The organism is Flavobacterium sp. ZB4P23 (genome assembly GCF_003970375.1).
Taxonomy (GTDB): domain Bacteria; phylum Bacteroidota; class Bacteroidia; order Flavobacteriales; family Flavobacteriaceae; genus Flavobacterium.
Window position 1 is genome coordinate 1 of sequence record NZ_RYDK01000007.1, and the last position, 57,671, is coordinate 57,671.

General features: G+C 34.9%; 48 protein-coding genes (1 of these 48 running past the window's edge). 27 read left to right on the plus strand and 21 right to left on the minus strand.

From position 1 onward, the window contains the following. Positions 1–161: 161 nt before the first annotated feature. Both sbcD and EKL99_RS11730 read left to right on the plus strand, forming a co-directional pair. Entirely contained in the window at positions 162–1,394 is a 1,233-nt protein-coding gene (gene sbcD / locus EKL99_RS11725; RefSeq protein WP_126516549.1) for an exonuclease subunit SbcD, read from the plus strand. Positions 1,395–1,569: 175 nt separating this feature from the next. Continuing rightward, positions 1,570–5,154 (plus strand): AAA family ATPase, encoded by a 3,585-nt coding sequence (locus EKL99_RS11730; protein WP_126577010.1) that lies wholly within the window; start codon positions 1,570–1,572, stop codon positions 5,152–5,154. A 109-nt stretch (positions 5,155–5,263) separates the two neighbouring features. Here EKL99_RS11730 and EKL99_RS11735 read toward each other — a convergent pair whose 3' ends face one another. The 6 genes from EKL99_RS11735 to EKL99_RS11760 form a co-directional block, all read right to left on the minus strand. Next, entirely contained in the window at positions 5,264–5,614 is a 351-nt protein-coding gene (locus EKL99_RS11735; protein ID WP_231507430.1) for a glycoside hydrolase domain-containing protein, read from the minus strand. Between the two features lie 144 nt (positions 5,615–5,758). Continuing rightward, positions 5,759–7,285, minus strand: coding sequence for an alkaline phosphatase family protein (locus EKL99_RS11740; protein WP_126568562.1), 1,527 nt, complete (start codon positions 7,283–7,285; stop codon positions 5,759–5,761). Between the two features lie 135 nt (positions 7,286–7,420). Then, the gene (locus tag EKL99_RS11745) at positions 7,421–8,896 is read right to left on the minus strand and encodes a SusD/RagB family nutrient-binding outer membrane lipoprotein (protein WP_126568563.1); all 1,476 of its coding nucleotides are present in this window, start codon (positions 8,894–8,896) and stop codon (positions 7,421–7,423) included. Positions 8,897–8,916: 20 nt separating this feature from the next. Further along, positions 8,917–12,378: a SusC/RagA family TonB-linked outer membrane protein gene (locus tag EKL99_RS11750; protein WP_197037240.1), complete on the minus strand. Its 3,462-nt coding sequence runs from the start codon at positions 12,376–12,378 to the stop codon at positions 8,917–8,919. 71 nt (positions 12,379–12,449) lie between these two features. Then, positions 12,450–13,058 (minus strand): RNA polymerase sigma factor, encoded by a 609-nt coding sequence (locus EKL99_RS11755; protein ID WP_126577011.1) that lies wholly within the window; start codon positions 13,056–13,058, stop codon positions 12,450–12,452. Next, positions 13,048–14,025 (minus strand): FecR family protein, encoded by a 978-nt coding sequence (locus EKL99_RS11760; protein ID WP_231507431.1) that lies wholly within the window; start codon positions 14,023–14,025, stop codon positions 13,048–13,050. The genes EKL99_RS11755 and EKL99_RS11760 overlap by 11 nt, the downstream gene beginning before the upstream one ends. 513 nt (positions 14,026–14,538) lie before the next feature. On the opposite strand from EKL99_RS11760, the gene EKL99_RS11765 reads away from it, so the two are divergent. The 3 genes from EKL99_RS11765 (at position 14,539) to EKL99_RS11775 (ending at position 23,054) form a co-directional block, all read left to right on the plus strand. Further along, positions 14,539–15,348, plus strand: coding sequence for an NIPSNAP family protein (locus tag EKL99_RS11765; RefSeq protein ID WP_126562017.1), 810 nt, complete (start codon positions 14,539–14,541; stop codon positions 15,346–15,348). Positions 15,349–15,688: 340 nt separating this feature from the next. Continuing rightward, entirely contained in the window at positions 15,689–20,662 is a 4,974-nt protein-coding gene (locus EKL99_RS11770) for a translocation/assembly module TamB domain-containing protein (protein ID WP_126577012.1), read from the plus strand. Between the two features lie 97 nt (positions 20,663–20,759). Next, positions 20,760–23,054, plus strand: a complete 2,295-nt coding sequence (locus tag EKL99_RS11775) for a BamA/TamA family outer membrane protein (RefSeq protein WP_126568567.1) — start codon at positions 20,760–20,762, stop codon at positions 23,052–23,054. 69 nt (positions 23,055–23,123) lie between these two features. Here EKL99_RS11775 and EKL99_RS11780 read toward each other — a convergent pair whose 3' ends face one another. Next, positions 23,124–25,631, minus strand: coding sequence for a M14 metallopeptidase family protein (locus EKL99_RS11780; protein ID WP_126577013.1), 2,508 nt, complete (start codon positions 25,629–25,631; stop codon positions 23,124–23,126). A 237-nt stretch (positions 25,632–25,868) separates the two neighbouring features. On the opposite strand from EKL99_RS11780, the gene EKL99_RS11785 reads away from it, so the two are divergent. The 5 genes from EKL99_RS11785 (at position 25,869) to EKL99_RS11800 (ending at position 29,903) form a co-directional block, all read left to right on the plus strand. Continuing rightward, positions 25,869–27,296, plus strand: coding sequence for an L-serine ammonia-lyase (locus EKL99_RS11785; RefSeq protein ID WP_126462207.1), 1,428 nt, complete (start codon positions 25,869–25,871; stop codon positions 27,294–27,296). 23 nt (positions 27,297–27,319) lie between these two features. Next, positions 27,320–27,490, plus strand: a complete 171-nt coding sequence (locus EKL99_RS14550) for a hypothetical protein (RefSeq protein ID WP_197037241.1) — start codon at positions 27,320–27,322, stop codon at positions 27,488–27,490. A gap of 260 nt (positions 27,491–27,750) precedes the next feature. Further along, entirely contained in the window at positions 27,751–28,140 is a 390-nt protein-coding gene (locus tag EKL99_RS11790) for a hypothetical protein (protein ID WP_126462210.1), read from the plus strand. Between the two features lie 87 nt (positions 28,141–28,227). Beyond that, positions 28,228–29,103, plus strand: coding sequence for an HAEPLYID family protein (locus EKL99_RS11795; protein WP_126577015.1), 876 nt, complete (start codon positions 28,228–28,230; stop codon positions 29,101–29,103). A 347-nt stretch (positions 29,104–29,450) separates the two neighbouring features. Continuing rightward, complete coding sequence (locus EKL99_RS11800; protein WP_126554268.1) at positions 29,451–29,903, plus strand: endo-arabinase; 453 nt, start codon at positions 29,451–29,453, stop codon at positions 29,901–29,903. 238 nt (positions 29,904–30,141) lie between these two features. On the opposite strand, the gene EKL99_RS11805 is transcribed toward EKL99_RS11800, so the two are convergent. Together EKL99_RS11805 and EKL99_RS11810 are read right to left on the minus strand one after the other, a co-directional pair. Beyond that, entirely contained in the window at positions 30,142–31,266 is a 1,125-nt protein-coding gene (locus tag EKL99_RS11805; RefSeq protein WP_126454500.1) for a cysteine desulfurase family protein, read from the minus strand. A 16-nt stretch (positions 31,267–31,282) separates the two neighbouring features. Further along, positions 31,283–32,203: an EamA family transporter gene (locus EKL99_RS11810; protein ID WP_126454502.1), complete on the minus strand. Its 921-nt coding sequence runs from the start codon at positions 32,201–32,203 to the stop codon at positions 31,283–31,285. A 204-nt stretch (positions 32,204–32,407) separates the two neighbouring features. Here EKL99_RS11810 and EKL99_RS11815 point away from each other — a divergent pair, with 204 nt between their 5' ends. Then, positions 32,408–33,352: a hypothetical protein gene (locus tag EKL99_RS11815; protein ID WP_126577016.1), complete on the plus strand. Its 945-nt coding sequence runs from the start codon at positions 32,408–32,410 to the stop codon at positions 33,350–33,352. A gap of 138 nt (positions 33,353–33,490) precedes the next feature. On the opposite strand, the gene EKL99_RS11820 is transcribed toward EKL99_RS11815, so the two are convergent. Further along, positions 33,491–34,042: a Smr/MutS family protein gene (locus EKL99_RS11820; RefSeq protein WP_126516566.1), complete on the minus strand. Its 552-nt coding sequence runs from the start codon at positions 34,040–34,042 to the stop codon at positions 33,491–33,493. Next, on the minus strand, positions 34,032–34,217 hold the full coding sequence (locus tag EKL99_RS11825) for a hypothetical protein (RefSeq protein ID WP_126462226.1): 186 nt from the start codon (positions 34,215–34,217) through the stop codon (positions 34,032–34,034). Before EKL99_RS11825 ends, EKL99_RS11820 begins: the two co-directional genes overlap by 11 nt. 102 nt (positions 34,218–34,319) lie before the next feature. On the opposite strand from EKL99_RS11825, the gene EKL99_RS11830 reads away from it, so the two are divergent. Next, positions 34,320–34,598 carry a DUF2752 domain-containing protein gene (locus tag EKL99_RS11830; RefSeq protein ID WP_126516567.1) on the plus strand — a complete coding sequence of 93 codons (279 nt, stop codon included), beginning with the start codon at positions 34,320–34,322 and terminating at the stop codon, positions 34,596–34,598. 35 nt (positions 34,599–34,633) lie between these two features. Here EKL99_RS11830 and EKL99_RS11835 read toward each other — a convergent pair whose 3' ends face one another. Then, on the minus strand, positions 34,634–35,332 hold the full coding sequence (locus EKL99_RS11835; protein ID WP_126577017.1) for a DUF1003 domain-containing protein: 699 nt from the start codon (positions 35,330–35,332) through the stop codon (positions 34,634–34,636). Between the two features lie 444 nt (positions 35,333–35,776). Between EKL99_RS11835 and cysM the strand changes: the two genes are divergently transcribed. From cysM to EKL99_RS11850, 3 genes are all read left to right on the plus strand, one after another. Further along, positions 35,777–36,664, plus strand: coding sequence for a cysteine synthase CysM (cysM, locus tag EKL99_RS11840; protein ID WP_126454514.1), 888 nt, complete (start codon positions 35,777–35,779; stop codon positions 36,662–36,664). A 122-nt stretch (positions 36,665–36,786) separates the two neighbouring features. After that, positions 36,787–37,482 (plus strand): SGNH/GDSL hydrolase family protein, encoded by a 696-nt coding sequence (locus EKL99_RS11845; protein WP_231507432.1) that lies wholly within the window; start codon positions 36,787–36,789, stop codon positions 37,480–37,482. A 64-nt stretch (positions 37,483–37,546) separates the two neighbouring features. Next, on the plus strand, positions 37,547–38,899 hold the full coding sequence (locus tag EKL99_RS11850; protein ID WP_126577018.1) for a M28 family metallopeptidase: 1,353 nt from the start codon (positions 37,547–37,549) through the stop codon (positions 38,897–38,899). 182 nt (positions 38,900–39,081) lie between these two features. On the opposite strand, the gene menD is transcribed toward EKL99_RS11850, so the two are convergent. Then, entirely contained in the window at positions 39,082–40,743 is a 1,662-nt protein-coding gene (gene menD / locus EKL99_RS11855) for a 2-succinyl-5-enolpyruvyl-6-hydroxy-3-cyclohexene-1-carboxylic-acid synthase (RefSeq protein ID WP_126577019.1), read from the minus strand. 94 nt (positions 40,744–40,837) lie between these two features. Here menD and EKL99_RS11860 point away from each other — a divergent pair, with 94 nt between their 5' ends. Next, positions 40,838–41,335, plus strand: coding sequence for a GNAT family N-acetyltransferase (locus EKL99_RS11860; RefSeq protein ID WP_126454520.1), 498 nt, complete (start codon positions 40,838–40,840; stop codon positions 41,333–41,335). Positions 41,336–41,446: 111 nt separating this feature from the next. Then, the gene (locus EKL99_RS11865; protein WP_126577020.1) at positions 41,447–42,397 is read left to right on the plus strand and encodes a tRNA-dihydrouridine synthase; all 951 of its coding nucleotides are present in this window, start codon (positions 41,447–41,449) and stop codon (positions 42,395–42,397) included. A 188-nt stretch (positions 42,398–42,585) separates the two neighbouring features. Here the strand turns inward: EKL99_RS11865 and EKL99_RS11870 are convergent, their stop codons facing one another. The 5 genes from EKL99_RS11870 to EKL99_RS11890 all read right to left on the minus strand — a co-directional run bounded on the left by EKL99_RS11870 (position 42,586) and on the right by EKL99_RS11890 (position 48,208). Further along, positions 42,586–43,173 (minus strand): glutathione peroxidase, encoded by a 588-nt coding sequence (locus EKL99_RS11870; RefSeq protein WP_126462243.1) that lies wholly within the window; start codon positions 43,171–43,173, stop codon positions 42,586–42,588. Positions 43,174–43,316: 143 nt separating this feature from the next. Beyond that, positions 43,317–45,530, minus strand: a complete 2,214-nt coding sequence (locus EKL99_RS11875) for a TonB-dependent receptor (RefSeq protein ID WP_126577021.1) — start codon at positions 45,528–45,530, stop codon at positions 43,317–43,319. Positions 45,531–45,536: 6 nt separating this feature from the next. Further along, positions 45,537–46,832 carry a lipopolysaccharide assembly protein LapB gene (locus tag EKL99_RS11880; RefSeq protein ID WP_126577022.1) on the minus strand — a complete coding sequence of 432 codons (1,296 nt, stop codon included), beginning with the start codon at positions 46,830–46,832 and terminating at the stop codon, positions 45,537–45,539. 103 nt (positions 46,833–46,935) lie between these two features. Next, positions 46,936–47,490: a DUF4331 family protein gene (locus EKL99_RS11885; protein ID WP_126577023.1), complete on the minus strand. Its 555-nt coding sequence runs from the start codon at positions 47,488–47,490 to the stop codon at positions 46,936–46,938. A 64-nt stretch (positions 47,491–47,554) separates the two neighbouring features. Then, on the minus strand, positions 47,555–48,208 hold the full coding sequence (locus EKL99_RS11890; RefSeq protein ID WP_126462256.1) for a DUF4331 family protein: 654 nt from the start codon (positions 48,206–48,208) through the stop codon (positions 47,555–47,557). A 233-nt stretch (positions 48,209–48,441) separates the two neighbouring features. On the opposite strand from EKL99_RS11890, the gene EKL99_RS11895 reads away from it, so the two are divergent. The 3 genes from EKL99_RS11895 to EKL99_RS11905 all read left to right on the plus strand — a co-directional run bounded on the left by EKL99_RS11895 (position 48,442) and on the right by EKL99_RS11905 (position 50,991). Next, entirely contained in the window at positions 48,442–48,972 is a 531-nt protein-coding gene (locus tag EKL99_RS11895; protein ID WP_126462259.1) for an RNA polymerase sigma factor, read from the plus strand. Beyond that, on the plus strand, positions 48,972–49,757 hold the full coding sequence (locus EKL99_RS11900) for an anti-sigma factor domain-containing protein (RefSeq protein ID WP_126462262.1): 786 nt from the start codon (positions 48,972–48,974) through the stop codon (positions 49,755–49,757). The genes EKL99_RS11895 and EKL99_RS11900 overlap by 1 nt, the downstream gene beginning before the upstream one ends. Positions 49,758–50,250: 493 nt before the next feature. After that, complete coding sequence (locus EKL99_RS11905) at positions 50,251–50,991, plus strand: class I SAM-dependent methyltransferase (protein WP_126462264.1); 741 nt, start codon at positions 50,251–50,253, stop codon at positions 50,989–50,991. A gap of 53 nt (positions 50,992–51,044) precedes the next feature. Here EKL99_RS11905 and EKL99_RS11910 read toward each other — a convergent pair whose 3' ends face one another. After that, positions 51,045–51,395 (minus strand): 4Fe-4S dicluster domain-containing protein, encoded by a 351-nt coding sequence (locus EKL99_RS11910; RefSeq protein WP_126454541.1) that lies wholly within the window; start codon positions 51,393–51,395, stop codon positions 51,045–51,047. A 136-nt stretch (positions 51,396–51,531) separates the two neighbouring features. Between EKL99_RS11910 and EKL99_RS11915 the strand changes: the two genes are divergently transcribed. From EKL99_RS11915 to EKL99_RS11935, 5 genes are all read left to right on the plus strand, one after another. Further along, the gene (locus EKL99_RS11915) at positions 51,532–52,590 is read left to right on the plus strand and encodes an acyl-CoA reductase (RefSeq protein ID WP_126462269.1); all 1,059 of its coding nucleotides are present in this window, start codon (positions 51,532–51,534) and stop codon (positions 52,588–52,590) included. Positions 52,591–52,683: 93 nt separating this feature from the next. Beyond that, the gene (gene serC / locus EKL99_RS11920; RefSeq protein WP_126564001.1) at positions 52,684–53,754 is read left to right on the plus strand and encodes a 3-phosphoserine/phosphohydroxythreonine transaminase; all 1,071 of its coding nucleotides are present in this window, start codon (positions 52,684–52,686) and stop codon (positions 53,752–53,754) included. A 113-nt stretch (positions 53,755–53,867) separates the two neighbouring features. Continuing rightward, positions 53,868–54,818 (plus strand): D-2-hydroxyacid dehydrogenase, encoded by a 951-nt coding sequence (locus tag EKL99_RS11925; protein WP_126554246.1) that lies wholly within the window; start codon positions 53,868–53,870, stop codon positions 54,816–54,818. Positions 54,819–54,935: 117 nt separating this feature from the next. Further along, a complete protein-coding gene (locus EKL99_RS11930; RefSeq protein WP_126561999.1) occupies positions 54,936–55,370 on the plus strand; it encodes a DUF6146 family protein in 435 nt (144 codons plus the stop codon). Positions 55,371–55,402: 32 nt separating this feature from the next. Next, complete coding sequence (locus EKL99_RS11935) at positions 55,403–55,705, plus strand: DUF6787 family protein (RefSeq protein ID WP_126462279.1); 303 nt, start codon at positions 55,403–55,405, stop codon at positions 55,703–55,705. A 16-nt stretch (positions 55,706–55,721) separates the two neighbouring features. On the opposite strand, the gene EKL99_RS11940 is transcribed toward EKL99_RS11935, so the two are convergent. Both EKL99_RS11940 and msrA read right to left on the minus strand, forming a co-directional pair. Next, complete coding sequence (locus tag EKL99_RS11940; protein ID WP_126462282.1) at positions 55,722–56,021, minus strand: hypothetical protein; 300 nt, start codon at positions 56,019–56,021, stop codon at positions 55,722–55,724. Between the two features lie 46 nt (positions 56,022–56,067). Next, positions 56,068–56,715, minus strand: coding sequence for a peptide-methionine (S)-S-oxide reductase MsrA (gene msrA, locus EKL99_RS11945; RefSeq protein WP_126462285.1), 648 nt, complete (start codon positions 56,713–56,715; stop codon positions 56,068–56,070). Between the two features lie 145 nt (positions 56,716–56,860). Here msrA and EKL99_RS11950 point away from each other — a divergent pair, with 145 nt between their 5' ends. Continuing rightward, positions 56,861–57,523: an ABC transporter ATP-binding protein gene (locus tag EKL99_RS11950; RefSeq protein WP_126454557.1), complete on the plus strand. Its 663-nt coding sequence runs from the start codon at positions 56,861–56,863 to the stop codon at positions 57,521–57,523. A 138-nt stretch (positions 57,524–57,661) separates the two neighbouring features. After that, positions 57,662–57,671, plus strand: the 5' end (the start) of a protein-coding gene (locus tag EKL99_RS11955; protein ID WP_126554242.1) for a TIGR02757 family protein. It continues 755 nt past the right edge of the window; only the first 10 of its 765 coding nucleotides appear in the window; the start codon lies at positions 57,662–57,664; its stop codon lies beyond the right edge, outside the window.

The window sequence follows — 57,671 nt, forward strand, 5'->3', positions numbered from 1 at the left end:
CCTATATATAAGGTGTCATGAGAAACAACTAAATATTCTGGTTTCCAAATCTTCGCGTTAGGGATAGTAGTGGAAAGTCAATAAAAAAACTGAAATTGCATCATTATTTAGTCAGCAGCATCTTTTTAAAGTCGTAAAACAATCTCAATAACAAAAAATTCATGTCGTTAAAAATAATACACACCGCCGATTGGCATCTTGGACAGACCTTTTTGCAAAAATCAAGAATTGAGGAACACACCTATTTTATCGATTGGTTGTTAAAAACCATTCAAACGCAGGTTATTGATGCTATTATTATTGCTGGGGACATTTTTGATGTTTCGAGTCCTTCAATTGAAGCCATAAACAAATATCATTATTTTTTGTTGGAGGCTTATAAACTCAAGGTACAAGTTATAATTATTGGTGGCAATCACGATTCAGCGTCTCGATTAAATTCTTATAAAGATATTTTCAAAATTTTAAATGTAAGTATTGTCGGTGGCGATCTTAACAATGTGGGAGAATTAATCCCAGTTTACAAACGCGGAACAACAAATGCCGCAGCCGTTATTGCCGCAGTGCCTTACCTTCGTGATGGTGATATTCGTAAAATTATCGAGGGCGAAACCGTCAATGAAGCCCATGGTTTATTTACATCGGAAGTAAAAAAGCACTACGATAATTTGTTGAAACAAGCAAAAACGAATTATCCAGGTGTACCCGTTATTGGCACGGCGCATTTGTATGTAACCGGCTGTATTCTCAGTGAACCCGCCGAAAAAAGAATGCATTCTTTGGTGGGGACACTCGGACAAATCCCATCGAGTGTATTTTCAGTCGGATATGATTATATTGCAATGGGGCACATTCACAAACCTCAGATGGTCCAACATCCGGATAATGTGATTGCAAAATATGCCGGTTCCCCAATTTCGCTCAGTTTTAACGAACGCAATGATCTTAAAGAAATAACTGTTTTGACGATTGCCGATAATAAAATAGCACATGAATCTCTGCCGATCCCTTTGCAAAGGAGCGTGATACGATTTGAAGGAAAGGCTGATGAAATTATTGAAAAAATAAAATTACATGAACCTTCACAAGTATTGCCAACTTGGGCAGAAATCATAATTACTGAAGCTGTAAATTATATTGACTTTAATAACGAGATAAATGATTTATGTATTGATCGAAAAATAGAAATTTTGAACCGAACTACTAAGTTTACCTCAATTAATAATCAATCAATAAGAGAAGAATATATTGCCGGTACCGATAATAATCCTTTGGATAATATCCCAAAAATCTTTACTATAAGATGCGAAAAAAAAGGAATGAATGAAGAAAGTATTGCCGGAATAATGCCGTTGTTTATGCAGATATTGGATGAAATTAATAACACACATTAGGTTTTCAAAACATTTTTTGACCCAAGCGATAAACCACCGGCAAAGCATTACAGAATTCTGTCCGATTTCAATAAAAAAATAGCATCTTCTTATGAAATCGCTATGATTCCAAATCACAAACAGGAATGAAGAATGGCGATACCATATTCCTTTAAAAAGCAAATATTATCTTAGTATGAAAATTTTAAAAATAAACATCAACAACATACAGTCTTTGAAAGGGGTTCAACCCGAAATTAATTTTACCGATGGAATTTTGGCCCATGCAGGTTTGTATGCTATTACCGGTCAAACAGGAGCCGGAAAATCAACCATCTTGGATGCGATTACTTTGGCGTTATACGGTAAAATAAATCGATATGGCAATGACAAACCGAGTTCTGAAATAATCACCCGCAATCAAAAAGAAGCTTATGCAGAGGTTACATTCGAAGTAAATGACATCGTTTATTTGGCCAGATGGGCAGCTTCATTCAATAAAAATAACAAAATAAATGCGACGGATGACAGAAAATTGTCTAGAAAAAAGAATGGTGAATTTCGGTTAATTGCCGAAAAAGTATCAAACGTCAATCCAATGATAGAAGAAATTATTGGGCTAAAATACGAGCAATTTACCAAATCCATTTTATTGGCTCAAAATAATTTTTCAGCGTTTTTAAAAGCAAAACCGGATGAACGTGCCGAAATGTTGAGCAAAATAACGGGAACACAAATTTATGAAGAAATCTCGAAGAAGGTTTTTGAGCATACAAAAGCCTTTGAAACTGAAATTAATAACCTAAGAGCCAACATAAACGGAAATATTTTAAATGAAGAAGAATTAAATGCTATTGCCGTTTCATTTGAAGAAAAAGAAAATACGATTAAGGAAATAGAACCGAAATTAACCCGAATTCTAGCGGAAATTGCTTGGTTAGCGGCTGTTGAAAATACGAAAACAGAAATAAATCAGCATAAAAATTCGATTGAATTGGTGAAACAACACTTTTTAGATAATATCGAATTATATCAAAAATTAGATCATTACAGCAAAGCAAAGCTAATAGAAACAGATTGGTTAGCTTTTCAAAACAGTGAAAAAGAGTGCGCTAAAAATACCGTAAACACGCAAAGAACGATTGATGAAATTGAAAGTTTAAATAAAATTTTAGCTACCATTGCACCCGAATTAGAATCTGCAATCAAAAAACTAGAAGAAACTCAAAAAGAGCAATTACTTAAAAAACCATTAATTGAAAGTGCCAAAACAACTTTTGGAGCGATTGCAAATACTGATGAAACCCTAAAACAAAACGCTAAAGATTTAGAGACAGCAAAAAACAATTTCGATTCAAACCTGGAAGATTTGAAGGCTCAAACAGCCAAAAAATCAATCTTAGATTCTGCAATTGAACAGAACCAAAAAACCATTGTACAACATGAAAAATATGGCTCATGGGAAACAGAGAAGGGAGCTGTGATTTTAAAACGGCAGGATATTGAAAAATCTCAAAAAGAAATTGAATCGTTTAATATTGAAAGTTTGCAAAAACAGATTTCTGATTATGATACAAAAAATATTGGGATAGAAAAGTTATTGCAAAACACAAGACACGAAAACACTACATTAAAATCGGAAGTTGATTTATTAGAATTACAAAAAAAGGATTCAGATACCTTAGAAAATTTGTCGAAACTAAAAGACAATACAAAAACCGATTTAGAAAACTGGAAGAAATTATTAAAGTATTTTCCAAAATTAGAAAGTCAAAATGATCAATTAAGACTAAATTCTGCTGAATTAATTACCGCTAATTTATCCAGGGAAACTTTAGAAACAGGAATTTTTGACAAAAAAAAATCGCTGGGGATCTTACATGAAAATAAAAACTTAAAAAAGTTATTGGCGAGTTTTGAGGAACACCGACACAATTTAAAAGAGGACGAAGATTGTCCGTTATGCGGTTCTAAAGAGCACCCTTATGCCATGAATTTACCTGAAATATTTTCTAAAAATGATATTGACGATGAAATCAAAGATCTAGATTACGAAATTAAATTAAAGGAAAATGAAAAGGAAGAAGCTGTAAAAAAAGTGGCAAGTTCCAGTCAACAAATCATAAACACGAATGCAACTATTGCTGAAATTCAGGAAGCTACTGCTAAATTAAAATACGTTTTACAAGTTGAAAAAGAGTTGAAAATGGAGGATATTGAAGCTGCAATTCTCAATTTGGAAGCTGAATTTGACTTTGTTCAAACCCGGATTAATAAACTATCGGAATTGAATGCAGCTTATGACCGTGTTAATAAATTGTATTCCAATAAAACCAGCCATTTAAATGAAATTCATTTGTCCGATACTGCCTATCAAACTGCCAAAAAACAAATAGACGAAAAGGAAGTTAACATAGCCGAAAATTTCGCTTTTATAAAAAAGATATTTTATTCATTTGATGAGAATTTAGAAGAAAATGACATCGCAGCCGTTTCTGAAATCGGCAAGAAACTAGGGGACAATTTAAGAAAACTGAATGCCGGTAATGAAATTTTAAAAGCCAATCAGACTGAAATTGTAACCGTAAACAATGCCATAACGGCGTTTTCAACAAAAAGTACCAGCTTAGAAGAGAGTGTTTCAAAGTATATAAAAGAAGATGAAGCGCTTAACACTAAAAAAGGTTTGCTAGAGAATGAATTTAGAAATCAAACGGCCAATTTTGAATTAAAATCACCACAAGAGGAAGAATCCCGTTTGCAAATTAAAGGTAAAACGGAACAAGATTTGGTAACCAAATGGAAAGGTAAAAAGGAAATCACCTTGGCTTCCATCAAAAACAAACACGTTGATGTAGGGCAATTGGTTGCCGAAAAATCAGAACTAGATGATGTATTTCGTTTGGCTACAGCCCAATTGAATGATAAGCTGACTGAAAATGGTTTCGAAAACAGTGTCCTATTACAAGAAGCATTAAACTTAGAAAACAGTGTTTTGTTAATTGCACAAAAACAAACATTCGAGACTAAAAAACAACAAATTGAAGGAGCATTGAATGCTAATTTACTCAAACAAGAGGAACTCAATTCCAATCCTTTAACAGCTAAATTAGTAGAAGATTTAAATGTCGAAAAAGTGGCTTTAGAGGAAGAAAAAACCAAAATAAACCAAGAAATCGGGCAATTAAAGGAACAAATCAATAATAATAAAAAAATACAGGAGGAAAATCAACTCATAATTGATGTAATCAAAACAAAAAATAATGTATTCCAAAAATGGGATCTATTAAATAAAACGGTAGGTTCTTCTGATGGCAAAGCTTTTAAAAAATTCGCTCAAGATTTTACGCTTTCCTTATTGGTACAACACGCCAATAAGCATCTAGAAACCATGTTCAACAGATATGAACTTTTTAAAGATGACACCTCAGATGAAATGGAATTGCAAATAAAAGACAAAAACTTTTTTGGGGAAATTCGCAATATTAATTCGCTTTCTGGTGGTGAAACTTTTTTGGTAAGTTTATCGTTAGCGTTAGGATTATCCGACCTTGCGAGTAAGAATACTAAAATCCGTTCTTTATTTATCGACGAAGGTTTTGGATCACTCGATCCCGAAAACTTGAATAATGCATTAGACACGCTCGAGTTGCTTCGTCAAAATGACGACCGCCAAATTGGGATCATCTCGCATGTGGAAGAATTGAAAAAAAGAATTACCACTCAAATTCAAGTAAAAAAATATACTAGTGAGTTTAGTACTATTGAAATTGTGGATTAACAACCACGTATTAGTACCAGAATTAAACCTATAATTTTGTCGCAAATATCTCGTGTTTTTTGCGACAAAATAATACGATTCAAAATGCTGCCAATGCGCGCTCTTTCAATTAATCCTCTGCTTCTGCTGTTTTTGAAATCCACTGATTCTCGATTCCCCACTTTTTATTTGGTACAGCAGCAGTTTCAAGGATCAGAGTTCCTCCTTTGCTAATCTCCTCTTGTGTCAACCAATTTCTGTATATCGGCTGGCCGTTTAATTGAGCTGATTGAACATAAAAGTACTCTTTATTATAATTAGACACTTGTATGTGAAATGATTTTCCATTTTCCCAATTTAATTTTACGGACTCAAAGATTGGAGCTGTCAAATAATAAATGGGGCTGCCAATATTTGCCGGAGACAGACCTATACTTCGCATTACAAACCAAGAGGACATCGTACCGGCATCATCATCCATAGTGCGGACATAGGCTTGGGGTTCGTTTTTATAAATCTTTTTTATATTCTTTGGTGATTTTTAGGATTTCAAACTATTTATTGAACAAAAAAATGGTGTCTTAACATTTAAGACACCATCTTTACTTTTATATTGTAGGCAATATTATCTTTTTACTCTAACTACTCTTGTAAAATTAGGATAGTTATATTTCCCCAAAACAGATCTTTCCATTTCTAGTTTATAAACTCCCCATGGTAACTTTACTTCAGTTTTAATTAGTTCAATCTTAGCGGTAAGTGGAACATTATTAGAAACTTTTTCTGTTAGCAACTCATACATAACCCGACCGTCCATTTGTTTAGGAATTGTTAAATTATGTAGATGGAGAACAGTGGGAATTATATCTACATTTGATGTAGGCAAATTACCTTCAAACTTGTTCTTAAAACTAGGGCCATTAGCCAGTAATGCAATATGAATTTCATAAGGGCTAAATCCACCATGACCTGCAACACCTTTTGCGAAACTTGTACCTGCATATCCAGCATCATTTTTGTTATCATTCCAGTTCATGTCTACAAGAACATCTCCTGATCGGCCATGATCCCAATATATTGATTCGAAAGAAAGCGTCCCTTCTACAAAACCATTTACATCTCCTTCTTTTAAAGCTTTTGTATAAATACCGCCTATCCAGTTCTGTTCCTGTAAGGCTGCAACAATATTTTTTATGGTCTTTTCATCATGATCCTTTACATAAACTGCTCCTTCAGCAACCACTACTTCTGTTGATTCCTTGTCTTTTTTTAGTCCTTGCTGGATTAGGAAATCTGCAAGGCTTAGTTTTCCAATATGTGTCACAAAACCATGATCGGAAGAAATGATAACATTAAAGTTTTGATCAAGTCCTTTTAATTGAAGTGATTTTATAATCCTTCCAAACTGCTCATCTACATATTTGATAGACTCAATTGCTTCGGGCGATCCTATTCCGTTTTTATGAGCAGCCGAATCTGGGTCGCCATACCACAATGTACTAACTAAAGGACCATCTAACGTTAATCCATATTTTATAACGGCATCTGTTAACCATTTGTGTTTTCCAAGACCGCTTGGAACTGTTCCAATTTCACTTAGTATTTTAGATTTCATAGTCTCTGGTAAAATCATAGTGGTATTAATGATTGCGCCTCCACTGACCTTATGATTTTGCATTAAAGCTTGTCCTGTAGAACCTGAGCTAAAAACAAAAAGACTTTTACCATTTTGTTCTAAAACTTCTCCCAGCGAAACTGATGTTAATAAATGATTATCTGTAGCTTTAGCGATTTTATTTAATTCCTCTGCATCACCAGTGTTTAAACCTGATGTTTCTTTTATCTCAGGAAAATACACCGTATTTCCCATTAATCCATGACTTCCAGGATAGCATCCGGTAGATAGCGAAGATGCATTAACCCTAGTTACTGTGGGGAATACACTGTGGTGCTGTTTACCATAACTTCCTTTTTTACTAAATAAATATACATTTGGCATTAATTCAGGGGTGATATAATCCGGTCTTAAGCCATCAAAGAATACAACTAATGTTCGAACATTAGATTTTTCAACCTTTTTTTGCGCTAGACTAGTGGTACTAACAAGCAAAGTCAATGATAAGATTAAGAAACTTTTATTTACGATTTTCATAATAGAATGATTTGGTTTTAAATTTAATCCAACTAGAACGCCTAGGTCTTTCTGGCTCTTAGAAGTATTTCCCTGTTTCTATTTCTGTTTTAGTTTTATATTTAAAAATGTAAAATAGTTTTACTTTTTATTTAATTATTTAGCCCACCAAACTTTACTAACGGTATTATCTCCTCCCATTGCTGCTGAGGCTGCTGCAAGATTTTCAGGATTAAGCGATTGTAGATATGTTGGATAAGGCACCCGATTTGGAAATACTCTTTCTGCTGGTATACCCGTTCCTCTTGGCAAAATCGGATATCCCGTTCTTCTTTTTTCAAACCATGACTGATAGTCAACAAAAAACGAAGCGTAATATTTCTGTGTAATGATTCTCTCTAATTGCGCTTCTACTGATGCATTGGTATCATAAACTACGCCCGCTTGTGTAAGATAATTTGAAGGCATAGTTGCGCCCCATTGGATCATTGATGCAGTTATTGCTGAATCATAATGCTGCTTAGGCGATTTTCCGGTATTAAATCCTTTTAATGCTAATTCTGCTTTAATAGACTCTACCTCAGACCAAGTCATCATTATACCCAATTGGGGTAAAGTTTTTATAAGATCATTATAGCTTGTATTGGCTCCAACCTGGTATTCAGTAGTTATAGGATAACCACTTTCTATACCTTGGTATACATTTTGACCGCCAACCATTACTGTTCTAAACCATATAGTTCTTCTTGGATCGTTATCTGTATTCATTTTATTGATGAAGTATTTGGTAACATAGGTACCATCTCTCCACTCCAATTGTCGTGTATTAAAATACGGATTGTAATAAGGGTATATTCCTGTATATTTAAAAATAGCATCATCAGTATTACTAGTAAACACAGGGTATTTTACAGGGTCCGCTAATAGTGCCGTAATTTGTTCATTGATATTAATCTCCCCATTACGTTTCGATAATCGTAGCAATAATCTCATTTTTAATGAGTTACAGAATTTTTTCCATTTTACAATTCCGGGATTTGCACCTCCTGAAAGGCTATTGGAATTGTATAAAAGATCACCACCATAAGTCAGCGCTTTAGAGGGATCAAGCAAAGCATTGGCTTGTTCTAAATCACTCAGGATTTTAATATATATATCCTTTTGTTTATCGAATGCAGGTTTAAGGTTGCCTTCAGTTGCTTTAACGGCTTCTGAATAAGGAACATCTCCGTACAAATCTGTGATAATAGAATAAGCCCAACATTTATAGATCATCGAGATCGCTTTATAGTTATTCTCTCCTAATGCTTCGGATGTTCTATTAATATCCTCTATATCTGCCATATAACCATAGAAACTTGTCCATATTCCTGCACCAGGATTAATTACATATCGATGCACTCCCTCACCCGAAGGACTAGATCGTGGTGCATCAACTTGCATCAACTCATGGGTAAGATTTCGAGAAGCAGTGATACTAGAATTAACAATTCTATATTGCAACTGTCCCAACATAACTCCCGGTGTGATCTGTTTAGGTCGGTTTGGATCGGTATTTATATCCTCAAAATCTTTGGTACAAGAGGATAGTAGTACTACAAACAAAAAAAGAAAATTATATGTTTTATTCATTTTTATCATGATCTATTGATTTAAAATTTTAGAGTAAGATTAGTTCCTATAGTTCTCGTGGAGGGAAATTGAGCTAATTCAACTCCTGGTGTCAGTGTCCCATTATTTAGATTTCCTCCTTCAGGATCAAAACCAGGAAACTTAGTAAAATTAAACAGGTCTCTTCCGAAAAAAGCAAGACTTGCCGATTTCATTCCTATCTTTTTCAAGAGGGTTTTCGGTAAGTTAAATTCGATCCGAACCTCTCTAATCTTAATAAAAGAAGCGTCAAATATATTGGTCTCTCCATTACCGATGTTATAATAATTTTCATAATAGGAACTAGCAGCTACTCTTACAGTGTTTGGAATATAAGTTCCGTCCGATTGTAAAACGACTCCTTGTCCTACAATTCCGCCATCACGACCTGGAAGCGTTACTCGGGTTTTCCCTAAGGTATTATTCTTATGATTGGTTTGCGAATACATACTTCCTCCTTTTTGTCCGTCTAGAAGTACACTCAATCTTACTTTTCCAATGGTAAACTCATTCATGATTCCTGCTTTCCAGTCAGCAAATGCATTTCCTCTTATTTTCAACACTGGATCCAATGTTGCAGGCAAACCAGCCGAAGTATATATAATCTGCCCGTCAGGAGATCTCTGGAAACCTCTACTGTACATATCTCCCATTCTTCCTCCAACTCTAGCTTCTATGCTTACATTATTCTCGTGGTTATAAATAACTTGGTTTGTAATCCCTGGAGCCAATTCTTTTACATAACTTCTGTTTCTACTCCAAGTCAAGGTGGTATTCCATTTGAAATTGTTTTTGGCTATTATTTTTCCTGTTACAGCTAGCTCCATTCCTCTACTGTTTATTAAACCTGCATTTACGGTTGCATTAGAATAACCCGTAACTGGATCTAATGGAATTGCTAAAATCTGATTGCGACTATTATTATTGTAATAGGCCATATCAATTGATAATCGGTTTTTAAACATCCTAATATCAATTCCAGTTTCTATACTTGAAGTTATCTCTGGTTTTAAATTTGCATTAAATAAGATCGAAGTATTCGTAAAGCTATTGCCATAAATCCTGTCATAATACTTATCAGTTTGATACGGTCTTGTGTCATTACCAACCTGGGCCCAAGACAATCTAAATTTAGCAAAAGAGAAAATAGAGGGAAGATTTGTCATTTCGTGAATCAAGAAACTGGAACTGATAGAAGGGTAGAAAAAGGAATTGTTACCATATGGCAAAGTGCTTGACCAGTCATTCCGTCCCGTTACGTCTAAAAATATTTTTTCCTGATAGGAGATTTGCCCTAAACCATAAAAACTGTTAATCGCTTTCTTTGTTTTTAAAGGATCTGCAACAGCTTGATCCAAGCTATTTGAAATTTGGTATATTCCGGGTTGAGATAACTGGTCCGCATAAAGTCCTACAAAATCATAGTTTTGCCTCATTGAATTGGCACCTGCAATAATGCTATAATTGATATCCTTATTTAGCGCATTCTTATAGGTTAACAGTGCATCTGTATTTATTTCATAACTAAATACATTTTGTTCTCTATACATTCCACGAGCATATTTAGTCATACTAAAAGGACGTTGTTGTGATCTGAACTCATTTGACATATCTAGTCCAGAACGGACCATCAATTCAAGTTTATCATTAAACTGATAGGTAGCGGACAAGTTTCCAATTACCCCGTTTTTATTCATTTTGTTAAGCATTTCATACATACCTAGATAAGGATTATCAGGTCCCGTATTAAAAGGATTTTTTTGTTTTACACCTACTAGGCCAGGCTGCCAATAAGGTTTAAACCATTCCGGCTTAATGTTTGGAGCGGTACCAATCATTAGAAAATACATTATGGATTGATTGTTGTAACCTGCAGCTGGTAGATTATCACTTTTCTTATTCGTATAATTTACTTTACCATTTATTTTTAACTTATCAGAGATTTTTTGATTTATAGATAAGGAGGCATTTAATCTTTCGAAACCCGTATTAGGAAGAATCCAATCATTTTTTAGATGAGTAATCGATAATCGAGTAGAACCGTTTTCATTCCCACCTTCTAATGCGATACTATTTGATTGTGTCGTTCCTGTTCTAAAAAATCCAGAAATATAATCTTTGTTAGCAACCCATGGTGAACGTTCAGTAGGTTTGCCATTTGCAGCATTAGGATTATATTGAAAATAAGATTGACCATCAAATCTTGGCCCCCAGGCTCTTCCTGCTCCTACATTTGTACTTGTATTTAGTCCGTCAGCACTATCTAAATAAGAATAGTATTTATCATTTCGACCTTCTCCATATTCAAATTGATAATCCGGCCAACGATTCACTTGATCAAAACTAAAATTACTACTTATTGTTACTCCTATTCCTCCACCTTTAGTTTTACCGGACTTGGTAGTAATAATAATTGCGCCACCTGCAGCTCTTGTTCCATAAAGTGCCGTTGCACCTGGCCCCTTCAAAACTGTTATTTTCTCAATATCTTCAGGGTTAATATCCGATAATGTTGAACCAAAGTCAACTGGACTATCTTGTGAAAGATGAGAAGAAAATCCAGTACCGGTGATCTTACTGCTTACTGGCACACCATCCAGAACAATCAAAGCTTGGTTATTATCAAGGTTAAGTGATGATTCTCCGCGAAGAGTTATTCTGGAAGAACCCATTGGACCAGCACCAGATCCCTGGATATTTAGACCAGCAACTTTTCCGGAAAGAGAATTTACCCAGTTATTTGATTTGGCATCTTTTACAGCATTTTCACCAAGAGATTGTGCGGCATACCCCAGTGATTTTTCTGCACGTTTTATTCCTAAAGCCGTTACAACCACCTCTTTTAGAGCCGTTTCATCTTGACCAAGCATTACTTTTATTTCCGTCTGGTTTTCAATATTAATTTCTTTAGTCTCAAATCCGATATAACTCACCGATAAAACCGTTGTATTTGCTGGAACACTAATCGTGAATTTTCCGTCAAAATCCGTTGTTGCAGTGATCGTGGTTCCTGCTACAAAAACAGAAGCTCCGGGTATTGGCAAATTAGATTCGTCTAAAACCACTCCTGTAATTTTTCGGTTTTCCTGATTCTTTTTTGCCGTGCTTTTTGGAGTAATCCCAACCAGTTCTTTGACTAAAACACCGTTTTTAGTGATCTTAAAATCAAGACTCACCTTAGTTTTCAAAACGGCTAATACCTGATTTAAATCTTGGTTGTTGATAATAATAGAAATTTTCTTTTGAAGAAATTTTTGGTCGGACATATAAATAAACCTATTGTTTATTTGTCGTTCTATAAGAGTAAAGGTTTGCTTTATGGAAACGTCTTTTAGATTTAAATTGATTTTCTCTTTTTTGACTGCAATCTCTTCAATAGCACTTGTATTTGAAGTCTTTGAATAAGATATTCCATTACCAAACAGAAGCAATAAGGATACCGTTAGAATAATTTTTTGTTTCATTTTATCTGTGATTATTTATTGTTTTTTACAAACCAAAACTGATTTTAAAATAGTTGGTTTTCTACTAATTATTAGATGGAGTTCAGCAAACCTCTTTTTTTATAGGATTCTAAAGCCCTACTAATGTATTTAAGTGCAATAGCGATATGATTTTCAACCGTTTTAGGGGTGACGTTTTGAATTTCCGCAATTTCTTTGTATTTTAATCCATCGATTCTACTGAGTTCAAATGCCTGACGTGATTTTTTAGGAATAATATCTAATATTTCACGTATCAAATTAGTTTTCATTTCTTTTTGTTCATTTTCAATAATCTCCTGCTCCCTACTAGGTGAAAATATAGAGTTTATAGTTTTTGTTTCATCGATTTGTTGGTAAAACGGCTCTGATTTTCGTACTGTTTTTAAACTGTTTTTCACTATTACATAGATATAAGATTTAGGGTTTTTAATTGTATCAAGAATATTTCTATTGGTCCATAACTGAATAAAAATATCAGCCACTTTTTCTTCAACAAGGCACGAGTTCAATTCATAACTCATTCCAAAACGGCACAGAGGCGTGTAATACCTTTTAAAGAAAAGTTCCATCGCCTCGTATCGACCATTCTGAATTTGCTGAAATAAATAATCGTCTGAAAAGCAATCACTACTACCCATTTTTGTTGCATTAATTTTCATGGTACTTGGATATCTCGATGTTATTTTGAATGGTTTTTGTGATGCTTACCTCTGAAATAAACTCCAGAGACGTTATAAATTCATCAATTGTCTGGTTTTTAAAAGCTCCTTTTATATGCTGATTTGCAATGTCAGCATCCTTAATGATAAAATTTACTCCATAGAATTGATTGATTTTTGGGAGTGCATCTTCAAATTTTTCATCATCCAATATAAGTATATTGTCTTTCCAAGCAGCAACCTTATTCACATCAAAATTCCTTTTGATCACTAACTTGGTTTTAGAATTCCATACTAATTCTTCATTTGGCAATAGGTTAATTTCATCCTTACTTTCTTTAAGCAATACGTTTACTTTTCCTTTTGCCAAAGAAACAGTTTGATCAATGGCATTGCTACTGACATTAAATTCTGTTCCTAAAACTTTCACATCAAAACCATTTGTATGTACAATAAAAGGAGAATTAGTATTTTTCGTAACTTTAAAGAAAGCTTCCCCTTGCAACCAGATGACTCTTTGTGTACTGAAATCACTGGAATATTTAACTTCACTGCCTGAATTTAAAATAACGGTGCTGCTATCCGGTAACTTAAAAGTTAGCCGCTGCCCTTTAAGGGCAATTTTATGATTGGTATACCCAGAAGGATTCATTCCTATGAAATAAAAACTTAGACAAAAAACCATAAGGAAAGCCATAGAAAAAACAACCTTCTTTTTTATGGAAACTTTTACGGATTTTGTCTTTTCTGGTTTATTATATTTTGTGATGATTTCCTCAAAAGAAATAGTTCGTATTGGCACTTCACTATTGGGATAATTCATCCAAATGGTTTGAAAATTTTCAAAAACAGCAAGGAGATCATTATCTAAAGAAAGCTCAATTTCAAACACAGATCGCTCTGCTATAGACATTTCGTTGGTAAGATACCGCACACATTTTTTTTCTTTCTGACTAACATTCAACATAAAAAATTCTCTTTACTAATAGGAGTCAAAATAAGAGAAATACCCCTAGTTTTCAATACCATCAAATCGACACGATATCGTTAATGAATTGTTAATCGTCCGGTTTAAATCAGCTTCGAATAGCTGAGCTTGAGAGAACACGCAAAGTCACAGTACTAAAAGAGATATCAAAAAAAAAGCAATAACCTTCATTTATAAAAAAAGATCCATGATTAATACTTTCCAAAAAAACAACGAAAAGATATTTCCCATTGAAAAAAGCCTATAGTATTGCAACTGGGACAATGAATTTATCACCACTGGAAAAGCCAAGTCTTATTAGCGTGGAAAATAGTAAATAAGGGACTTACGTACTATTAGATACATTAAAAAATACTTCCATTTCATAAAACGGAACAACATAATAAATAGGGTTTTAACAGTAAGACATTCATTTAACTTCTTTTTTTATCGGACAACAATGGTTACTTTTATAAAAATTATTCAGGCTAGCCTACCACCAAAAAAAATGAAATGAAATTAACCAACCTGTTTTTCACACTGCTGATCGTATTTACTAATACCAGTTTTAAACCGGTACCCGCGCAAACGATTGTACCAACACCTGTTCAAAAACCTAGGGAATTGTATCAACTCAAAACCTATATTTTCAAGACAGAACAACAAGAACAAACAACTGACAAGTACCTAAAAGAAGCTTATTTGCCGGGATTAAAAAAACTAGGAATCAAAAATATTGGGGTGTTCAAGTTAAAACCAAACGCCACAGATACCTTAAAAAAAATTGTGGTACTGATTCCGTTTTCCACTTTGGAACAATTCCTTGCACTTGACGAAAAACTAGCTAAAGACAAAACCTACATAACTGCCGGAGCAGCCTATTTGAATGCGGTTTACAATGAACCTTCATACTTAAGAATAGAATCCGTTTTGTTACAGGCTTTTTCAGACCATCCTTTCCTGACAAAACCCGCTTTGAACAGCACAAGATCCAGTCGTGTATACGAATTGAGAAGCTATGAATCAGCCACAGAAGCAATTTACGCCAACAAAGTAGCCATGTTTAACGGAGGAGGAGAAATAAAACTCTTTGATCGATTGGGATTTAATGCAGTTTTTTATGGCGAAGTGATCTCTGGTCCCAAAATGCCAAACCTTATGTACCTCACTACTTTCGCAGATCAAACAAGCCGAGAAGCACATTGGAAATCTTTTGTAGATTCGCCGGAATGGAAAGCCCTAATTGCCATGGAAAAATATAAAAATAATATTTCCCACATCGACATCACTTTTTTGTATCCAACTGATTATTCTGATTATTAGTTTTGCTTCTAGACATCTTGCAAAACCAACTACAGGTGGTTTTCTTTTAATCCTACATAGAAACCAAAAAAAAATAAAATACCTCTCTTATTTTCTGTTGGAATTTGGTTTAATGTTCAGAGGTCTTTCCTTTATGAAAACGGTTATGAAAACTCAGGTACAAGACCTAAAAACGGTTAATGAGCCTTAAATTTATATCAAAAATTTAATGCCATATTTTTTTGATTTTATACTAACTTTCCTTTTTTTAATTTTGAACTTTGTTTACTTATTCCATTTGTACTTGAAATTGCAATTCTGATTTAAATTGGTTATTTTTATCCACAAAATAAAACCACTTTTGAAAAAATATTTAAAGAAAAGTTTAAAAATTTTCCTTTGGATAATAGGATTCCTACTTCTATTGTTCTTAGTCTTGGTTGTGTCCATCCAAATTCCGTCTGTTCAAAATTATGTCAAAGAAAAAGCAGTAACCTATCTGGAAGGAAAAATCAAAACTAAGGTTACTATTGACCGAATAGAAATTGGATTTCCAAAAAAAATAATGCTGCAAGGTGTTTATTTTGAAGATCAAAAAAAAGACACCCTTTTTGCCGGAGAAAAACTAGCTGTAGATATTAGTCTTTTTCAATTGATGAATAATAAAGTCGAAATTAATTCCGTTCAGCTCGAAGGCATCACCACTAATTTGAGTCGGGATTCAAAAGCAGTTTTTAATTTTGATTATATCCTGAATGCATTTGCCTCGCCAGAGGAACAAAAGAGCGATTCGCCACCCATGCAATTCTCTGTATCCGAAATTAAGCTCGACCGAATCCAGTTAACGTATTCCGATGCGATTACCAAAAATTATCTATCTACCAATCTAAATCACTTTGAAACGAAAATTAAAACTTTCGATTTAGAACAAATGAATTTCGAAATTCCAAAGGCTAAAATCAACGGACTACACTTTAAATTAAAGCAAGGTTTGGTTCAGAAATCCGCTGCTAAAGAAGTTCCCACAGGAAATACACAGGAACCCGTTTTCAAATTAAAACTAGGAGAAATTGATTTTGCAAAAATTGATTTTGATTACCAAAGTGAGGGAACAAAGTTATCTACTGCTTTTTATTTGAAAAAACTAGTAGCTAAAATTGACCGGTTGGATATCAATAACAAATTTGCACTCCTTGAAAGTATTGAATTATCGGGTCTAAAAGGAGCTTTAGCTTTTGGTAAATCAGAACCCGCTAAAACTAAAAAAAATTCTGCTTCGGAAGAAGGCAATAACTGGCAAATCAAAATCAAGAATACGGAAATCAAGCGAGTAGATTTTAGGTATGACAACAACAATGTTGCGGCTGTTGCCAAAGGCATGGATTACAACCATTTGCATCTTACTAACTTAAACCTGCAAATTGATGCCATAAATTACGGCTCAACTAACATATCCGGAGTAGTAAATTCCTTAAGCGTTAAAGATCATAGTGGTTTGAATATCCAATCCTTCAACGCAGAATTTTACTATGGCAAAAAGAATGCGTTTCTCAAAAAACTGTATTTAAAAACACCGCAGACAGAATTGAGAAATGAAATCAGAATTGGATATCCATCTCTTGCCGCTTTGGCTGATACTCCGGGAGAATTGGGTCTGATTGCTTACTTGAAAAAAAGCAAATTGGGTATCAAAGATGTGCTGCTCTTTGTACCAACTTTAGCAAATGCAGACCCATTTAAGAGTAATCCCAATGCCATCTTGCTAATCAACGGTGACATAACCGGAAAATTGAGTGCTATTACATTCCCATCTATGGAGATTAGCGGCATTGGTACTACAAAAGTAGCAGCAAGCGGCAGCATAGTAGGTTTGCCGGATGTAAATAAAGCCTATTTTGACTTGAATATCAAAAACTTACAATCAGGATCCAAAGATTTTATTGGTTTTTTACCCAAAGGAACAATCCCAAATTCGATCCAGTTGCCTCTGCAGTTCAATGCCAAAGGAACGTTTAAAGGAACCATTGCTAATTTCAATACGAACCTGAATCTGTCAAGTAGTTTTGGTACCGCCAAGATTAAAGCGGCGTTGAATCAAAACAGAAAAAATTACGAGAAATATGATGTTCAAACCGAGTTTACAAATTTTGATTTGGGACGCTTTATCAAAAATGATTCTATTGGAAAAATCACTCTGAAAGCAACCCTAAAAGGAACTGGATTTGATCCAAAAACAGCCAATGCCTCTTTGAATGGCAACATTCTAAAAGCAAATTACAACAAATACACCTATCAAAATTTAAGCTTAAAAGGAAACGTTCGCAACGGAAATTTCAATGCTACTGCCTACGCAAAAGATCCTAATTTAACGTTTGATTTAGTGAGTAACGGAAGCTTTAGAGACAAATATCCTACCGGAAAATTAAAACTGAATGTGGATATTGCTGATTTAGAAAAACTAAATCTCCATGCAGGACCACTAAAAATAAGAGGCGTTGTAGATGCTGACATTCAATCCGCAAATTTAGATTATCTCAACGGAAGTGTAAGTGCAAACCGCATAAGCATCACTAATGCAACAGAACAATTTGAGATAGACTCGATCACTCTTGTTGCAATATCTACTGCTCAAAAGAATACATTATTGCTGAGTTCCTCGCTTGCAAATGCAGAAATAAAAGGAAAATACACGCTGTCTAAAGTTGCTACAGCATTAACAAACTCGATTGCTAAATATTATGACAAGAATCCTACTGCTAAAAAAACAGTGGTAGGAAAGCAACAATTTGCTTTTCAAATTGGTATCAAAGACAGTCCTCTTTTAATAAAATTAATTCCTAGCATAAAAAGTTTGGAACCCATTAGCATCAGCGGAAGATACAACTCTGTCAACGACTCAATTGTTCTTAATGGCGCTGTTCCAAAATTAATTTATGGAGAAAACACGATAACCAATGTAATTTTCAAACTAGACACACAAGCAAATGCACTTGTTTACAGCTTAATTATAGACGACATTCAAAACAAACAAATTCAGCTCCCACATACGAGTATTACAGGTAAAGTAGCGCAAAACATCCTGGATTACACCTTACAGCTGAAGGATGCAAAAGACGCAGAACGATATGGCATAAGCGGAACACTAAAAGCGGCAAACGGAAATAACGAAGTTCGTCTTGACCCCGCTAAACTACTGCTGAATTATGAATCTTGGACAATAGCGGATGCTAATTTGATTCGGTTTGGCAAAAAAGGAATTTACGCAGATAATTTCGAATTAAACAAGAACGGCAGCACCATTCGCATTCAATCACATTCTGAAACTCCTAATGCGCCGATCACTATTGATTTCAAAGATTTTGACATTAAAACGATTACGAGTTTTGTGGAGAAAAAGGATTTACAACTGAGTGGTAAGATCAATGGAAACGCAGTGGTGAAAAACACAACTACATCGCCCGTTTTTACTTCGGATTTAAATATTGAAAATTTTACTTTCAAAAAAGATACCATTGGAACTATCAGTGTAAAAGTAAATAATGCCATTTCCAACCAATACGATGCTGTTGTTGCTATTACAGGTCAGGGAAACCAAGTCAAATTAGAAGGAAACTATAAAATAAACAACAGTAGTTTTGATATGAGTCTGGATATTGAAAAGCTGAATTTAAAAAGCATTCAAGGTTTTACGTTAAATAATATTACTGAAAGCACCGGTTTTTTGAATGGGAATTTTAAAATCACTGGGTATACCAGCCAGCCCAAAGTAATTGGAGAATTACAATTCAATGAAATTGGTTTCAAAGCCACGCCGCTCAATTCTAAATTTAAGTCGTTAAATGATAAAATTATCTTTACTGAAAACGCTATTGTTTTTGACAATTTCATTATCAATGATGAGAGAGACAATGATTTAGCCATCAACGGAAAAATTGACAGTGCCAATTTTAGTAATTTTGGGTTCGATTTAGCCCTGGATGCGGATAACTTCAAAGCGGTCAATTCTAAAGCGAAAGACAATGATTTGTATTATGGAGAGCTGTACTTAGACAACCATTTAAAAATAACAGGAAATTTAGACAATCCTATTGTCGAAGGAACCATACGTATTAATAAAGAGACTAAATTCACTATTGTTTTGCCCCAATCAGATCCTTCAATAGCTGATAGGGAAGGAATTGTAGAATTTATTGACCAAGACAATCCAAAATTAATGGAGACCATTGTTCTGGAAGAATTCAGCAGTGAATCCACTATAAAAGGGGTTAACGCATCCGTAAACATTGAGGTAAACAAAGAAGCTAAATTATCAATGGTAATTGACAAAGCCAACGGGGATTTCTTGAAATTAAAAGGCGAAGCGCAATTAAACGGAGGAATTGATCCTTCAGGAAAAACAACGCTGACCGGACGCTATGAATTGTCCGAAGGGAGTTATGAAATGAACTTTAACGCCATCAAAAGGAAATTTGACATCAAAAAAGGCAGCTACATTCTATGGACAGGAGAGCCCACAACTGCTGATATTAATATAACTGCAATTTATAAAACAGAAGCGGCTCCAATTGATTTAGTAAATGACCAATTAGGAAGTGTTACCACCGAAGTGAGAAATACCTACAAACAAAAAATCCCTTTTGAAACCGCATTAAAAATGAATGGTGCTTTGCTCAAACCCACTATTTCATTTGATATAGTTTTGCCGGAGGGGAACAATAGTGTTTCAACAGAGATTATAAATACCACTCAGGCTAAACTGACCCAATTGCGTCAGCAACCTGATGAGCTGAACAAACAGGTTTTTGCCTTACTGCTCTTGAATCGTTTTATTGGAGAAAACCCATTTGCCAGTCAATCCGGCGGAGCAACCGTTTCCTCACTGGCCAGAGAAAGTGCCAGTAAAATTTTATCCCAACAACTGAACAACCTCGCCGGTGATTTAATTCAAGGAGTAGAGCTGAATTTTGATCTGAATACGTCCGATGATTATACTACCGGGCAACGCGAGAACAAAACAGATCTTAATGTAGGCATTTCAAAAAAATTGATGAACGACCGATTGAAAGTTACTGTTGGCAGCAGCTTTGGGATTGAAGGGCCCCAGCAAGCCAATCAAAATACCAATAATATTGCCGGCAATGTTTCCTTAGATTATCAACTCTCAAGAGATGGAAGGTATAAAATGAGAGCCTACCGCATAAACAAATACCAAGTGGCGCTGCAAGGGGAAGTCGTCGAGACTGGAATTGCCTTTATAATCACTTTAGATTATAATAAATTCAAAGAATTATTTACAAAAAGTGAGGCGAAGAAAGCAAAGCAAAAAAATAAATAAAAGTTTTTTTACCATTAAGAAATTAGACCAATTGATTTTCCTTAATAAAAACCTAATCTCTTAGTGGTTTAATTTTTTTTAATAAATAATAAAATTAATGAACAATAACCATTTAGTATCTTTTCTTTTCTTTGCAATGTTGGCTTCATCGTGCAGCAACACTCGCTTTTTGCTCGAAGGAGAGCTGCTGTATACCGGTGCTAAAGTAACCGTAGAAGGAAAAGAAACCTCTAAAAAAGAAAACAAAGCATTAAAAACCGCTCTAGGAGAAGTGGTAAGACCAAAACCCAATTCCTCGATTTTAGGATTGAGGCCTAAGCTATACATTTATAACTTGGCTGGGACGCCAAAGAAAGAAAAAGGATGGCGCTACTGGTTAAAAACTAAAGTAGGCGAAGCCCCTGTTTTATACAGTCAGGTAGACTTAGAATACAACAAAAACGTTTTACAAAATTTCACAGAAAACAATGGCTATTTCAATACAAAAACAGCGGCTGATTCAACACGACACGGAAAAAAAGCAACTGCAGAATATCTTGTAAAACCCGCAAAACAATACAAAATCAGAGCCGTCAAATTCCCTGTAGACTCCGCAGTGATTTCGAGTGCTGTTCGCAATACCAGACTTAGAAGTTTGTTAAAAAAAGAAGAAGGATACAGCCTAAATACCATCAAAGAAGAAAGAATCAGAATCGATTCCAGGCTAAAAGAAAAAGGATTCTTTTATTTTAATCCTGATTATTTAAAAGTACAAGTAGACTCGACAGTTGCAGATCATCAGGTCGATCTTATTGTAAAGATAAAAGAGGAAACTCCGAAACTGGCCGAAACTCCGTACAAAATTAATAAAATCATCGTATATCCAAACTATTCTATTAGTTCTGACAGTTTAAAAATCAGTATCGATACCATTACAAAATATAATGATTTAACCATTATAGATCCAGAAAATTTATTCAAACCCAGGATTTTTGATCGGGCTTTATATTTTAAAAAAGGGGATCTATACAACCGTAGCGACCATAATTTATCATTGAACCGATTGGTAAACCTAGGTACTTTCAAATTTGTAAAAAATCAGTTTAAGGTTTCTGATACACTCGGAAATTATTTAGATGCCTATTATTACCTGACGCCATTGCCTAAAAAATCGCTTCGGATGGAATTATTGGCCAAAACAAATTCTGCTAATTACACCGGAACCGAACTCAATTTAAACTGGAGCAATCGCAATGCGTTCCGGGGTGCTGAATTATTAACAATCTCAGCTTTTGGGGGTGTAGAAGTGCAAGTTTCCGGACAAAATAATGGTTTCAATGTGTACAGAGTTGGTACCGAAGCTAATTTAATTTGGCCCCGATTTATATCCCCTTTTAAGCTAAACCCGTCAAGTGGTTTTGTTCCAAAGACAAAAGCAACATTGGGATATGAATTTCAAAACAGAACCAATTTATATTCCCTACAAACATTCAAAGGTTCTTTTGGTTATTTATGGAAAGAAAACGAACGAAAAGAACACCTTTTAAATGTTACCGAAATCACATACGCCAGTCCGCAAAACATAACTAATTTGTACCATGAACAAATTGCAAACAACCCTTCTCTGGAGAAAGTGGTTGAGAAGCAATTACTATTTGGACCATCCTATTCCTATACGTACACTAATACTTTACAAACAAGAAAGAAAAACACTTTTTACTACAAAGCTAGCCTTGATCTGGTGGGAAATATAGCAGGATTAGTTTCAGGAGCAAATATTCGAAAAGGAGATACTATCAAATTATTTGATGTTCCGTTTAGTCAATTTATCAAAATAGAGCAAGATTTCAGACATTATTTGAAATTAGGAAAAGAGTCTCAATTAGCCAGCAGAATCATTGCAGGAGCCGGATTTACGTATGGGAATTCAAATGAAATGCCTTTTATCAAGCAGTTTTTCATTGGTGGGACCAATAGTTTGCGAGCCTTTAGAGCCCGTTCCTTGGGACCTGGAAGTTTTGATGGAGCTGCAGCTAACACCGGCACTTTTTTAGCGGATCAATCCGGTGATTTAAAACTAGAGTTTAATACCGAATACCGAACTAAAATATATGGACTGGTAAAAGGAGCTTTGTTTCTAGATGCCGGAAATATTTGGTTACTGAATGAAAATCCGGATAAACCGGGAGCAAAATTTTCCAAAAAATTCCTGAATGAACTGGCCGTTGGAGTTGGAGCCGGATTACGCTTTGATTTCTCTTTTCTAATTCTGAGAACAGATCTTGCTTTCCCGTTACGCAAACCGTATTTACCAAATGGAGATCGCTGGGTTTTAGATCAAATCAGTCTGGGAAATAGTGCCTGGAGAAAAGAAAATTTAGTTTTCAATCTAGCAATTGGTTATCCTTTTTAGAAAAACAATGAAACATAAAAAGAGCTCGATACCTCGTGCTCTTTTTATGTAACCTATCTTGTACACTCTTTAATTGACTAAGAACAATGCATTGCTGAACAATAGATTTCCATTTTCCCAAAAACCTCTGAATAATGGATTATCTACCATATAAATTACAGATCCATCGCCTTTTTTATCAACTGCAAAGCTCACGGTATTGTTCAGTTTCTTTTTGATTTCATTACCTACAAAACCATAACTCTTATAATCTTTAGGAACATAAGCAACATTTATGGCTTTTTTCAATAGTGAATAATGTCTGTCATCCGTTTTTAGACTGAAATATGTATCGCCTAAACCAAAAGACATGGGATGTGTTTTATTCAATAGGTTTTCAATTATGGCTCCGGGAATCGATTTAGAAATATACCTGCGTTCTGAATCCTGAAAATCTAAGAAGCGTTCTTTTAGTTCCTCTTCTTCAGCGGCTTTCTCAGAGCTTAATTTGTCTTCTTCAGTTGCAAAAGGACTTAACGCATATCCTTCTTTTGCTTCAAAAAGGGTAAGCGCACTATTCATTGCAATCACTTTTCCACCGTTTTTAATCCATTCGCCAATTTTCTTTTGTTGGTCATCTGAAAAATCATAATATCCGTCTGCTAAAATCAGTGTGTTGTAGTTAAAAAGATTAAATCTATTGAAATTATTTACTTCAACCACACTCACCGGATATGCAATAGTTTCTTGCATATAATACCAAGCGGCACCAAACTCTGTAGAGCCCACCCCTTTTCCGGATAATAAAACGACTTTAGGCGCTTTCAATAAATTAAAATTTTCGCCGCCTACATCTTTAGAATTAGACGAAAAACCTGTAAGTATGTAATTATAATCGGTTTTTATTTTTACGAGTTCACTAATCGTTTTTTCAAAATCAACCACTTTAGGATTATCCGCTTTGGCCACTAACAGTCCACCCGGCTCTACAATCACATCTCCAAAAATGGCTTTTTTCATCGCAGACCTCACTTTGATATTATTTTGGTGCAACAAAGACAACACCTGAGCTGAAATTCTGTTATTCCAAGGAATATGAAACGCATAAGCATTTTTAGGAACGATCTTTTCTTTCACTTCAATAGTTGCTTTAGTCTTTATGTCCAGACTATTTTTTAACGCATAGCCTTCAACACCGTACGCCAAGGGCAAAGCCCAAGAGGTAATATCATACGATAAACTGTCATTCAACTTTTGGTCCGGTTCAAAAAGCACTTGTGCTAAAACAGCTTTTTGTTGATCTACTTTTACAATTAAATCATTGGGTTCAATCGTAAAACCTTTATCTGTTTTTGTATTGTAATTGAATCCGGATACTTTTTGACTGGCATCAGCGTAACTGAATTCTACATTATTTTTTTTCAACAAATCCGCCATTTGAACCAACTTCGGATTATTTTTCATCACATACATTTTATAATTTCCCTTCACTGTTTTTCGGGAATTATTCATAAAACCTCTGAAACCTTTCAGCAAAACATCCGCTTGTGCGGCGGCTGATTCTACAACCGTCAGGACTGCCGTAGCGTGATGTGTCAATCGGTCTTGTATCGTCAAGGTGATTCCGTTGCCCATAGTAACGGCTCTCCCCGCACCTATTCCGCCTTGTTCCATCGTCATACCAACCGCGCCATTGTATGTAGGATACGTATCCCCATAACTTGGATAAAACAAATCAAAACGTTCACCGGTGTTATACATCCAGTTTTGAGCATCAAATTTTTTAGAAATATTTTTACCTAAAGTGTAGTGAAAATCTTTCTGGTATTTCTCAATATATTCGTGCAAAGGTTCCGCTGAGGGTGGAAAAAAATACGGAGAATCGTATCCCATTTCATGCACATCTGTATGAACTTGTGGCATCCATTGGTTGTACAACGCAATACGCTGTTGGGTTTCCGGTTGTGTTTGCCACGCCCAGTCTCTGTTTAAATCAAATATATAATGGTTGTATCTACCGCCCGGCCACACTTCCATGTGCTCTCTGTCTGACAATTCCGGATGCGTTTTTTTACCTGAAATTTCTCTTAACCAATTTCCGTATCTGGAATATCCATCGGGATTGATGCATGGATCCAGTATTACAATGGTATTCTCTAACCACTTTTTAGTATCGGCATTCGAAGGATTTACTAATTCGTACGCCACGGTCATAGCACTTTCGGTTCCGGAAAATTCATTTCCGTGCACATTAAAACTCAACCAAACAATTAATTTATCGCCAATCATTTGTGATTTATTTTCGGATAAACCAATGGCTGCCAAATTGTTATTCCTAATTTGTTCCAAATTAGCCAAATTCTCCGGGCTCGATATAAAGTATACATTCAAATCCCTTTGTTCCGGCGTTACACCATATTTCTGGTGTTTGATAAAAGTAGACTTTTCCGTAAGATGCTTAAAATAATTTTCAGTCTGATGGTAATAGGTTATTTGTTTTCCGTAATTGGGTATAAATTCAGAAGGACTTTGCACTTGCGAATGAACACTCAGCACCAAAGTTAGCAGTAGATAAAAAGAAAAAATAATCTTTTTCATATTGTTTTGGGTTAGTTAAGCTTCAAAAATAGCCATTTACAAAGTATTGCACAAGCTAAATTTTGGATTAAAGAAATATTGATTTTAACAAAGTATTAGTTTTGCTAAATCCTTTTTTTTGAAGAATACTAACAATACAGCAATATTAATTATTAAAAAAACAATATTATTCTATTTTCAATTCGTATCCTTGCTACATTCTATTATATTTGCAGGTAACAAAAATTCACACTTAACATGGAAGAATGTATCTCCGTTTTTGATATGCTAAAAATTGGTGTTGGACCTTCGAGTTCACACACACTTGGGCCTTGGAGAGCTGCCGAACGCTTTCTTAGTGAATTGCGAAACGAAAATTTACTTCATGCGGTCAACAGGGTGAAAATAGATTTATACGGTTCCCTTTCCTTAACTGGCAAAGGACACGCCACGGATTTAGCCGTAATGCTGGGTTTGAGCGGACAAGATCCAGAATACATTCCCATAGAAAATATTGATGCAATTATCAAATCCATTGAATCAAAAAACAAAATCAACTTAGGAAACGAAAAGCCAATTGCTTTTTATTTCCTCCAAGACATCGTTTTTAATAAAAACTTCCTTCCCTTTCATGCCAATGGAATGACTTTCACAGCCTATATGACTGATGATCGTCAATACGTTTCTACCTTTTATTCTATTGGTGGCGGATTTGTAGTAAAAGAAGAACGCATCAACGCTAAAAAGAAAATTAAAATAAAATGTGCTTTTCCATATCCAATTGAGAAAGCGGCAGAACTACTGGATTATTGCATAAAAGAAAACAAATCGATATCGGAAATCATTTATGAAAACGAAAAATCAATGCGTTCCGAAGCAGTTATCGATCAGGAACTAATACGCATTTGGCACACGATGCTCGAATGCATGTACATTGGTTGTCATTCCGAAGGGATTCTTCCCGGCGGACTAAACGTGCGTCGCCGTGCTTTTGACATGCACCAAAAACTAATTGGTTTATCCAATTATAATTCCCCTCAAACCTGGCTTGAGGAGATCAGAAAAACAGAAGTGAAATTCCGCCAAATCCTGAAATGGGTTTCCTGTTTTGCCCTTGCGGTAAATGAAGTAAATGCCGCTTTAGGACGCGTGGTCACTGCTCCAACAAATGGAAGTGCAGGCGTAATTCCGGCCGTTTTAATGTATTATTTAGTGATTGAAAACCACAATGCAGGAGAAAAAGAAATCAAACAATTCCTGATGGTTGCCGGTGAAGTAGGCAGTATTTTCAAGAAAGGTTCTACCATTTCTGCGGCAATGGGCGGTTGTCAGGCCGAAATAGGCGTTTCATCTTCCATGGCTGCTGCCGCTTTATGCGAATTGATGGGCGGAACTCCTGCACAAGTTTTAATGGCTGCCGAAATTGCCATGGAACATCACTTGGGGTTGACCTGTGATCCTATTGGCGGTTTGGTTCAGATTCCCTGCATCGAAAGAAATACTATGGGTGCCATAAAAGCCATTAATGCCGCTGAATTAGCCCTGGAAACCGATCCGAAAAATGCCAAAGTGCCTTTAGACAAAGTCGTGGACACGATGTGGCAAACCGCCAAAGACATGAACAACAAGTACAAAGAAACCTCCGAAGGCGGATTAGCCATCACCGTGAATATGTCAGATTGTTAATTTACGTATTAAACAAAAAAACAATGAAAATCAATTGGGTAATAGTTGGACTTGTACTCTTCTTCGGAATTGCTTTGATAGTATTTCTCATCAGAAAAAATCAAAAAGACAAAAAGAAATACAAACAGTTCTTGAATAAAGATTTCAAAAAAACAACTGAAGAAGATTCTGACTGGAATGATGATACGCATTGATGAATATTTTAATCATTTTAGAAAAATTTAGAAATAAAATCCAATAACGTATTATTAAAAACAAAAACTGCTTGCAAACAGATCCGTAAAACGGATACAACCAAAGGAAATTTCACTAGTACCATATTTTCTCTTTTAAACTTAAAATAATCCAGAAAAGCACCCTTTAAACACTTGGCAGATGGCGACTCGCTTAAATTATAATCGACTTTAACGAAAATTTACAACTATTAAGCAAGAAAATAGTGTAATTATGCAAAATGATTAAACAAATTCGACATACTCTTTTAACTCGATATTTTTGGGGTTTCATGTCGTTATACCTGCTGAACTGCTTTGTTGATTCCCCGGATGCGCAACCAAATTATTTACCTGAGGATCTGACCCACAATGATCTGGAAAGCATTATTGAAATAGTGGTTGAAAAAATATTAGGATTCGAAAATGCCATACCTGAATACGATGATAATGATACCAATCAAGATTTTGCTGCAAAAAGTGCTTTTTTTATAGATTTTTTTGTAGTACCAAACAGTGCAATTAGTCTTTATAAAAAATATTTATATTTAAAAAAGGGGAAATTAGCTGAACAAAATTCGATTCCTCCGACCCCGTATTTTGAAATACACACGCCTCCCCCTAACATTTAATTTGTTATTTAGATCATTAATCCCTGCCTTATTTTCTCATGAAAACTAGGGTTGCAATTCGTATACTAAAACATAAAACAAATTAAAATGGCTCTTCAATATTTAAAAACAGCGGTATTTACTCTGCTATTAACGGTACTTACGGGTACACATTCTCAAGCACAAACAGAAAAAAACCAACAAAATACGATCAAAGACAGTCTTTACATTCAAGAAATTGAAGGCAAAAAAAAACGTCCAAAAGTGTTACATGCTGAACCTCTGTACATCGATCTCATTAGAGATTTGGGAGCCCGAAAAGGAGAAAAAGAATGGAATTTAGGTCTCGGTTTGACAGACAATATCACTCATGATGAATATACTGCACTGCTAGAATATGAATGGGCTCCAATTGATCGATTAGGACTTGAAGTAGAATTGCCTTTTTCAATTTATTACCCTACTTCCGGCAACGGAAATTCGCCGGGAAGTAACCTGAATAGTATAAAACTAGCGGCACAATATACCTTTTTTGTTTCAGAAAAAAAGAAAATATCAATGGCTGTTGGCTATATTCACGAATTTCTATTACCCAATTTTAACAACTACAGCAATAGTACTTTAATAACCGGAAATGGATATAATCCGTTCTTGGTGATTGCTAAACGCTGGGGACAAAATTTTCATACCCTTTTATACACCGGGCCACAATTTACGCACCACTTTTCAGATAATACAACACAGACGAACTGGCAGATTAATTCAAATATCCATTACATGATCCCCGGAACGCGAAATTTTATTGGACTGGAGTTTAACAAAGAAATTAATAATGCTGATTTTGATATGACAATCCGACCTCAAATGAGAGTAGAAATTACAGATAATTTACTAATAGGCATAGTAACCGGAATTCCTATAAATAGAAAAAACCAGCGGTTTAGCTCCTTTTTACGACTCATTTATGAACCTTCGTCGCATTAAAAAAACAGTGCTTTTTTGATGCAAGTTAGTAGGATCCAATACTAAAACCTTAAAATAAAGCGACCTTTCTTTAATTAATATTACCACTAGACTAGCCGGATTCTTTTAAACACAATCCGGTTAATCAGTGATAATTAGCGGGATAGTGTCAAGAGTCTTTTTTTGCAGCTGTTGTAAAACTCTCTCTTAATACAACAACGCACAAAAATGAAATCCTATTTGTTTTCATAGGATTAAATTATATATTTACGTTCGTAAAGAACCTTAAAATTCTTGAAAGCACATGTTTTTAGCTGATTTTACGCCATAAAAACGAAAAACATAATATTCTAAAAAACAGGCCTGATATGAAATGGACAATATCCTTTTATCTTATACTAGCACTAAATTTGATAGGTTATAGTCAAAATAATGATGAATCTGAGAGCATCAAAAAACTACTTGAAAAAGAGTCTGCCACATGGAGAGCTGGCGACAGCAAGGGACATACGGACTGCTGGTACATTCAGCCCTACAGCCGAATATTAATTTCAACTGGAGACGGAACCGTACTCGACATTCCGCCTACGGCTATGATTAATACAAATCCGGAAGCAATGGGTAACGGTGGCTATTCTGTAAATACAAATTACAAAATGAGTATTCATAAGGACAACGCCTGGGTAAGCCACAACGAAGAGTCAACGGCCAAAGATGGTAAAAAAACGTTCTCGTATGAAATTCGGTTATTAGAAAAAATTGATGGACACTGGAAATTAGTGGGGCAATCCATTCATATTTCTAAACAAACAGGTGAATAACTTGTAATTGAACTGCAGCTTACACTTTTTTTTTAATTAACACTCGGCAACTGTCTATTAATCACAAAAGACAAACACATTAACATTAATCAAGGTTCTGAATCTGCATTATGCTTTTTTAAAGCGCGCTTAATCATGGAAAAATATGCAGAAAAGCCATCGATTTCATTATAAATATCCAAAACTAGGTGTGTAAATACGTTAATACTACTGAAGAAACTACTTTACAGCAGATTTTTTATATCGTTTTCAAAGCTGCAATAAGCAAATCAATATCTTCTTTAGTATTATAATGGCTGAATGAAATGCGCAAACTTGGTTTCTTTAAATCGTCATTCGAAAGCATTTCGGCTAATACATGAGACGGTTTTATACTCCCGGACTGGCAGGCGCTACCGCGGGAAACTGCTATCCCTTTCATGTCTAAATGAAACAAAATCATCGCTGTCTTTTCGTCTGAAAAAGGCAGTAAAACATTTAAAACCGTGTAAAAACCATCGCTATTCCCATTAATTTCGAAACCTGGAAAATCAATTTCAAGCTTGGTAATTAAATAACTCCGTACTTCAGAAATGTGCTTTCGTTCCGTTTCTAAATTGGTGTATGAAAGTTCCAGAGCTTTTGCCATTCCTGCAATTTGATGTAGAGCCTCAGTCCCGGCGCGCAATCCTTTCTCTTGTTCGCCACCAAAAAATAAGGGTTGCATTCCTGAATTTTTTCGAATAAATGCAAAACCAACGCCTTTAGGTCCATGAAATTTATGCGCACTGGCCACGATAAAATCTATAGATAAATTTTGCAAATCTATGCCGGTTTTCCCTATGGACTGTACGGTATCCGAATGAAACAAAGCACTGTGCTCTTGACAAATACGGCTTATTCGTTCTAAATCTAAAACAGTTCCAATTTCATTATTCACATGCATCAAACTGACTAATGTTTTCTTATCCTGTGATAATAACTCCACTAAATCAGTAATATCAATTGCTCCATTTGGCTTTATTGCTACATAATCAATCTGAATTCCATACTCTTTTTCTAAAACTAAAGCCGTGTACAAAACCGCATGATGCTCGATTTTACTGGTAATGATTCGTTGCACTTTCAAGTCCTTAACGGCTGACCGAAGAATCCAGTTATTGGCCTCGGTACCACAGGAAGTAAAAATTATTTCCTGCGCAGTGGCATTCAGGTTTTTGGCAATTGACTTTCTGGAAAGCTCCAGAACATTTTTTGCAGAACGCCCTAAGCTGTGCGTTGAAGATGGATTTCCATAATCTTCCGTTAATACTTTAGTCATTTCCTGGATTACTTCGGGACGAATAGCAGTTGTAGAAGCGTTATCGAGATATACTTTTTTCATTTTTTAAATTATAAAATTATTTTAAAACTGGTATTTCTGAAGGGACGAGTTTTAATTTTCGGGGAAAAAGCAGTTTTTCATTAAAAACAACAATTGAAACCAAAATCAGCAAATAAGAAAACAATTGAAGCGAGCTAACCTGCTCGTTATAATAAAATATAGCCAACAAGAAATTAATAATCGGGTTAATATAAATCATAATTCCCACCGCGGAAGAGTTGATTCCTTTGAGCGCATAAAGATTTAGAAACAAAGGGATAATCGTAAAAAAAACCACAATCAGGAACATGTAGCCGTAAAACAGAGGCTCTACAGGAATTGTTCCACTGTATTTTGGATAAAAAGGGAGCAGTACAAGTGCCGTAAAAATCAATTGAATCGTCAGGCTGAGGAATTTATCTAAATCATTATTTTTACGTTGACTCACTAAATACAGCGCATAAGTAGCAGCCGTAATAAGACTGTAGAATATATCCTGAAAATGATTAAAGGATAATAAAACGCAACTAAATACACTAATTAAAACAGCAATCCACTGCCATTTGCTCAGCGTTTCTTTCAACATGAAAAAGGCAAAAACAGTTGTTACAATTGGACAAATTAAATACGCCAACGAAGCCGCATTTACACTTACGTGATTCATCACATAAATGTAAACAAACCAGTTTGAGGAGAGAAATATACCTCCGCCAAGTGTTAGCATAACAACACTCTTCTGTTGTTTGGGAGGTATCGTCTTGAAGTGATTCCAGTTTTTACGCATTACATTTCTACGGAAAACAACATTGATCAACACCATGGTAATGGCACTAAAAAACACTCGGTAAAATAATATATCCAGCGACGGATAATTGTGTAAAGGCTTTAAAGCAAAACTAAAAAAACCCCAAACAAAAAAAGCTAAAAAAGCAGCCGAATAATATTTGTTAAGTCTCATCTATCGTATTAAATTTAGACAAAGATACTGATTTCAATCGGCTTTAAATTCTCACTATCTTTCAATTTTATAACTATTAAAACAGGTACTTTATCACTTAATTGATAGTTGCTAAAACACAATATCCTGTTAAATAATCTATTTTTAAGCGGTTATGCATTTGGAATAAATTAAAAATTCTATTTTTGTTTTAAATTTTATAAAATGAAAAGAATTGTTAGCCTGTTGGTTTTTGCATTGCTCCTAAACGGATGTGATGATGGAGATTTAATTCAAGAAACCATCACTTTTGAAGATGTAGCCACACAAAATTGCACGACAAATGGGATCATTTATAAATTAAAAGATAGCGAAGCGTTAATTCTTGAAATAAAAAATGTTGTTTTTCCGACAGAAACAAGTGTGCAAGAACTGGATATCAATGGTACAAATCGAGTTTTTTACCGTTTTTATAACGGAACTGTCACAAATGCTACAATTTGCGAAACTATTCCTCCGGCAACACCTACAGTTACAGGCCAATGGACCGCAACTGGCGGGAAAATTGTAATAACTACAACGGCAATAAAACCCCTAAATCCTGATGATAACAGTACTAAAATTACAGGATACAATCATAATATAACGTTCAAAAACATCACTTTTGATAAAGGAAACGGAACGCAAGTGTACGAAACATTCTTTTTTGGAGACTATCAAATAGCAGCAACACCGCTGCCTTTTAGTTTCAATAAAACATTGGAACAATGTGCTACTTCCAAACAATTATACGATTACAACAGCAGTGAAGCGCTAATTCTGGATATTGATGCCAGTTTAATCGTGAATGCCGTAACACCGCTGAACACTCCTAGAACCGGATTGATAGGCGACACAGAAAACAAACTGACGTATCGTTTATTCTCTGGCTTGGTTACAGGAAATTATTTTTGTAATACTACTTTTCCTACTACTCCGACATTTAGTGAAGAATGGATTGGAGTGTCAGGAATAGCAAATACCAGCGGTATTATAGAAGTAACAACTACAACAAATGGATCAGGTTTTAGACATACTGTAGTGCTGAAAAAAGTAAAAATGAAGAAAGGAAGCAGTGATTTTATTCTAGGTGATGCTTATATTTATGGAGATTTATTGACTACCAATTAGGGGCCAAAAAACTTATAATTTCAGATAAGAAAAAGTTGTTTTCATGGTTACAAAAAAGGGTCTAATTTAAGAGAATTTCAAAGGAGAAATCATCTTAAATCAGACCTTTCGTTTTGGAATTAAAAATTAAAAATGAGCTTACATAGCGCTTTGCTTAATGAAAACTTCTGTTGCTCCTTGACCGTATTTTTGATAATTACCTTCTTGAAAAGCGATGTTATCATACCGTCCCAATAAGAAATCTAGCTCTGCTTTCAAGACTCCTTCCCCGACTCCATGTATAAAAACAATCTTTGGAATGCGATTTTTAATCGCAAATTCAATATGACGTTTTGCTGTTTCAGTCTGTAGCGTCAGAATATCATAATTCGACATTCCGCGTTTATTAGGCACCAGTTTTTCAATGTGTAAATCAAATTCAGGAGCTGGAATTTCGTGTTTAGATTTCCTTTCTTTTACAAAACTACGGGGTTTTGGGATCTCTTTCTCTTTTGCAATTTCACTTACATTTATTCTTCTGATTGATTCCATTAAGTTACTGGAATCGTTTATTTTAAGCAATTCATTGACAATAAATGTCATCGTAAAACCATCCTCCGTTTCTATCGTAACCTGCTGGTCTTTGACTGACAACACTATCCCATTCATCGCTTCATCCAGCACGGAAACTTTATCTCCTTTATTGAACATTTTCGTCTTCTTTTTCTTGATTTTTACTCGGAGTTTTAGCACTCAACTGCATCATTCCAATCATAAAAACTACAATTGCAACAACCATGATGTACACGTTTTTTTCGGCACTCACCTGCTCATATAAAGCAACTGTGATGGCGAGAATCATTATGGGGATTATATATTTTTTCATCTTTTAAAATATCAGATTCCAAAAGTACTGAATTTAAAATTACTCTATTTACTCTTGATAAAATTTCTTACTTTTACGTATACTTGTAAAAAAGAAAAAAAATTGAATATAGAAAAATACATGCTCCCGTGTTTCAGTAAAACACTCTTTGGAATAGAGTGTTTGGGCTGTGGTTTTCAGCGGGGATTTTTATTGCTTTTACAAGGCGATTTTGGAGGTGCTTTCGATAGGTATCCGGCAATTTTCACGACCTTATTATTTCTGGGAATTCTGGCTTTGAATTTCATAGACACCAACAGAAACTACAAAAAAATAATTATCGGCACCGCTGTCCTTAATGGTGTTTTTATGATTGCAGGGTATTATTTTAAACACTACTAATGAGTTTCTTTTTATCCCCTTTACAGCAACAACAATTATTTGATTCGGGCTAGAATATCATTCATCATTTCGATTTGTACTTTCTGAATTTCAATTAATTCTTCTTGCTGATGCATAATCAAATGATCCAGTTTTTCATGAAGCATTCTGATTTCAAGTTCTGATTTCAAATTAATCATATAATCTTTTTTAGCTCTTTCCCGATCTTTTTCTTCCTGACGGTTTTGGCTCATCATAATTACCGGTGCTTGAAGTGCAGCCAAACAGGACAAAATTAAATTTAATAAAATAAATGGATACGGATCAAAACCTTTATTCAGCAGAATATAAATATTAGCCAAAATCCACAACAAGATAAACACCCCAAAAAGAATGATAAATTTCCAGCTTCCGCCAAAAGCAGCTACCTTGTCTGCCACTTTTTGCCCTACGGTTCGATCACCATTTTCATCCTCTACAGTATTCACCAGCGATTTATCTTCGCTTAAGGAACCGATTACTTTAGCCTCCAGATTAGACAATTCCCCTATTTCGACCAATAAATAATTCGAAATATATTTTTCCCGATACCTATTAAGTTCACTTATTGCTAATAATTTATTGGCATCAAAATCAGGATAATCATTTTGAATAAGTGCTAATATTGGGTTCCGTATGGTCTTAGCAGCTATTTTATCCGCTATTGGGAATACCTTTTTAGAAATGTCACTTATAAAAGTCGAATTACTTTTCATAGCTAGTTATTTATTGGCTAATTTAAAAAACACTTCTATCGAAACTAATAATCAATTTGTATACCTTGAAAATATAAACAGTCTAGCAATAGCTGTTTATATCTTAAAATTGTAAAAAAAGCTATTGATTTAATTTTTATTAATTCCAATTAACGGATATAACAAAAATTTCAATTGCATTCAAAAGCGATAAATTTAACAAAAATGTAGCAATAAACAAGATAGCTTTATTGACTAAAAACAAATAATCCAAAATTGTTCAATACCTTTACCATTCGTTTTAAAAACCATGAAAATGCCACTGAATTATAAAAATATTCCTTTCTGCTATTGTTGTTGCTATTTTTAAAATAAGCTTGTTAAAAATAGTTTTTATAAACGAATACTTATCAAATTTAGTCAATACTCGGATTATTACAAATCAAACACAACACACCCAATAGCATGAAATCTCAAACAATACTAGATTTAATAGGCAATACACCTTTAGTTGAATCTACCCATTTGATACAAAATGACAAGGTAAAACTTTTACTGAAACTCGAAGGAAATAATCCAGGCGGAAGCATAAAGGATCGTGCGGCATACAACATGATCAAATCAGCATTAGAAAGAGGAGAAATCAAAAAAGGAGACAAGTTAATTGAGGCAACCAGCGGCAATACCGGAATTGCTTTGGCGATGATTGCCCAATTATTCAATATCGAAATCGAATTGATACTCCCGGAAGATTCCACTATAGAACGTACGCTTACTATGCGTGCTTATGGAGCTACGGTCATTCTAACGCCTGCTGACACCGGAATAATTGGTTCCAGAGATTATGCTGATAAAAAGGTAGCCGAAGGCGGATACATAATGCTCAATCAGTTTGCTAATGATGACAACTGGAAAGCACATTACAAAACCACAGGTCCGGAAATATGGAATGATACGGAAGGAACGGTAACCCATTTCATATCAGCAATGGGAACTACAGGGACAATTATAGGAACGTCAACGTATTTGAAAGAGCGGAATCCAGAAATTCAAATTATTGGTGCGCAACCCAGCGACGGTTCGCAGATTCCGGGAATCAGAAAATGGCCTCAAGAATATTTACCTAGAATTTTTGATGCTTCAAAAGTAGATACCATCATTGAAATTTCGGAACAGGAAGCACGTGCTATGACCAAACGTTTGGCACTTGAAGAAGGCATTTTTGCAGGAATGAGCAGTGGCGGTTCCGTGGCTGCAGCACTAAAAATAGCAAATACAATAGAGTCCGGCGTGATTGTCGCTATCATTTGCGACCGAGGCGATCGGTATTTGTCTTCCGATTTATTTGATTAAATACCAATACACTATAAAATCAACCTTCCTTTTCTCTATCTTTCGGATAAGAATGGAAGGTTGTTGCGTTTTACTGCACTACCACTTATTTACTGTTTTCAAAATTTCTAATCCGGTTACAAATGAAAAACATCCAATTTATTTACAGCATCTTATTTTTATCAATCGTTATGGGAGAAACAATACAGGCGCAGGACTGGCCAAATTTAAGCAAATACCAAGAGCAGAATGTTGCGCTGAAACCACCAGCAGCTGGACAACAACGAATTGTCTTTATGGGTGATTCCATAACCGAATTCTGGAGTGCAACCAATTCTGAATACTTTTCAGGAAAACCATATATAAATAGGGGTATTAGCGGTCAAACAACCCCGCAAATGCTCATCCGTTTCAGAGCTGATGTTATTGCTTTACAGCCAGCCGCAGTACTCATTTTAGCAGGAATCAATGATATTGCCGGAAATACAGGCCCCACAACATTAGATAGGATTGAAAACAATATTATTTCGATGGTTGAATTGGCACAAGCAAACCAGATCAAAGTTATTTTGTGTTCCGTATTACCCGCTTTTGATTTTCCTTGGAAACCCAATCAAAATCCGGCTGAAAAGGTTATGGAGCTTAATCAATTACTAAAGAAATATGCTGATGCGAATGGAATTATCTACCTGGATTATTTTTCGGCAATGGCCGATGAGAGCAACGGATTAAAAGCTGCCTATTCCGGTGATGGAGTACATCCTAATAAATTGGGCTATCAGGTAATGGCGCCTCTGGCTGAAAAAGCGATTGCGCAAGTTCTAGCAATGAAACACTAAAGCACAATTTTGTGCCTAAAATCTTTTCCTTTTCCCTAACTTTGAGAAAACTAAAAAAAATTAGATGAAATCAACCTCAATTCTCTGTTTGTTCCTACTATTATTCATTACTCATGCCAATTACGCACAAACCACCGTCGATGATCCCGAAATAAAAAAAATGGTGGCTGAGGTACAATCGGAAAATATGGAAGCTACGGTCCGAAAACTAGTGTCTTTTGGAACCAGACATACCCTAAGCGACACAAAAAGTAACACTCGCGGTATTGGCGCAGCGCAACGCTGGGTTAAATCGGAATTTGATAAATATGCTTTGGCTTCTGGCGGCAGACTAACTTCGGTTATTGACTTTTTCACCATCAAAGCAGATGGAAGACGTATTGCCACCGACAGCCAATTGGGTAATGTCATGGCAACCTTAAAAGGAACTGATCCTACGGACGATCGTGTATTAATTATAAGCGGCCATTTAGATTCTCGTGCTTCGGATGTCATGGATGCTAAAATTGATGCGCCAGGTGCTAATGACGACGCTTCCGGAGTAGCCGCCATGATGGAACTGGCCCGTATAATGAGCCAAAGAGAATTCCCTTTTACACTGATTTTTGTGGCTGTAGTTGGTGAAGAACAAGGATTATACGGAGCTAAGCATTTAGCGGATGTTGCCAAAGAGGGAAAATGGAATGTTATTGCCATGATCAACAATGATATGATTGGAAACAGTTTATCCAGCGGTACTTTATTACGAGACAATACTAAAGTGCGCGTTTTCAGTGAAACAATTCCATTCTTAGAGACAGAAGCCGAGTCAAAAATGCGTAAATCGACCAATCGTGATAATGACAGTCCATCCAGACAACTAGCGCGATACATCAAAACGGTTACCAATCAATATGTGGAGCAACTGGATATTAATTTAGTGTATCGCAACGACCGTTTCTTACGTGGTGGGGATCATACTCCTTTCAGTCAAAATGGATTTACAGCTGTTCGTTTTTGTGAAATGAACGAAAACTACGACCACCAACATCAAGATGTTCGAAAAGAAAACAACATCCAGTACGGCGATCTTGCAGAATTTATGGACTTTGAATACATGAAGAAAGTAACCTGTTCTAACTTGGCTACGTTCAGTAATTTGGCTTGGTCTCCAAAAGCACCAACAAACGTAGGAATTGAAGTAAAGGATTTGACTAATTTTTCTACTTTAGTTTGGACCGCACCTGAAGGGAAATCGGTTTATGGATACAACATTCTTATTAGAGAAACGGCATCACAACATTGGGAAAAAACAATTTTTGTACAAGATACTAAAGCTGAAATCCCATATTCTAAAGACAATTTTTTCTTTGCTGTTCAAGCAGTTGATGCATTAGGACATTCCAGTTTACCGGTTTTCCCTTTGCCAATTCGTTAAAACACTAGAAGGTTTTAAACAATTAAAGTAATTTTTTATAGACACGTTTTTATTAATGAATCTTACTTGATGGTTCAACACAACAATAAATAAAAAAGCGTTTGCTTATGCAAACGTTTTTTTTTTATGTTTCCCATTTATAAATTAAGTATAAATGGTAAATATCAATGATCCGAAAATAATTAAATCAACTCTTTAAAATATTGCAGTAAAATACTGTCGTTTTTCAAGGTTGGTGTGAAAATTTCCAAAATACTTGGTTTTTCATTTTGAGCATACAAAGCAGTCAAACTTATTGCTAAACTCGCCTCATCACTGGCAATACAGTATTCAAAACCATACATTTTAGCCAAATGTTCCGCAGTTAAACAATGTGAAGTTTCAAAGAAGGTATTAAAAACCGGTGTTTCTTTGTGTCCGGGTAAAATCCTAAATATTCCTCCTCCACCGTTATTAATCAATATAATCTTGAAATTTTTTGGAATGTAATTGTTCCATAATGCATTGCTGTCGTACAAAAACCCTATATCACCTGTTATAAAAACCGTTTGTTTTTCATTGGCAACAGCCGCACCAATAGCCGTAGAAGTACTACCATCGATTCCGCTGGTACCGCGATTGCAATATACTTCAATTGAAGGATCAACAGCTACTAATTGCGCATACCGAATTGCTGAACTATTACTGATTTGCAATTGACTGTTCGTTGGTAAACACTGCATTACTTTTTCGAAAACTTTAAAATCTGAAAAAGGAATTTTGTTTAAATAAATATCACTTTTTAGCTTTCGCAGCACTTTAACCGCGTCTAATTGCTGAAAATAATTACTTTCTGTTGCTTTTGTAAGTGGCAAGAAAGTATCAAAAAAAACATTTGGGTCTGCTTCAAAATGTTTGGTCAAAGCGCCAAACGTGTCGTAAGCTCTTAAAGAATCAATATGCCAATGGTGTTTTGGTTTGTGTTTTCTTAAAAAAGCCTTGATTCGTTTTGAAACGACCATTCCTCCAAAAGTGACTAAAATTTCCGGACGAAAATTTTCAAAATCGGCATTCGTAAAAGGCGTAATTATTGTGTCTATAGTATTGATGAAAGTATCGTGATGCACGTTAGAAGTTGTTTCAGTCAGCACGACTATCGACACGTCTTTGGCGAAGGCCTCAATTATTTTTTGGTTGATAGCATTTGGGGCATTCACACCAACCAAAATCATTTTTTTAGTGGAATTGTTCCAAATTGTTGCAAATTCCGAAACGTCTTCTATGGAAATCGTCTGAGTCACTTTTGCGGAAGCGATACTATTCACTTCGATTGAAAGTTCCGAAACGGTTTCATACAATGGTTCTTCAAAAGGCGCATTGATGTGAACGGGGCCTTTTTGAGTGATGGCCGCATTGATCGCCGCATTGATTTTTAAATCATTTGCCACCGAAACATTCTCAAGTAAATTAGCATTGTAAAGCGAATGGTTTTCGAATACATTTTCTTGCCGAATCGTTTGGCCGTCACCAATATCAATCTTGCTTTGGGGCCTGTCTGCCGAAATCACAATCATAGGAATCTGGCTGTAAAATGCTTCCGCAAAAGCCGGATAATAATTCAATAAAGCCGAACCGGAAGTACACACCAAAGCCACTGGATGCTTGGTTTGTTGTGCTATTCCCAATGCAAAAAAAGCAGCCGAACGCTCGTCAGCAATGCTGTAACATTGAAAAGCGGGATTGTTTACAAAACCAATTGTGAGCGGGGCATTACGAGAACCTGGAGAGATAATTATGGTAGTAATTCCTTTGGCCAAACAGATTTCAATAATGCTTTGTGCCAAAGGTATTTTAGGGTAAATCATTGTTTTAGTTTAAAAAAAACAAAGATACAAAGTTGTGAAGGTTTTTTTCTAATCTTAAATACTTTTCTTAAATTTGAAGCAAAATATATTCTTTATGGAAATCAAAATAAGACCGGCTGTTTTTACCGATTTAGATACAATATTGGAGATCATCAATCACCAAATACTGCACAGTACTTCGATTTATGATTATGAGCCCCGTGATTTTGAAACCCATAAATTGTGGTTTGAAGACAAAATAACTAATGACTTACCTGTTATTGTTGCTGAAACTGAAAATGGAACAATTGGGTACGCTACTTACGGAACTTTTCGTCATAAAATAGGATATCGTTTTACGGTAGAACATTCTGTTTATGTTGCGGAGGAGTTTTTAGGAAAAGGCGTTGGGAAATTATTACTGGCTGAACTAATTCAATTGGCAAAAAAACAAAAATACCATACAATGATTGGCGTTATTGACTCCGAAAATAAAGGCAGTATCGCTTTTCATAAAAAATATGGGTTTGAAACCGTTGGCGTTATTAAAGAATCCGGCTATAAATTTGATCGTTGGTTGAGTTCCGTTTTTATGCAATTGATTTTAGAATAATTGAATTTGTACCAGCATATAATAGTTTATTTATTAAACATGTTAGGTTTTAAAAAATTTATACCTTTAAGACTTGCCACTTTATAGTATATTTGCACAACTAAAAATTTCATGGACTACACCTTACTCTCCTCGCCTTTACAGGGATTTACTGACTTTCGTTTTAGAAATGCCCAAAACAAACTTTTTGGAGGAATTGATACATTTTACTCGCCTTATATTCGATTGAACGGAAAGATGGTAATAAAACCTTCGTATGAACGAGACCTGCTTCCTGAAAATAATCTTGATTTAGAAGTTATTCCGCAAGTGATAACAAACGATGCCGATGAATTTTTATTTGTGGCCAAGTACGTTCAAGAATTGGGATATAAAGAATTAAACTGGAATTTAGGCTGTCCGTATCCTATGGTTACTAAGTCTGGTATGGGTTCCGGCTTGATCAGCAATCCCGATAAAATAAATACTATCCTTCACAGAGCGCATACTGAATCGGATATTATTGTCTCTATGAAAATGCGTTTGGGGTATGAAAACAGTGAAGAAATACTGGATGTTTTACCTATTTTAGATACCTATCCAATCAAGAACATAGCGATTCATGCGCGTATTGGCAAGCAATTGTACAAAGGTGGCGTAAATCTAGATGCATTCCAGCATTGTGTTGACAACACCAAGCATAAATTGTATTACAATGGCGACATAACCTCCGTGGCTAAATTTCATGAAATGCAGCAACGCTTCCCAACCATTGACCATTGGATGATTGGCCGAGGATTAATATCAGATCCTTTTTTACCAAGTATGATAAAAAACAATACTTCAGAATATCCTGCAAACAAAATGGAATTATTCAGTGCGTTTCACGATACTTTGTATGCTATTTATAGCGAATCCCTTTCTGGATCAACCCATATTTTACTAAAAATGTACCATTTATGGGAATACTTTTCGGCTACGTTTTCAAATCCGCACAAAGTTTTAAAGAAAATAAAAAAAGCACAGAGCATTCGGAATTACGAAGCAGCTGTAGTCGAAATTTTCAAAAATGAAAAATTCTAAGGAAAAAAATAAACGATTAAGAAATTAAGAAAAACTAAGCTCTGATTCTTAATGTAACTTAATTTCTTGATAGTTAAATTTAATCGAAGCTACATTAATACTATAAACAGCAAAAAAAAGAGATTTTCATTTGACTGAAAATCTCTTTTGATTATTTACATAATAATTAGCACATTAGTTACATAAAATTATGCTTTAATCCAATTCAATACTTCCGGATCCGTTACTAATGTTCGTGGAGCGATCACTTTTTCTAATTCACCTTTTTCATTGATTAGGTATTTTTGAAAATTCCATTCTACAGTGGAATCTTGTAATCCGTTTTTAGATTTTTGAGTCAAAAACTGATAAATAGCAGCCATATCCTCTCCTTTTACAGAAACTTTGTCCATCATAGGAAACGTAACACCGTAATTCATTTGACAAAAAGTAGCAATTTCATCATTGGTTCCTGGCTCTTGTGACGCAAAATTATTAGCAGGAAAACCCACAATCACTAATCCTTTGTCTTTGTATTCTTTATATGTAGCTTCAAGATCTTTGTATTGAGGTGTCAGTCCACATTTTGAAGCCGTATTCACAATCATGATTTTTTTTCCTTTCAAAGAAGCAAAATCAAAACTGTTTCCTGATAAATCTTCTACTTTAAACTGATAAATGGTTTCTTTTGCAATTGGAGCTGTGTTCATATTTATTTCAGATTTTTTAGGTTGTGCCTGATTTTGGCAACTAAATAACAGTAAAGCGCAAGTAGCTATAAATACACTATTTTTCATAATTGAAATTTTTTATAAAATTAGATAAATATTTGTTTTGTCAAAGTAATTTTTTGTTAAACAACAGTTAAAAAAATAAGGAGCCTAACATCATGAAAATGCTAGACTCCCAAACAAATAAACAACAAATCTTACTGTGGTATTTAAAAAGTATACGTTATTTTTCCTTTCATGAAGAGAGGCGTTCCTGGAGTTAAATGAATTTCTTCGACACTTTGTGGTTCATTTTGTAATCTGGATTCAGTGGCAAACTGGGTTTCGTTCCATTCAGTATCAAAAATATTTTCTACTGAAATTCCAAAATTCATATTCTTATATTGATAGTTAACATTCAAATCGGATATAAAATAGCCTTTGGCAACAATCGAATTATCTTCATTTGCCGGGCGATTTTTTAGATACCGATACCGAATTCCTCCTGAAAAACCATTCACTTTTTGGAAACTTAATCCGCCAGTTGTGGTAAAATCCGGTGCTAACGGAATGTAATCCTGCCCTTTGGGCTCATCAATACTTCTGGCATAAGTATAATTAGCATCCGTATCAAAATACAACCAATCGTTCAATTGATACCGCAATCCTAGTTCAGCACCCATGCGTCTTGATTGTCCGCTTGGTTCAACAATTCCAGCATCTCCCACATAAACAAATTCTTGTTCTAAGTACAAATGCCATAAAGTGGCATTGACAATCAATTTTGGAAATGGTTTAAAAATGGTCCCTATATCCGTTCCTATTGCAGTTGGTAGTATTTGTTTCCCATTGTTTTGAACCACCACACGGGCATCATTCGAATGGAAACCCATTCCTGATTTTATAAAAAACTGCAAATTGTTATTTTGTGAATAAATAAAATTCAGTTTTGGAGAAAACTTTACTTTCGATTCGGATGCTGTTTTATAATTTTCCATCAATTTATCCTGATAATTGAATTTGAAATAATCCAATCGAATGGCCGGATTAATTATCAGTTTTCCAAAAGTAAACTCAGAGTTCAAATACGTAAACAAATTAGACTCATCAATATCTCCTAATTGTATATTTTCAAGAACGGTTCTTCTATTCAACGTATGCGAAAGTTCCGTATCAGTTGTGGCATCCGTACGGAAACCAGCTCCAAATTGGAACAAAACATCGGTATCATTCCATTTCGTTTTCTTGTTCAACTCAGCATTCATTCCATAAATATCCCTGTTTTCCTTCTGTTTAATCTGGTCCCCATTGATGGGGTCATTTAGGAAAAAAGTAAAGTTAGAATACAATTCAAAATCATATTTTGAATAAAAAGCATTTGCTTTCAGAAATGTATTTTCATCAATAGGTTTACTCAAACTGGCATTGAAGTTCGTTCGGGATGTATTTCCACCTTCAGTATCGTCAACAGAGCCAAATCTTGAAATCGTTCCATCATCAATCAGCCGTTGCGGAATTTGGCCTGAAGCATCCCATTTGCTGGAAAAGCGAGAAGCCAAGATTGAAAACTTGCTGTTATCTTTCAAAATAGCCGAATATTTACCTAATATATTGATTCGGTTAAAATTTTGGGGAGATTCAAACGGACCGTCTGTCAGGATATACTCTGTGGCAATATAAGCACTTTGTGTTTTTTGATTCCCTAAAAGGTTAAAAAGCCCAACTGTTCTTAGGGTATTGAATTGTCCGACTTCGATACCAATACTGCTTTTTTCGATTTTGTCTTTAGTTTGGAAAGCAACGTATCCCGCCGTAGCAAAATCCCCTTTGTTGGCATAATACGTTCCTTTTCCAAAATCTATTTTTTCTACTGTTTCCGGAATTACAAAATGCAAATCGGCATAGCCTTGACCGTGAGCGTGAGACACCATATTAACCGGCATTCCGTCTACTGAAATGGCAATATCTGTGCCGTGATCAATATCAAAACCTCTTAAAAATATTTGCTCTGCTTTTCCCCCACCAGCATGTTGTCCGATAAATAATCCCGGAACTTTTCGAAGAATTTCCTGCGACGAGTTTACAGGAGTGGTTTCTAAATCTATTTTTGAAATGACATTCATCGCCGAAAGTTTTGGTTGGATAACAATTTCATTCAATCTAAAAATATCGTCTTCCATCACAATTACCTCCTCGGAAAAATTCAGGATGAAATTTGTTTTTTTATACCCTAAAGCAGTTATTTTGATTACATCTCCCAAAATCGTTTTATCCAAACTAAACAATCCAAATTCATTAGTGTGGGCATGACTTTCAGAATTTGTATTGACTAAATAGGCATTTTCAATTGGATTTCCATCACGATCCAAAATTTTCCCTTTTTGGATTTGGGCGTAAGAGGACAGCCCAAAAAGGGAAATCAATACTAAAACAATATTTTTCATAATGAATTATAATTGGTTTACCTTTTTCTCAAAGTTAGGCCCCAATTCATACAAACTAGACAGTAATTCGTCCTTAATAGGTTTGGTTTTGAGTGGTAAATTATTCGATTTATAAATCATCGCTAAATGGTATTGAATCTTTGGCTCAAAGGATTTCCCTGCTACATGAAGCTGAGCAATTTCTAAAGCCTTTTTATTATCGCCTACATTTAAGTACGCCCAGGCCAATAAATCATAAGAATCAGCAGTGGGCCTGTGTGCTACTTCAATCTTAGCAATTTCTATTGCTTTTTGCGCCGTTTTTTTGTCCTCAGCATAAATCAAAGCATTGTATTTGTTGTACATTGCACCATAATTATTTTTCTCCATCATCGAAAAATAAGCGTTTCTATTTTTTATTTCTTCACTTTTATTTCCATCAAATTGAGCAATTTGAGATTTTAATAAATAAAAATCTGGAGTGTTGTGTGTGGTGGCAATAGCATCAATAATTCGATTCGCCTCTTCAGTGTTTCTTTCTTTCGAAAAAACAATCCAGGCAATTCCTTTTAGAGCATAGGAATAATTAGGATCTAGTGCTACTGTTTTTAAGAAACTGTCATACGAATCCTGAATTCTGCCAGCATGACCATAAAAATCACCTAAGTTCGAATAGGACCAAATTTTAAGCACCTTATTATCTTCTTTCTCAGCAATATCTCTGGCTTTTTCCATAAAAGTGATAGCTGTTTCAAGATCGCCTTTGTGATCGTTCCATTTTGCCAAGCGAATCAAATAATCAAAACTATTCATATCCCTAATCACATTTAAATTTTTGACTGCTTCCGGATAATTCCCAAGTTCCATTTGAACGTCGAAAAGTAATTTTTGAGTTTCTTTTTTTCCTTCACCTATAGCTAATGCTTTATTAGCTAATACCAACGCTTCTTTAAAACGATGCTGAGAGATATAATTTCTTGCTAAAGATCGAACCGTTGACACTCTGGAATAATCGTAGGCTTCGTTCGATTGTATTAATAATTCTTCCGTTTTATATAGGTTTTTAATATCGCCTGTATATTCAAAAAGGGTACTGTAATTAGCCGCTATCTGACTTAAATAACTAATTTGATTGGGTGCTGCATCGAATTTTTTTTGCCAAAAATCAATTTCATTCTGAGCAAAAGTCACTGATTTATTATCTTTTAAACCCAGATATTTCGTGTAATCATCTGCATTTGTAATTTGTTCTGATTTAGTCTCGCAACCGAATATTAATAGGATTGTGAAAACCAAAAATGGAATTATTTTTAAAGTTTTCATACTCTAATTATTTTGTTTGTTTGTTTGTTTGTTTGTTTGTTTTAAAAATAAAAAAACAGAGCGAAGATTATTAAATAAAGCGCTCTGTTTTTTTAAAAAAATACTACCAAGCAGAAGCTAGGTAAGGGAAAGTTGTGCTAAATGTTTTATCATTTGAATTCACATTATCTTTAGTAAGCCCTGGATTTGAAGTACCCGCTGATCCACCAAAAACCAATAATAATTCCACATCGATTACATCATCAGCCAAAGCTCTTCCTGTCAAAATATTAGTTCCATCAAAGAAAGTTGTTTTTGCTGTTTTAGAAACTCCTAATACATCTGTAGCTAAAAGACCGGTAAACTGAGCAGCCGTTTGTCCTAATGCATTAGTGGTATACCCTGGATTCAAGGCCATTAATCTAGATTGAAAAACAGATTGATATTTAGCACCCATTGCCGAAGGTACAGTGCTGTTAAATTCATCTTTTGGAGATCCAGAAGCAATAAATACAGTGTTTATTGCCGGTCTAGCCATTTGATCTTGCTGTACAAAAGTACCTGTGAAATCAATACTTGGTTCAGAAACAGAATCTGAATCGTTATTATCACAATTTACCGAAACAACTGCAGTTATTAATGCGATTGTTATAATTTTGAATTTATTTGTTTTACTCATGACGTTTGTATTTAGTTATTTTAAAAATCGTAGATTCCGATTTCATACTTTAAAATTAAAATAGTTATTGTTTTTTCTTGGTTTCTGCCCAAACATTTACTGTTCCTGAAGTACCTAGCATTGCTTTAGGAACTTCTACAACTACTGAAAGCACATTAGTCCCTGCAAAAGTATCTGTTCCAGGATTCTTGAATCCAGTTGCTGTACCAGCAAGAATAGCTTTAAATTGACCTAAGTCAAAAAAGAAGGGATCGTCTCTTGGTCCTGCAAAAAATTTCATTCCATTATTCTCTGCCGTTAATGCAGCAGCTCCATAAGAAGATATGGTAACACTTCCTGAGGCAGCAGCCGTTTTAATCGTGCTTGAAGTTCCTGGAGTACCTGGAGCTACCGGACCAAAGAAATACATCTTGTCATCTCTTTTGATAGCTTGGATCACTAAATCCTCAACATTGTCACCATTGTTGTCAATATTAATTTCGATCATTGTGTTTTCATCGAATTTTGCAGCACCAGTTGCATTTGGACTTAACAAGCCTTGTGTATTTACAGCAAAAACTAAATTATTAGTGTCTTGCCCTTGAAAAGCGTACACGTCAGTAATATCATTTGCACCACCCGATGCTGTAGCAGGAGCATCAATGTGATCCGCAGCTACTAAAATTAAGCCTGAAACCGCCACTAGCGAAAGACCTAAAATCATTTTTGATTTTTTCATTTTATTATAAATTTAAAAGGTTATACAAGCATTTACGGGATTGTACTTGATTTGGTTTTTTTTAACCCTAAAAAAAAATAGACTTTTATTTAAGTTACTTACAATCAATATTTTAAATACTTAAATAAAATTCAATTATTTTAAAAATTATTTTTTTTGGTATTACTAATCATAAAAAAGGTCAATTGTAAAGTAAGATTGTATAAATTTGTAAGAGATAAATAAAAAATAGTATGAGCCAAGAAGAATTGTTAGTCTTAATTTACAAGAAAGATGAAAGGGCATTTACACATCTATATGATATGTATTCGAAAAGCTTATTTTCCGTGATCAATGTTCTCGTAAAAAACAGAGAAGAAGCTGAAGATGTACTTCAGGATGTATTTGTCAAAATCTGGAAAAACATTGATTCCTATCACGAAAGTAAAGGTCGGTTCTACACATGGATTCTAAATATTGCCAGAAATACCTCTATTGATAAATTACGTTCTAAAAATTTTAATAACAGTCAAAAAAACCTTTCTTCAGATAATTTCGTAAATCATTTTGAAGACAGCAACAAACTGTCTGACAAAGTGGATACAATAGGGTTGCAGGAATTTGTAAAAAGACTGAAACCAAAATGTATTCAAATAATAGATTTACTTTTTTTTAAAGGTTACACCCAGCAGGAAGCTTCGGATGAGTTGGCAATACCTTTAGGAACTGTAAAAACACAAAATAGAAATTGTATTAATGACCTACGAAATTATTTGAAAGTATAATGGAAACAAAAGAATATATTGAATCAGGAATTCTGGAGCTTTACGTTTACGGTTTACTGAGTGAACCCGAAAACGAAGAAGTTACCACTATGGCGAAAAACAGTCCGGAAATAAATGCAGAAATTATTGCTATTGAGAAAGCGATTATTGCTATATCATCCAGCTTTTCACCCTTTCATTCTGTGGCTAATTTCGAAAAAATAAAAGAAAAGCTAGAACTTAAACATGCTCAAGTCATACCATTACAACCTACTAACAATAGAGCTCAGTACATTGGTTGGGCTGCAGCTATACTATTATTAGTTGGTATTGGGTACCAATACAATCAACTGGATCAGACCAATACACAAGTTGCTACTACAGCAATTGAGAAAGCTAAATTAGAAAAAGAATTTAATGTCTTAAAATTAAAAAATACAACAATTGAAACGAGTTTAGCCGTTGTAAGGGATACTAAAAATACAGTCGTAGCTCTTGGAGGGCAAACTGTAGCTCCGGAATCCTTTGCAAAAGTATACTGGAATCAAGACACCAAAGTGGTTTATATTGATGCTGCAGGCTTGCCAGAACCGCCAGAAGGAATGGTATATCAGGTTTGGGCGTTAAAATTAAGTCCGCTGACTCCTACCAGCATTGGATTATTAGAAGATTTTGATGTAAATGAACAAAAATTATTTGCAGTAAATAATGCTAATGAAGCGGAAGCCTTTGGAATTACATTAGAACCCGCAGGCGGAAGTTTGACTCCTACAATGGAACAATTATACACCTTAGGAAAAGTATAACTAATTCCTTTTTTGGATCAATATAAATAGGCTATCTCAAAAGGACAGCCTATTTATATATTCAAATTAACAGAATAAGCATTCTATTTTTACGATTTTCTGGTTTTTAATCCATACTATGTAATTTCAAAAACCTGTTTTTAAAGCCTTTCATCAAAAGCAAATAAAGCTTTAGCCTTCTTCAAGACAAGACTTAGTGCCGCTAGGCCATCTATTTGACGAAGTAATTGAAGTGAGTATACATCAAATTATCCTCAAAGCACAACCAAATCCGAAAAACAAGAAGTTATTCCGGGAGAAAGAAATTCCTATTCCATCGCTGCTTTTTACTTTTTATCAAACTCACCTCCTTGAGAGTGAAATAGATCTTTGGAAATCATAGGTTTTCCCAATTCGAAATACAAACAATAGTGACTGGTTTATTTTTAATTTGAGACAACCCTTTTTTTATATCATTTATTCTCCCTAAATTTAGTCTTTAAAACACCTTATCATGGCAAATCTTTATGATGGAAAAATGGCCTCAATTTTTGACGCCATGTACCAAACCTTTATTGATTATGATGCAGAATATCAATTCTATACCAATTTAATTAAGGAACACGAGTGCAAAACAGTTTTGGAAATTGGCAGTGGAACAGGCAATCTAGCCAAACGGTTTTTACAAAATTACATCGATTATATTGGTTTGGATTACAGCCAAAGTATGATTGCAATTGCCAAAAAAAGAAATGAAAATGGGATTTTTATTCTGGGAGACATGAGGGATTTTAAACTACAAAAACCTGTTGATTCCATATTAATTACGGGACGCTCTACCAGTTATTTGATAACAAATCAAGATCTAAATAATACGTTCTGTTCTATTTATAAAAACCTGAGTAAAGAGGGAATTCTCATTTTTGACTTTATAGATGCTAATAGATTTATCCCTTTTATTAAAGAAAATCCTGTAACACTTCACGAAGCTACCTACCAAGGAATAGACTACTATCGCAACAGCAAGTGGAGAACAACTGCCTTAGAAAATTTCATGCTGGATTGGACAGCACTTTATTACACCATGAAAAATGATAAAAAAGAAATAATTGCCGATGATTTTTCTACCGTTCGTGTTTTTACCTTAAACGAAATACAACTATTTTTATATTTAAATGACTTTGAAATCATTCAAACCATCGATAGAAAAACCTACGCTTACGATACGTATGTTATTGTTGCACGAAAAAAATAGAAAAAAAAATCCCGAGCATCAGACTCAGGATTTATATAATACAAAATTATTTGCTATTCGTTGTGTAAAAACGCTTGTCTGTTCAGTAAAGTCTCTTCGCTTTCTACATGATTGTCATCCGGAATACAGCAATCTACCGGGCATACGGCCGCACATTGTGGCTCATCGTGAAATCCTTTACACTCCGTACATTTTCCGGGTACAATATAATACACTTCGTCAGAAATTGGAGTTTGAGCTTCATCGGAATCTACTTCGGACCCATCAGGCAAAATCACTTTCCCTTTCAGTTTTGTTCCGTCTTTGTATCTCCAATCGTCTGCTCCTTCATATATTGCGGTATTTGGACACTCGGGCTCACAAGCACCACAATTGATACATTCGTCTGTTATAATAATTGCCATCTTTTTATTGTTTTAAAGTCAAAATATCGAAGGTAAAATATCAAATGTTCTTTTGACATTAGGACTTTTGACTTTCGACATAATTATGCTTATTTTTGTGCAAAATTACAATCAAAACTATTCATAAGCAAACATTATGACATTAGAAACAAAAAAAAGTGTTTTTGTTGAATTAGGGAAATTTTTAAGTCAGTTTTCCGAAAACAACACGTTAAAAAATCCGACTGTTTTGCACAACGAAGCGTTTTTTGATGCTTTTGTTGACTTGATACAATTATCGCAATCGCATAATGGCTGGTACACCCCAGAAAACGTCTATTTCTCGATACATTCTTGGGCAGAAGCTCTGACAGAAAAGAACTTAAACCAATGGCTTTCCAGTTATACTATTCCAATACAAGAATCTAAAAACATCGCCTTAATTCTTGCCGGAAATATTCCGTTGGTGGGTTTTCACGATTTTCTATCGGTTCTAATTACAGGAAATAATGTGTTGGTTAAAACATCGTCAAATGACCAGCATTTATTACCTTTTTTAGCTAAATACATCATTGCAGTACAACCAGGATTAGCTAAGAATATTACCTTTGTAGATGGAAAATTAGAGAATTTTGATGCCGTTATTGCCACAGGAAGCAACAACACAGCCCGTTATTTTGAATATTATTTTAAAGACAAACCGTCTATTATTAGAAAAAGCAGAAATTCAGTAGCGGTTTTAACCGGAAATGAAACCCAAGAACAACTTACTGCTTTAGGCGAAGATATTTTTCGCTATTTCGGATTGGGTTGCCGCAATGTTTCTAAACTTTTTGTACCAAAAGAATATTCGTTTGTCCCATTTTTTGAAGCCATATTTGTGTACCAAGACGTCATTCATTACGAAAAATATGCTAACAATTACGATTACAATAAGGCGGTTTTTCTGATGAGTAATTTCAAATTACTGGACAATGGATTTCTGACTTTAAAAGAAGATCAAAGTCATGCCTCGCCAATTTCAAGTGTCTTTTATGAGTTTTATGACGACATTAATGAATTAAAAACAAAATTAAAATTAGAAAGTGAGCAAATACAATGTGTTGTAGCGGATAGAACGATTGATGACAATGTGGCTTTTGGACAAACTCAAAATCCCCAATTATGGAATTATGCAGATAATACCGATACTATTTCGTTTTTGTTAACAATATAGCTGAAAAAAGTACAATTATTCCGAATTAATTAACGTTTTTTAAACTCCTATTGTCGAAATTTGCACTTTAATTTTTTGGACATAAACTACACCATGAAAAAACACAACTACAGCGCAGGACCTTGTATTTTACCGCAAGAAGTTTTTGAAAAATCAGCACAAGCTATTTTAAATTTTAATGATTCCGGATTATCCCTTTTAGAAATATCACACAGAAGCAAGGATTTTGTTGCCGTTATGGACGAAGCGAGAACACTGGTTATTGAACTTTTAGGACTTGAAGGCAAAGGCTACAGCGTCTTATTTCTGGCAGGCGGAGCGAGTCTAGAATTTATTATGGCTCCCTATAACTTGATGAAAGAGGGCGGAAAAGCGGCGTATCTTGATTCCGGAACCTGGGCAGCTGGTGCTATAAAAGAAGCTAAGCTTTTTGGTGACACAGTAGTTGTTGCTTCCTCAAAAGACGAAAATTACAATCATATTCCAAAAGGATACGCAGTACCAGCAGATGCTGATTATTTTCACTGCACGAGTAACAACACTATTTTTGGTACACAAATGAAGGAATTCCCGGCATTGGACATGCCAATTGTATGTGACATGAGCTCTGATATATTTTCACGACAATTAGACTTTTCTAAATTTGATTTGATTTATGCCGGAGCCCAAAAAAATATGGGACCAGCAGGAACTACCCTGATTGTTGTAAAAGAAGAAATCTTGGGTAAAAGTGGTAGAATAATCCCAAGCATGTTGGATTATACTAAACATATCAAAGCAGAAAGTATGTACAATACACCCCCTGTTTTTCCGGTTTATGCTTCCTTGTTGACCTTACAATGGTTGAAAAATCTTGGTGGTATTGCCGCTATTGAAAAAATAAACAATGCTAAAGCAGCGTTGATTTACGGAGAAATTGACAGAAACCCATTATTCAAAGGCGCTGCAGCTGTTGAAGATCGTTCGAACATGAATGCTACTTTCTTATTAAATGATGAAGCACATGCTGCCACATTTGATGCAATGTGGAAAGCAGCGGGAATTTCAGGTTTGCCCGGACACCGTTCAGTAGGTGGTTACAGAGCTTCTATGTACAATGCACTCCCGTTAGAAAGTGTTCAAGTATTAGTGGATGTAATGCAGGCTTTGGAAAAAGGAATTTAAAAATTAAAATATTGAATGATTTAAAGATTTGAAAAATCAATTTTTAATCAATCACACATTAAACAACATAGATTGAATCTTTAAATTTTTCAATCTTTAAATATAAAATACAAATGAAAGTATTAGCCAATGACGGAATTTCTAAAAGTGGAATTCTAGCTTTAGAAAAAGGTGGATTTGAAGTAATAACAACAAAAGTAGCACAGGAACAAGTGGCTAATTTTGTAAACGAAAATAATGTAAGTGTGGTCTTGGTACGAAGTGCAACTAAAGTTCGGAAAGATATCATTGACGCTTGCCCAGGGCTGAAAATCATAGGTCGTGGTGGTGTAGGTATGGATAATATTGATGTGGATTATGCTAAAAGCAAAGGGATTCACGTGATTAATACTCCAGCTTCATCCTCAGAATCAGTGGCTGAATTGGTTTTTGCACATTTATTTTCCGGCGTTCGTTTCTTGCATGATTCGAACAGAAATATGCCGCTTGAAGGAGATACCAACTTTGATGGTTTGAAGAAAGCTTATGCGAACGGAATTGAACTAAGAGGAAAAACACTGGGAATTGTTGGAATTGGCCGTATTGGTCAGGCTACCGCTAAAATGGCGTTAGGACTAGGAATGAAAGTGATTGCTGCCGATAGTTTTATCCCGCAAGTAGATGTTAAAGTCGAATTTTTTGACGGACAATCCATCACGACCACAATCGTTTCTCAATCATTAGAATCTTTATTCAAAGAAGCTGATTTCATTACGTTACACGTTCCTGCACAAGATGGTTACATCATTGGAGAGGCAGCACTTGCTATTATGAAAGAGGGTGTAGGAATTGTAAACTGTGCCCGTGGCGGTGTTATTGACGAAGTTGCATTAGTAAAAGCATTAGACAGCGGAAAAGTATTATTTGCAGGATTAGACGTTTTTGAAAATGAACCAACTCCTGAAATGGCTATTTTGATGCATCATAAAATCTCGTTGACTCCACATATTGGAGCGGCAACAGGAGAAGCACAAGATAGAATTGGGACTGAATTAGCTTCCCAAATTATTAGCATATTAGGTTAGTATTTTCAAATTAAATATTTAATGAGAGGCTGTTTGATACAAACAGCCTCTTTTTTTGTTTAAAATCCTACCAATCAATGATTTGTTTTTCGTAACTTTATAATTCAATTTTTTATCATGAAAAAAAGTTACTGCATCATTATCGTCATTTTTTGTGTGATTTTGGGATGCACATCTTCTAAAACTGCATTTCCAAGTACCGAGAAATCTGTTGCCGCTCAAGGCGACACAGTTCGTATTGCAAATGAGGAACTGGAATACGAGGTGATAATTATTGATCCTGGTTTTAGCCTTTGGCTTAACTCAAGGGCTTTTCCAAGAAATTATCATTCCCAACCTTTTTTGGAAAGCAAAAACCAACTTTATGTGATGGAATGGAACAGTCGGGTGTTGCAACCGCAACGCTATGATCCCAATTTGTATGAATTGACAATCAATTATGACCATAACATTGATTATGGGTATGAAGTAAATTATTTGATCTACAATTATATGATTTATTTTCAAAACACGCATAAACAAAAATTCTTTGGTTTTGTCCCCATCAGATAATGTCACTATCTTTGTATTGATTATAAATAAAAATGAACAAACTGAAACAGCGTTGGGGGATTGAAACTAATTTCCAACTTACCCTTATATTTATTGTTTTTGCAATAACCGGATCCGCATCGGCATGGTTGTCCGAACCTTTTTGTTTTTGGCTGGGAATTACTTCCGAAGAATTAGGGCATTGGTTTACTCCTGTTCGGTTAGTTCTAATTTTCCCCATCTATCAAGTATTATTAGTGTTAATAGGCTTTTTGTTCGGACAGTTCAAATTCTTTTGGACTTTCGAAAAAAAGATGCTTAAACGCATGGGATTAGAATTTATTTTTAAGAAATAATTAAAAACGCCTCGAATTACGAGGCGTTTTTGTTTTTAATTACATACTTGTAAATCCAAGTTAAGGTAAAGGTGGGAATAAAATCCGAAAACGGTAAAATTTCTTCCAGAAAAGTAATCACTCCTCCTACCCGTCCAATTGTTCCTTTATACATCCATGTCATCAAAAAACCGGCTAGAGGAGCCCAAATTACATCTGAAAACTCCCCTATAAAAGGAACAACGAACGAAAGCATACCGATGGCATCAAACAGAATTCCTAAAAAGAGATTTCTGGTCTTACTGCTTTCTGCGCTAACGGACACCTGTTCTGTCATAAAATTTTGATTTTATTTTGGAATGCGTACAAATCTCTAGTGCCAATTATTTTTTGAGTTTATCCTGATATATTTTTTTTAATTTATCAATTTTGGGTGTGATCACATAACTGCAATATCCTTGTGTTTTGTTCTGATTGTAGTAGTTTTGATGGTAATCCTCCGCTACATAAAACTTCGTTGCTGATGAAATTTTAGTAACAATTGGTTTTCCAAATGTGTTCTCAGTAGTCATCAAAGCCATATAATCCTCGGATAACTGTTTCTGGAAAGGATTGTGGTAAAAAATTTCACTTCGGTATTGCGTCCCAATATCATTCCCCTGACGGTTCAAAGTTGTAGGATCATGTGTGGCAAAGAATATTTCCAATAGCTCTCCAAAACTTATTTTATTAGGATCAAACGTAATTTCAATCGCTTCGGCATGACCAGTGTCACCAGTACCTATTTGCTGATATGTAGGATTTACTGTGTTTCCGCCTATATATCCTGAAACTACCTTGCTCACGCCGTCTAGTTGTAAAAAAACTGCTTCGGTACACCAGAAACAACCTCCCGCAAAGGTTGCCACTTCCATTTTGTTTTGTATTTCCATATTTTTTGTTTCTATACTTTTAGGCAAAGTACTATTTTTTTCTTTTGCACAAAATGAAAAAGGCAATAGTGCTAAAAAAATCCCAATTATTTTATTCATAACCTATGATTTAAGATCAAATTTATTCATTAAATCGTTGTGAATATCCACTCTTAACTAAAGTTTATAGTTTGTCAAAGGAAAATAAACGGTGTTCCAATTCATAATCATGAAAATCTTTGTTTCTTTGTAAAAATAGATTATAATGATACAAGCCAAAAATTTACATAAATATTACGATCAACTCCATGTGTTGAAAGGAGTTGATTTACATATTCAAAAAGGAGAGATTGTCTCTATCGTTGGTGCTTCAGGAGCCGGAAAAACAACACTTTTACAAATCCTTGGTACTTTAGACAAGCCAAGCCTTGAAAACGGAATTGAATTACGCATCAACAATGAGGACATTCTGACGATGAATGACAAAAACTTATCCAAATTCAGAAACTTAAATTTAGGTTTTATATTCCAATTTCACCAATTGTTACCAGAATTTAGCGCATTAGAAAATGTGTGCATACCTGCTTTCATTGCTAATAAGCCCAAAGTTGAAACGGAAATTGAAGCTAAAAAACTACTGACTTATCTTGGTCTTTCCCATAGAATGAATCACAAACCCAACGAGCTTTCCGGCGGGGAACAGCAACGTGTGGCGGTGGCCAGAGCGCTTATTAATAAACCTGCTATCATTTTTGCTGATGAGCCTTCCGGGAATCTAGACACGGCTTCTGCTGAAAACCTACATCAATTATTTTTCAAACTGCGTGATGAATTGGGACAAACGTTTGTAATTGTAACACACAACGAGGAATTAGCCAATATGGCCGACAGAAAACTAATAATGGTAGACGGTTTGATTAGTAATTAGGAGCTATTTCCAGCTATACACTCTATCTTTTTATTTTTAAAGAAAAAATAAAAAGGATGCCGTTTCTATCTGGGCTATACCTTGAAAGAACTAGCTGTACTTCCTAAAACAAATTAGTATCCAAAGTCATCCTCTATAATGAATCCAT

What these genes read in the sequence shown, in the direction of transcription:
- sbcD (WP_126516549.1), top strand. Translation starts at nt 162, where the DNA reads ATGTCGTTAAAAATAATACACACCGCCGATTGGCATCTTGGACAGACC.
- EKL99_RS11730 (WP_126577010.1), top strand. Translation starts at nt 1,570, where the DNA reads ATGAAAATTTTAAAAATAAACATCAACAACATACAGTCTTTGAAAGGG.
- EKL99_RS11735 (WP_231507430.1), bottom strand. Translation starts at nt 5,614, where the DNA reads ATGGATGATGATGCCGGTACGATGTCCTCTTGGTTTGTAATGCGAAGT.
- EKL99_RS11740 (WP_126568562.1), bottom strand. Translation starts at nt 7,285, where the DNA reads ATGAAAATCGTAAATAAAAGTTTCTTAATCTTATCATTGACTTTGCTT.
- EKL99_RS11745 (WP_126568563.1), bottom strand. Translation starts at nt 8,896, where the DNA reads ATGAATAAAACATATAATTTTCTTTTTTTGTTTGTAGTACTACTATCC.
- EKL99_RS11750 (WP_197037240.1), bottom strand. Translation starts at nt 12,378, where the DNA reads ATGAAACAAAAAATTATTCTAACGGTATCCTTATTGCTTCTGTTTGGT.
- EKL99_RS11755 (WP_126577011.1), bottom strand. Translation starts at nt 13,058, where the DNA reads ATGAAAATTAATGCAACAAAAATGGGTAGTAGTGATTGCTTTTCAGAC.
- EKL99_RS11760 (WP_231507431.1), bottom strand. Translation starts at nt 14,025, where the DNA reads ATGTTGAATGTTAGTCAGAAAGAAAAAAAATGTGTGCGGTATCTTACC.
- EKL99_RS11765 (WP_126562017.1), top strand. Translation starts at nt 14,539, where the DNA reads ATGAAATTAACCAACCTGTTTTTCACACTGCTGATCGTATTTACTAAT.
- EKL99_RS11775 (WP_126568567.1), top strand. Translation starts at nt 20,760, where the DNA reads ATGAACAATAACCATTTAGTATCTTTTCTTTTCTTTGCAATGTTGGCT.
- EKL99_RS11780 (WP_126577013.1), bottom strand. Translation starts at nt 25,631, where the DNA reads ATGAAAAAGATTATTTTTTCTTTTTATCTACTGCTAACTTTGGTGCTG.
- EKL99_RS11785 (WP_126462207.1), top strand. Translation starts at nt 25,869, where the DNA reads ATGGAAGAATGTATCTCCGTTTTTGATATGCTAAAAATTGGTGTTGGA.
- EKL99_RS14550 (WP_197037241.1), top strand. Translation starts at nt 27,320, where the DNA reads ATGAAAATCAATTGGGTAATAGTTGGACTTGTACTCTTCTTCGGAATT.
- EKL99_RS11790 (WP_126462210.1), top strand. Translation starts at nt 27,751, where the DNA reads ATGATTAAACAAATTCGACATACTCTTTTAACTCGATATTTTTGGGGT.
- EKL99_RS11795 (WP_126577015.1), top strand. Translation starts at nt 28,228, where the DNA reads ATGGCTCTTCAATATTTAAAAACAGCGGTATTTACTCTGCTATTAACG.
- EKL99_RS11800 (WP_126554268.1), top strand. Translation starts at nt 29,451, where the DNA reads ATGAAATGGACAATATCCTTTTATCTTATACTAGCACTAAATTTGATA.
- EKL99_RS11805 (WP_126454500.1), bottom strand. Translation starts at nt 31,266, where the DNA reads ATGAAAAAAGTATATCTCGATAACGCTTCTACAACTGCTATTCGTCCC.
- EKL99_RS11810 (WP_126454502.1), bottom strand. Translation starts at nt 32,203, where the DNA reads ATGAGACTTAACAAATATTATTCGGCTGCTTTTTTAGCTTTTTTTGTT.
- EKL99_RS11815 (WP_126577016.1), top strand. Translation starts at nt 32,408, where the DNA reads ATGAAAAGAATTGTTAGCCTGTTGGTTTTTGCATTGCTCCTAAACGGA.
- EKL99_RS11820 (WP_126516566.1), bottom strand. Translation starts at nt 34,042, where the DNA reads ATGTTCAATAAAGGAGATAAAGTTTCCGTGCTGGATGAAGCGATGAAT.
- EKL99_RS11825 (WP_126462226.1), bottom strand. Translation starts at nt 34,217, where the DNA reads ATGAAAAAATATATAATCCCCATAATGATTCTCGCCATCACAGTTGCT.
- EKL99_RS11835 (WP_126577017.1), bottom strand. Translation starts at nt 35,332, where the DNA reads ATGAAAAGTAATTCGACTTTTATAAGTGACATTTCTAAAAAGGTATTC.
- cysM (WP_126454514.1), top strand. Translation starts at nt 35,777, where the DNA reads ATGAAATCTCAAACAATACTAGATTTAATAGGCAATACACCTTTAGTT.
- EKL99_RS11845 (WP_231507432.1), top strand. Translation starts at nt 36,787, where the DNA reads ATGAAAAACATCCAATTTATTTACAGCATCTTATTTTTATCAATCGTT.
- EKL99_RS11850 (WP_126577018.1), top strand. Translation starts at nt 37,547, where the DNA reads ATGAAATCAACCTCAATTCTCTGTTTGTTCCTACTATTATTCATTACT.
- menD (WP_126577019.1), bottom strand. Translation starts at nt 40,743, where the DNA reads ATGATTTACCCTAAAATACCTTTGGCACAAAGCATTATTGAAATCTGT.
- EKL99_RS11860 (WP_126454520.1), top strand. Translation starts at nt 40,838, where the DNA reads ATGGAAATCAAAATAAGACCGGCTGTTTTTACCGATTTAGATACAATA.
- EKL99_RS11865 (WP_126577020.1), top strand. Translation starts at nt 41,447, where the DNA reads ATGGACTACACCTTACTCTCCTCGCCTTTACAGGGATTTACTGACTTT.
- EKL99_RS11870 (WP_126462243.1), bottom strand. Translation starts at nt 43,173, where the DNA reads ATGAAAAATAGTGTATTTATAGCTACTTGCGCTTTACTGTTATTTAGT.
- EKL99_RS11875 (WP_126577021.1), bottom strand. Translation starts at nt 45,530, where the DNA reads ATGAAAAATATTGTTTTAGTATTGATTTCCCTTTTTGGGCTGTCCTCT.
- EKL99_RS11880 (WP_126577022.1), bottom strand. Translation starts at nt 46,832, where the DNA reads ATGAAAACTTTAAAAATAATTCCATTTTTGGTTTTCACAATCCTATTA.
- EKL99_RS11885 (WP_126577023.1), bottom strand. Translation starts at nt 47,490, where the DNA reads ATGAGTAAAACAAATAAATTCAAAATTATAACAATCGCATTAATAACT.
- EKL99_RS11890 (WP_126462256.1), bottom strand. Translation starts at nt 48,208, where the DNA reads ATGAAAAAATCAAAAATGATTTTAGGTCTTTCGCTAGTGGCGGTTTCA.
- EKL99_RS11895 (WP_126462259.1), top strand. Translation starts at nt 48,442, where the DNA reads ATGAGCCAAGAAGAATTGTTAGTCTTAATTTACAAGAAAGATGAAAGG.
- EKL99_RS11900 (WP_126462262.1), top strand. Translation starts at nt 48,972, where the DNA reads ATGGAAACAAAAGAATATATTGAATCAGGAATTCTGGAGCTTTACGTT.
- EKL99_RS11905 (WP_126462264.1), top strand. Translation starts at nt 50,251, where the DNA reads ATGGCAAATCTTTATGATGGAAAAATGGCCTCAATTTTTGACGCCATG.
- EKL99_RS11910 (WP_126454541.1), bottom strand. Translation starts at nt 51,395, where the DNA reads ATGGCAATTATTATAACAGACGAATGTATCAATTGTGGTGCTTGTGAG.
- EKL99_RS11915 (WP_126462269.1), top strand. Translation starts at nt 51,532, where the DNA reads ATGACATTAGAAACAAAAAAAAGTGTTTTTGTTGAATTAGGGAAATTT.
- serC (WP_126564001.1), top strand. Translation starts at nt 52,684, where the DNA reads ATGAAAAAACACAACTACAGCGCAGGACCTTGTATTTTACCGCAAGAA.
- EKL99_RS11925 (WP_126554246.1), top strand. Translation starts at nt 53,868, where the DNA reads ATGAAAGTATTAGCCAATGACGGAATTTCTAAAAGTGGAATTCTAGCT.
- EKL99_RS11930 (WP_126561999.1), top strand. Translation starts at nt 54,936, where the DNA reads ATGAAAAAAAGTTACTGCATCATTATCGTCATTTTTTGTGTGATTTTG.
- EKL99_RS11935 (WP_126462279.1), top strand. Translation starts at nt 55,403, where the DNA reads ATGAACAAACTGAAACAGCGTTGGGGGATTGAAACTAATTTCCAACTT.
- EKL99_RS11940 (WP_126462282.1), bottom strand. Translation starts at nt 56,021, where the DNA reads ATGACAGAACAGGTGTCCGTTAGCGCAGAAAGCAGTAAGACCAGAAAT.
- msrA (WP_126462285.1), bottom strand. Translation starts at nt 56,715, where the DNA reads ATGAATAAAATAATTGGGATTTTTTTAGCACTATTGCCTTTTTCATTT.
- EKL99_RS11950 (WP_126454557.1), top strand. Translation starts at nt 56,861, where the DNA reads ATGATACAAGCCAAAAATTTACATAAATATTACGATCAACTCCATGTG.